This window comes from Micromonospora fulviviridis, assembly GCF_014648395.1.
Taxonomy (GTDB): domain Bacteria; phylum Actinomycetota; class Actinomycetes; order Mycobacteriales; family Micromonosporaceae; genus Micromonospora; species Micromonospora fulviviridis.
Map to the genome: position 1 here is coordinate 1 of NZ_BMRA01000015.1, position 54,892 is coordinate 54,892.

Annotated in this window: 62 protein-coding genes and 1 riboswitch (1 of these 63 cut by a window edge); of the genes, 21 read left to right on the forward strand and 41 right to left on the reverse strand. The window is 73.8% G+C overall.

Annotated features, from left to right (window positions below):
- Nucleotides 1-173: C39 family peptidase (locus IEY96_RS29215; protein ID WP_229791971.1), on the forward strand; the 173-nt coding region annotated here is incomplete at its 5' end.
- A gap of 59 nt (nt 174-232) precedes the next feature.
- Here the strand turns inward: IEY96_RS29215 and dusB are convergent.
- The 4 genes from dusB to IEY96_RS29235 all read right to left on the reverse strand — a co-directional run bounded on the left by dusB (nt 233) and on the right by IEY96_RS29235 (nt 3,871).
- The gene (gene dusB, locus IEY96_RS29220) at nt 233-1,405 is read right to left on the reverse strand and encodes a tRNA dihydrouridine synthase DusB (RefSeq protein ID WP_189198031.1); all 1,173 of its coding nucleotides are present in this window, start codon (nt 1,403-1,405) and stop codon (nt 233-235) included.
- A 51-nt stretch (nt 1,406-1,456) separates the two neighbouring features.
- The gene (locus IEY96_RS29225) at nt 1,457-2,836 is read right to left on the reverse strand and encodes a glycine--tRNA ligase (RefSeq protein ID WP_189198032.1); all 1,380 of its coding nucleotides are present in this window, start codon (nt 2,834-2,836) and stop codon (nt 1,457-1,459) included.
- A gap of 113 nt (nt 2,837-2,949) precedes the next feature.
- Complete coding sequence (locus IEY96_RS29230) at nt 2,950-3,504, reverse strand: Rv0361 family membrane protein (protein WP_229791962.1); 555 nt, start codon at nt 3,502-3,504, stop codon at nt 2,950-2,952.
- 25 nt (nt 3,505-3,529) lie between these two features.
- On the reverse strand, nt 3,530-3,871 hold the full coding sequence (locus tag IEY96_RS29235) for an antibiotic biosynthesis monooxygenase family protein (RefSeq protein ID WP_189198033.1): 342 nt from the start codon (nt 3,869-3,871) through the stop codon (nt 3,530-3,532).
- A gap of 27 nt (nt 3,872-3,898) precedes the next feature.
- On the opposite strand from IEY96_RS29235, the gene IEY96_RS29240 reads away from it, so the two are divergent.
- The 8 genes from IEY96_RS29240 (at nt 3,899) to IEY96_RS29275 (ending at nt 8,367) form a co-directional block, all read left to right on the forward strand.
- Entirely contained in the window at nt 3,899-4,156 is a 258-nt protein-coding gene (locus IEY96_RS29240) for a DUF6703 family protein (RefSeq protein WP_189198034.1), read from the forward strand.
- A 70-nt stretch (nt 4,157-4,226) separates the two neighbouring features.
- The gene (locus tag IEY96_RS29245) at nt 4,227-5,168 is read left to right on the forward strand and encodes a metal ABC transporter substrate-binding protein (protein WP_189198035.1); all 942 of its coding nucleotides are present in this window, start codon (nt 4,227-4,229) and stop codon (nt 5,166-5,168) included.
- Nucleotides 5,165-5,926 carry a metal ABC transporter ATP-binding protein gene (locus tag IEY96_RS29250; RefSeq protein WP_189198036.1) on the forward strand — a complete coding sequence of 254 codons (762 nt, stop codon included), beginning with the start codon at nt 5,165-5,167 and terminating at the stop codon, nt 5,924-5,926. The genes IEY96_RS29245 and IEY96_RS29250 overlap by 4 nt, the downstream gene beginning before the upstream one ends.
- Entirely contained in the window at nt 5,926-6,801 is an 876-nt protein-coding gene (locus IEY96_RS29255; RefSeq protein ID WP_189198037.1) for a metal ABC transporter permease, read from the forward strand. Before IEY96_RS29250 ends, IEY96_RS29255 begins: the two co-directional genes overlap by 1 nt.
- Before the next feature lie 43 nt (nt 6,802-6,844).
- Entirely contained in the window at nt 6,845-7,147 is a 303-nt protein-coding gene (locus IEY96_RS29260) for an ArsR/SmtB family transcription factor (protein WP_091319318.1), read from the forward strand.
- Complete coding sequence (locus IEY96_RS29265; RefSeq protein ID WP_189198038.1) at nt 7,144-7,536, forward strand: Fur family transcriptional regulator; 393 nt, start codon at nt 7,144-7,146, stop codon at nt 7,534-7,536. The genes IEY96_RS29260 and IEY96_RS29265 overlap by 4 nt, the downstream gene beginning before the upstream one ends.
- A gap of 48 nt (nt 7,537-7,584) precedes the next feature.
- Nucleotides 7,585-8,190: a hypothetical protein gene (locus IEY96_RS29270; protein ID WP_189198039.1), complete on the forward strand. Its 606-nt coding sequence runs from the start codon at nt 7,585-7,587 to the stop codon at nt 8,188-8,190.
- Nucleotides 8,191-8,199: 9 nt separating this feature from the next.
- Nucleotides 8,200-8,367: a hypothetical protein gene (locus IEY96_RS29275; protein ID WP_167537054.1), complete on the forward strand. Its 168-nt coding sequence runs from the start codon at nt 8,200-8,202 to the stop codon at nt 8,365-8,367.
- Nucleotides 8,368-8,407: 40 nt separating this feature from the next.
- Here IEY96_RS29275 and IEY96_RS29280 read toward each other — a convergent pair whose 3' ends face one another.
- From IEY96_RS29280 to IEY96_RS29300, 5 genes are all read right to left on the reverse strand, one after another.
- Nucleotides 8,408-10,441, reverse strand: a complete 2,034-nt coding sequence (locus IEY96_RS29280; protein ID WP_189198115.1) for an acyl-CoA dehydrogenase family protein — start codon at nt 10,439-10,441, stop codon at nt 8,408-8,410.
- 187 nt (nt 10,442-10,628) lie between these two features.
- Nucleotides 10,629-11,132, reverse strand: coding sequence for a DUF6328 family protein (locus IEY96_RS29285; protein WP_189198040.1), 504 nt, complete (start codon nt 11,130-11,132; stop codon nt 10,629-10,631).
- 89 nt (nt 11,133-11,221) lie between these two features.
- Nucleotides 11,222-11,971, reverse strand: coding sequence for a sugar isomerase domain-containing protein (locus IEY96_RS29290; RefSeq protein ID WP_189198041.1), 750 nt, complete (start codon nt 11,969-11,971; stop codon nt 11,222-11,224).
- Entirely contained in the window at nt 11,968-12,780 is an 813-nt protein-coding gene (locus IEY96_RS29295) for an AAC(3) family N-acetyltransferase (protein WP_189198042.1), read from the reverse strand. The genes IEY96_RS29290 and IEY96_RS29295 overlap by 4 nt, the downstream gene beginning before the upstream one ends.
- Complete coding sequence (locus tag IEY96_RS29300) at nt 12,777-13,601, reverse strand: alpha/beta fold hydrolase (protein ID WP_189198043.1); 825 nt, start codon at nt 13,599-13,601, stop codon at nt 12,777-12,779. Before IEY96_RS29300 ends, IEY96_RS29295 begins: the two co-directional genes overlap by 4 nt.
- A 77-nt stretch (nt 13,602-13,678) precedes the next feature.
- Nucleotides 13,679-13,785, forward strand: a riboswitch (TPP riboswitch).
- 74 nt (nt 13,786-13,859) lie between these two features.
- Here IEY96_RS29300 and IEY96_RS29305 point away from each other — a divergent pair.
- From IEY96_RS29305 to IEY96_RS29315, 3 genes are all read left to right on the forward strand, one after another.
- Nucleotides 13,860-14,450 carry an ECF transporter S component gene (locus IEY96_RS29305; RefSeq protein ID WP_189198044.1) on the forward strand — a complete coding sequence of 197 codons (591 nt, stop codon included), beginning with the start codon at nt 13,860-13,862 and terminating at the stop codon, nt 14,448-14,450.
- 113 nt (nt 14,451-14,563) lie between these two features.
- Entirely contained in the window at nt 14,564-15,979 is a 1,416-nt protein-coding gene (locus IEY96_RS29310) for an ABC transporter ATP-binding protein (RefSeq protein WP_189198045.1), read from the forward strand.
- 115 nt (nt 15,980-16,094) lie between these two features.
- The gene (locus tag IEY96_RS29315) at nt 16,095-16,895 is read left to right on the forward strand and encodes an energy-coupling factor transporter transmembrane component T family protein (protein ID WP_189198046.1); all 801 of its coding nucleotides are present in this window, start codon (nt 16,095-16,097) and stop codon (nt 16,893-16,895) included.
- Nucleotides 16,896-16,900: 5 nt separating this feature from the next.
- Here the strand turns inward: IEY96_RS29315 and IEY96_RS29320 are convergent, their stop codons facing one another.
- Together IEY96_RS29320 and IEY96_RS29325 are read right to left on the reverse strand one after the other, a co-directional pair.
- On the reverse strand, nt 16,901-17,551 hold the full coding sequence (locus IEY96_RS29320; protein ID WP_189198047.1) for a response regulator: 651 nt from the start codon (nt 17,549-17,551) through the stop codon (nt 16,901-16,903).
- Nucleotides 17,548-18,747, reverse strand: a complete 1,200-nt coding sequence (locus tag IEY96_RS29325; RefSeq protein WP_189198048.1) for a sensor histidine kinase — start codon at nt 18,745-18,747, stop codon at nt 17,548-17,550. The genes IEY96_RS29320 and IEY96_RS29325 overlap by 4 nt, the downstream gene beginning before the upstream one ends.
- A 154-nt stretch (nt 18,748-18,901) precedes the next feature.
- Between IEY96_RS29325 and IEY96_RS29330 the strand changes: the two genes are divergently transcribed.
- On the forward strand, nt 18,902-19,597 hold the full coding sequence (locus IEY96_RS29330) for a hypothetical protein (RefSeq protein WP_189198049.1): 696 nt from the start codon (nt 18,902-18,904) through the stop codon (nt 19,595-19,597).
- Between the two features lie 63 nt (nt 19,598-19,660).
- Here the strand turns inward: IEY96_RS29330 and IEY96_RS29335 are convergent, their stop codons facing one another.
- A complete protein-coding gene (locus IEY96_RS29335; protein WP_189198050.1) occupies nt 19,661-19,897 on the reverse strand; it encodes a hypothetical protein in 237 nt (78 codons plus the stop codon).
- Between the two features lie 340 nt (nt 19,898-20,237).
- Here IEY96_RS29335 and gnd point away from each other — a divergent pair, with 340 nt between their 5' ends.
- The gene (gene gnd, locus IEY96_RS29340; protein WP_189198051.1) at nt 20,238-21,680 is read left to right on the forward strand and encodes an NADP-dependent phosphogluconate dehydrogenase; all 1,443 of its coding nucleotides are present in this window, start codon (nt 20,238-20,240) and stop codon (nt 21,678-21,680) included.
- A gap of 6 nt (nt 21,681-21,686) precedes the next feature.
- On the opposite strand, the gene IEY96_RS29345 is transcribed toward gnd, so the two are convergent.
- From IEY96_RS29345 to recO, 5 genes are all read right to left on the reverse strand, one after another.
- The gene (locus IEY96_RS29345) at nt 21,687-22,454 is read right to left on the reverse strand and encodes a pirin family protein (RefSeq protein ID WP_189198052.1); all 768 of its coding nucleotides are present in this window, start codon (nt 22,452-22,454) and stop codon (nt 21,687-21,689) included.
- Nucleotides 22,451-22,672 (reverse strand): thioredoxin reductase, encoded by a 222-nt coding sequence (locus IEY96_RS29350; RefSeq protein WP_229791963.1) that lies wholly within the window; start codon nt 22,670-22,672, stop codon nt 22,451-22,453. The genes IEY96_RS29345 and IEY96_RS29350 overlap by 4 nt, the downstream gene beginning before the upstream one ends.
- Before the next feature lie 140 nt (nt 22,673-22,812).
- Complete coding sequence (locus IEY96_RS29355; protein WP_109943664.1) at nt 22,813-22,998, reverse strand: hypothetical protein; 186 nt, start codon at nt 22,996-22,998, stop codon at nt 22,813-22,815.
- Between the two features lie 70 nt (nt 22,999-23,068).
- Nucleotides 23,069-23,869: an isoprenyl transferase gene (locus IEY96_RS29360; protein WP_189198117.1), complete on the reverse strand. Its 801-nt coding sequence runs from the start codon at nt 23,867-23,869 to the stop codon at nt 23,069-23,071.
- An 8-nt stretch (nt 23,870-23,877) separates the two neighbouring features.
- A complete protein-coding gene (gene recO, locus IEY96_RS29365; RefSeq protein ID WP_189198053.1) occupies nt 23,878-24,753 on the reverse strand; it encodes a DNA repair protein RecO in 876 nt (291 codons plus the stop codon).
- 102 nt (nt 24,754-24,855) lie between these two features.
- On the opposite strand from recO, the gene IEY96_RS29370 reads away from it, so the two are divergent.
- Nucleotides 24,856-25,635 (forward strand): DUF4097 family beta strand repeat-containing protein, encoded by a 780-nt coding sequence (locus IEY96_RS29370; protein WP_189198054.1) that lies wholly within the window; start codon nt 24,856-24,858, stop codon nt 25,633-25,635.
- Nucleotides 25,636-25,647: 12 nt separating this feature from the next.
- Here the strand turns inward: IEY96_RS29370 and IEY96_RS29375 are convergent, their stop codons facing one another.
- The 8 genes from IEY96_RS29375 to IEY96_RS29410 all read right to left on the reverse strand — a co-directional run bounded on the left by IEY96_RS29375 (nt 25,648) and on the right by IEY96_RS29410 (nt 33,062).
- Nucleotides 25,648-26,784, reverse strand: coding sequence for an acyltransferase family protein (locus tag IEY96_RS29375; RefSeq protein ID WP_189198055.1), 1,137 nt, complete (start codon nt 26,782-26,784; stop codon nt 25,648-25,650).
- A 191-nt stretch (nt 26,785-26,975) separates the two neighbouring features.
- Nucleotides 26,976-27,872, reverse strand: a complete 897-nt coding sequence (gene era, locus IEY96_RS29380) for a GTPase Era (RefSeq protein WP_189198056.1) — start codon at nt 27,870-27,872, stop codon at nt 26,976-26,978.
- Nucleotides 27,869-28,255, reverse strand: a complete 387-nt coding sequence (locus IEY96_RS29385) for a cytidine deaminase-like protein (protein ID WP_091319278.1) — start codon at nt 28,253-28,255, stop codon at nt 27,869-27,871. Before IEY96_RS29385 ends, era begins: the two co-directional genes overlap by 4 nt.
- Nucleotides 28,248-29,657 carry a hemolysin family protein gene (locus IEY96_RS29390; RefSeq protein WP_189198118.1) on the reverse strand — a complete coding sequence of 470 codons (1,410 nt, stop codon included), beginning with the start codon at nt 29,655-29,657 and terminating at the stop codon, nt 28,248-28,250. Before IEY96_RS29390 ends, IEY96_RS29385 begins: the two co-directional genes overlap by 8 nt.
- Entirely contained in the window at nt 29,633-30,106 is a 474-nt protein-coding gene (gene ybeY / locus IEY96_RS29395; RefSeq protein WP_189198057.1) for an rRNA maturation RNase YbeY, read from the reverse strand. The genes IEY96_RS29390 and ybeY overlap by 25 nt, the downstream gene beginning before the upstream one ends.
- A gap of 18 nt (nt 30,107-30,124) precedes the next feature.
- Complete coding sequence (locus tag IEY96_RS29400; protein WP_091319269.1) at nt 30,125-31,183, reverse strand: PhoH family protein; 1,059 nt, start codon at nt 31,181-31,183, stop codon at nt 30,125-30,127.
- Nucleotides 31,184-31,313: 130 nt separating this feature from the next.
- Entirely contained in the window at nt 31,314-32,690 is a 1,377-nt protein-coding gene (locus tag IEY96_RS29405; RefSeq protein ID WP_189198058.1) for a serine hydrolase domain-containing protein, read from the reverse strand.
- A 21-nt stretch (nt 32,691-32,711) separates the two neighbouring features.
- Entirely contained in the window at nt 32,712-33,062 is a 351-nt protein-coding gene (locus IEY96_RS29410) for a histidine triad nucleotide-binding protein (protein WP_189198059.1), read from the reverse strand.
- A 47-nt stretch (nt 33,063-33,109) separates the two neighbouring features.
- Here IEY96_RS29410 and IEY96_RS29415 point away from each other — a divergent pair, with 47 nt between their 5' ends.
- Nucleotides 33,110-33,871 carry an SDR family NAD(P)-dependent oxidoreductase gene (locus IEY96_RS29415; RefSeq protein WP_308429956.1) on the forward strand — a complete coding sequence of 254 codons (762 nt, stop codon included), beginning with the start codon at nt 33,110-33,112 and terminating at the stop codon, nt 33,869-33,871.
- Nucleotides 33,872-34,196: 325 nt separating this feature from the next.
- Here IEY96_RS29415 and IEY96_RS29420 read toward each other — a convergent pair whose 3' ends face one another.
- From IEY96_RS29420 to hrcA, 3 genes are all read right to left on the reverse strand, one after another.
- Complete coding sequence (locus IEY96_RS29420; RefSeq protein WP_189198060.1) at nt 34,197-34,931, reverse strand: 16S rRNA (uracil(1498)-N(3))-methyltransferase; 735 nt, start codon at nt 34,929-34,931, stop codon at nt 34,197-34,199.
- 1 nt (nt 34,932) lies between these two features.
- Nucleotides 34,933-36,075: a molecular chaperone DnaJ gene (gene dnaJ / locus IEY96_RS29425; RefSeq protein WP_189198120.1), complete on the reverse strand. Its 1,143-nt coding sequence runs from the start codon at nt 36,073-36,075 to the stop codon at nt 34,933-34,935.
- A 73-nt stretch (nt 36,076-36,148) separates the two neighbouring features.
- Entirely contained in the window at nt 36,149-37,171 is a 1,023-nt protein-coding gene (hrcA, locus tag IEY96_RS29430) for a heat-inducible transcriptional repressor HrcA (RefSeq protein ID WP_189198061.1), read from the reverse strand.
- Between the two features lie 230 nt (nt 37,172-37,401).
- Here hrcA and IEY96_RS29435 point away from each other — a divergent pair, with 230 nt between their 5' ends.
- A complete protein-coding gene (locus IEY96_RS29435; protein WP_189198062.1) occupies nt 37,402-38,067 on the forward strand; it encodes a DUF4870 domain-containing protein in 666 nt (221 codons plus the stop codon).
- A gap of 48 nt (nt 38,068-38,115) precedes the next feature.
- On the opposite strand, the gene hemW is transcribed toward IEY96_RS29435, so the two are convergent.
- Nucleotides 38,116-39,339, reverse strand: coding sequence for a radical SAM family heme chaperone HemW (gene hemW / locus IEY96_RS29440; protein ID WP_189198063.1), 1,224 nt, complete (start codon nt 39,337-39,339; stop codon nt 38,116-38,118).
- A 19-nt stretch (nt 39,340-39,358) separates the two neighbouring features.
- Here hemW and IEY96_RS29445 point away from each other — a divergent pair, with 19 nt between their 5' ends.
- Nucleotides 39,359-40,144, forward strand: a complete 786-nt coding sequence (locus tag IEY96_RS29445; RefSeq protein WP_189198064.1) for an enoyl-CoA hydratase-related protein — start codon at nt 39,359-39,361, stop codon at nt 40,142-40,144.
- A 101-nt stretch (nt 40,145-40,245) separates the two neighbouring features.
- Nucleotides 40,246-41,106, forward strand: coding sequence for a hypothetical protein (locus tag IEY96_RS29450; RefSeq protein WP_189198065.1), 861 nt, complete (start codon nt 40,246-40,248; stop codon nt 41,104-41,106).
- Nucleotides 41,107-41,122: 16 nt separating this feature from the next.
- On the opposite strand, the gene IEY96_RS29455 is transcribed toward IEY96_RS29450, so the two are convergent.
- The 8 genes from IEY96_RS29455 to IEY96_RS29490 all read right to left on the reverse strand — a co-directional run bounded on the left by IEY96_RS29455 (nt 41,123) and on the right by IEY96_RS29490 (nt 48,779).
- A complete protein-coding gene (locus tag IEY96_RS29455; RefSeq protein WP_189198066.1) occupies nt 41,123-41,764 on the reverse strand; it encodes an MOSC domain-containing protein in 642 nt (213 codons plus the stop codon).
- 67 nt (nt 41,765-41,831) lie between these two features.
- A complete protein-coding gene (locus IEY96_RS29460) occupies nt 41,832-42,662 on the reverse strand; it encodes a carbohydrate ABC transporter permease (RefSeq protein ID WP_189198067.1) in 831 nt (276 codons plus the stop codon).
- A complete protein-coding gene (locus IEY96_RS29465) occupies nt 42,659-43,645 on the reverse strand; it encodes a carbohydrate ABC transporter permease (RefSeq protein WP_091319244.1) in 987 nt (328 codons plus the stop codon). Before IEY96_RS29465 ends, IEY96_RS29460 begins: the two co-directional genes overlap by 4 nt.
- The gene (locus IEY96_RS29470; protein WP_189198068.1) at nt 43,642-44,934 is read right to left on the reverse strand and encodes a sugar ABC transporter substrate-binding protein; all 1,293 of its coding nucleotides are present in this window, start codon (nt 44,932-44,934) and stop codon (nt 43,642-43,644) included. The genes IEY96_RS29465 and IEY96_RS29470 overlap by 4 nt, the downstream gene beginning before the upstream one ends.
- Nucleotides 44,935-45,158: 224 nt before the next feature.
- Nucleotides 45,159-45,443, reverse strand: a complete 285-nt coding sequence (locus IEY96_RS29475; protein ID WP_189198069.1) for a GlsB/YeaQ/YmgE family stress response membrane protein — start codon at nt 45,441-45,443, stop codon at nt 45,159-45,161.
- A 279-nt stretch (nt 45,444-45,722) separates the two neighbouring features.
- Nucleotides 45,723-46,004: a GlsB/YeaQ/YmgE family stress response membrane protein gene (locus IEY96_RS29480; protein WP_148431452.1), complete on the reverse strand. Its 282-nt coding sequence runs from the start codon at nt 46,002-46,004 to the stop codon at nt 45,723-45,725.
- Between the two features lie 251 nt (nt 46,005-46,255).
- Nucleotides 46,256-48,133, reverse strand: a complete 1,878-nt coding sequence (lepA, locus tag IEY96_RS29485) for a translation elongation factor 4 (RefSeq protein WP_189198070.1) — start codon at nt 48,131-48,133, stop codon at nt 46,256-46,258.
- A 109-nt stretch (nt 48,134-48,242) separates the two neighbouring features.
- A complete protein-coding gene (locus IEY96_RS29490) occupies nt 48,243-48,779 on the reverse strand; it encodes a DUF4240 domain-containing protein (protein ID WP_189198071.1) in 537 nt (178 codons plus the stop codon).
- A 53-nt stretch (nt 48,780-48,832) separates the two neighbouring features.
- Here IEY96_RS29490 and IEY96_RS29495 point away from each other — a divergent pair, with 53 nt between their 5' ends.
- Complete coding sequence (locus IEY96_RS29495; RefSeq protein WP_229791964.1) at nt 48,833-49,813, forward strand: phosphotransferase family protein; 981 nt, start codon at nt 48,833-48,835, stop codon at nt 49,811-49,813.
- A 333-nt stretch (nt 49,814-50,146) separates the two neighbouring features.
- On the forward strand, nt 50,147-50,413 hold the full coding sequence (gene rpsT, locus IEY96_RS29500; RefSeq protein WP_189198073.1) for a 30S ribosomal protein S20: 267 nt from the start codon (nt 50,147-50,149) through the stop codon (nt 50,411-50,413).
- A gap of 297 nt (nt 50,414-50,710) precedes the next feature.
- On the opposite strand, the gene IEY96_RS29505 is transcribed toward rpsT, so the two are convergent.
- The 4 genes from IEY96_RS29505 to IEY96_RS29520 form a co-directional block, all read right to left on the reverse strand.
- A complete protein-coding gene (locus IEY96_RS29505; protein ID WP_229791965.1) occupies nt 50,711-51,169 on the reverse strand; it encodes a hypothetical protein in 459 nt (152 codons plus the stop codon).
- Nucleotides 51,166-52,146: a DNA polymerase III subunit delta gene (gene holA / locus IEY96_RS29510; protein ID WP_189198074.1), complete on the reverse strand. Its 981-nt coding sequence runs from the start codon at nt 52,144-52,146 to the stop codon at nt 51,166-51,168. The genes IEY96_RS29505 and holA overlap by 4 nt, the downstream gene beginning before the upstream one ends.
- Before the next feature lie 147 nt (nt 52,147-52,293).
- Complete coding sequence (locus IEY96_RS29515; RefSeq protein ID WP_189198075.1) at nt 52,294-54,645, reverse strand: ComEC/Rec2 family competence protein; 2,352 nt, start codon at nt 54,643-54,645, stop codon at nt 52,294-52,296.
- 200 nt (nt 54,646-54,845) lie between these two features.
- Nucleotides 54,846-54,892: the 3' portion of a ComEA family DNA-binding protein gene (locus IEY96_RS29520; protein ID WP_229791966.1), read on the reverse strand. 934 nt of this gene lie beyond the right edge of the window; the window shows 47 of its 981 coding nt (coding positions 935-981); the start codon falls outside the window, past its right edge; its stop codon occupies nt 54,846-54,848.

Sequence of the window (54,892 nt, forward strand, 5' to 3'; positions counted from 1 at the left end):
ACGGCAACACCCACTCCTTCGAAGGCGGCCACTACATCAGCGTCGTCGGCTACCGCGACAACGGGAAGACCGTCACCATCGCCGACTCCGCCGACCCGAACATGGCCTCCTACCGGATGAGCGTGGACAACCTCGCCGACTGGATCGCCACCCGCGGCTACAGCGCCTCCTGACGATCCGAGCAACACGCGAAAGGGCCCGACCCCTCATGGGGTCGGGCCCTTTTCGCGCGTCAGCCGCCGGAGTCGTCCAGCTCGGCGCCGTCCGGCGGGGTGTCGTCGTCGCGGCTGGCCAGCCAGCCGTCGGGCAGGAAGACCTTGCCCGGGGAGTTGGTCCGGCCGCGCGGCTGGCCGAGGGTCTCCACCGGGAACGGCACGGTCGGGTCGAGCTTGCCGAGCAGGTCGTCGAGCTGGGCCAGGCTGTCGATCATCGCGAGCGAGCGGCGCAGCTCGCTGCCGATCGGGAAGCCCTTGAGGTACCAGGCGACGTGCTTGCGGAAGTCGGTGCAGCCGTCGCGCTCGCCCCGGACCGGGTTGCGGGCGCCGGCCACGAACTGGTCGACCAGCAGCTCGGCGTGCCGCCGCATGGTCGCCGCCACCTCGCCGAGGTTCGGCAGCCGCCGCTCGGTGCGGCCGTTGAACGCGGCCTCCAGGTCGGCGAAGAGCCACGGCCGGCCCAGGCAGCCCCGCCCGATCACCACGCCGTCGACGCCGGTGTGGGCGACCATCCGCAGCGCGTCGTCGGCCTCCCAGATGTCGCCGTTGCCGAGCACCGGCACGTCGAGCGCCTGCTTGAGGGTGGCGATGGCGTCCCAGTCGGCGGTGCCCGAGTAGCGCTGCGCGGCCGTACGCCCGTGCAGGGCGACCGCGGCCACGCCGGCGTCCTGGGCGGCGAGGCCGGCCTCGACGTACGTCAGGTGGTCGTCGTCGATGCCCTTGCGCATCTTCACGGTGACCGGCACCCCGGCGGGGGACGCGGCGTCCACGGCGGCCCGGACCAGCCGGGCGAAGAGCCGGCGCCGCCACGGCAGGGCCGACCCGCCGCCGCGCCGGGTGACCTTGGGGACCGGGCAGCCGAAGTTCAGGTCGATGTGGTCGGCGAGGTTCCTCTCGACCACGATCCGCACGGCGGCGGCGGTGATCTCCGGGTCGGTGCCGTAGAGCTGGAGGCTGCGCGGGTGCTCGTCGGCGCCGAAGGCGATCATGCGGAGCGTCTTCGGGTTCCGCTCGACGAGCGCCCGGGTGGTGATCATCTCGCAGACGTAGATGCCGCCGCCCTGCTCCCGGCAGAGCCGGCGGAAGCCGACGTTGGTGATCCCGGCCATCGGCGCGAGCACCACGGGCGGCCACACCTGGTGGGGGCCGAGGGTGAGCGGGCGCAGCGCGGGCAGGGTCGGGGCGGTCACCGCACAAGTGTACGGGGCCCCGACCGACCGGTCGGGGCCCCGTGACCAGCGTCAGCAGCCGGGCAGGCGCTCGATCAGGTAGCGCTCGACCTGGTCCAGGGAGATGCGCTCCTGGGTCATGGTGTCCCGGTTCCGCACGGTCACCGCGTTGTCGTCGAGGGTGTCGAAGTCGACGGTGACGCAGAACGGGGTGCCGATCTCGTCCTGCCGCCGGTAGCGGCGGCCGATGGCCTGCGAGTCGTCGAACTCGACCACCCAGCGCTTGCGCAGGTCGGCGGCGAGCTGCTTGGCCTTCGGCGAGAGCGCCTCGTTGCGGGACAGCGGCAGCACCGCCACCTTGACCGGGGCCAGCCGCGGGTCGAAGCGCATGACGGTGCGCTTGTCCACGCCGCCCTTGGTGTTCGGGGCCTCGTCCTCGTCGTACGCCTCGAGCAGGAAGGCCAGCACCGCGCGGGTGAGGCCGGCGGCCGGCTCGATCACGTACGGCATCCAGCGCTCGCCCTTGGTCTGGTCGAAGTACGACAGGTCGACGCCGGAGTGCTTGCTGTGCGTGGACAGGTCGAAGTCGGTCCGGTTGGCGATGCCCTCCAGCTCGGCGAACTCGGTGCCGCCGAACTGGAACCGGTACTCGATGTCGACGGTGCGCTTCGAGTAGTGGGAGAGCTTCTCCTTGGGGTGCTCGTAGAAGCGCAGGTTGTCCTCGGTGAGGCCCAGGTCGAGGTACCAGTTCCAGCGCTCCTGGAGCCAGTACTCGTGCCACTTCTCGTCGGTGCCCGGCTCGACGAAGAACTCCATCTCCATCTGCTCGAACTCGCGGGTGCGGAAGATGAAGTTGCCCGGGGTGATCTCGTTGCGGAACGACTTGCCGGTCTGCGCGATGCCGAACGGCGGCTTCTTGCGGGCGACCGTCTCCACGTTCTTGTAGTTGACGAAGATGCCCTGGGCGGTCTCCGGGCGCAGGTAGTGCAGGCCCTCGTCGCTCTCCACCGGGCCCAGGTAGGTCTTCATGAGGCCGTTGAACATCTTCGGCTCGGTGAAGGTGCCCTTGTTGCCGCAGTTCGGGCAGTTCAGCTCGGTCAGCGAGGTCAGCGGCTTGCCGTGCTTGGCCTCGTACGCCTCTTCCAGGTGGTCGGCGCGGAACCGCTTGTGGCAGGACTGGCACTCGGTGAGCGGGTCGACGAACTCGGCGATGTGGCCGCTGGCCTCCCACACCTTGCGGGCCAGGATGACCGCGGAGTCCAGGCCGACGACGTCGTCGCGCTGCTGGACCATGGTCTTCCACCACTGCCGGCGGACGTTCTCCTTGAGCTCCACGCCGAGCGGACCGTAGTCCCACGCCGACCGGGTGCCCCCGTAGATCTCGCTGGAGGGGAAGACGAAGCCCCGGCGCTTGGCGAGGCTGACGACGGCGTCGATACGGTCGGCTGGCATGTTTCCTCCTACGCCGGCTGGCGGTCGGCGGGGGTGATGTGAGTAAAACCGGATGGCTCGGGACAACGGTACGACCACCGTGCTCCCGAGCCCAGTAGAATACCGGGGCCCGGTCAGCTCACCCCGCACACCTCCATGCCGCCGGTCTGCTGGTCCGGCGCCAGCGTCACGGTCTGCGCCTCCCGCTTGCCGCCGGCCAGGGTCACGTCCACCGGCACGGTCAGCGTCGTGGTGTCGACCTCGCCCACCCGGTAGCCGGAGACCTGCGGCTCGGTGGCCACCCGCTGCTCGAACTCGCGCCGGGACTCGCGTCGCCGGGCGTCGTCGCAGAGCTGGTCGTACGCCTTGGACCAGTCCTTCGCGACGAGCGCCTGGTAGTAGTCGTCGGTGACCGCGCGGCCCTGCTCCTCGACGGCCTGCACGTTGCTCACCGCCAGCCCGACCACGGCCGCGCCGCCCCCGCCGCAGCAGAGCAGCACGGCGAGCGCGCCGACGCCGAGGCCGAGCCAGAGCCGGGCCCGGCCGCCCTCGGTGGGCGGGGCGGCGAACGGCGGGGCGACCCCGGGGCCCTGCGGCGGCGCGGGAACGCCCGGCTCGCCCGGCGGCACTGGCGGCACGCCCGGCGGCACGGGCGGAGGTGGTGGGGCGGCCGGCCCGGGAGCGGTCATACGCGCCAGGGTAGTGCCCCCCGCCTCAGCGGTAAGGACCTGCGGCCCGATCACTGGCCACCACGACGATCTCGCCGTCCGGCGCGGCACTGGCCAGTGTCTCGTACGCCGAGGGCTCGTCCACCGAGCGGGCGAGCAGCGGCACCGCGCTGACCTTGACGTCGAAGCCGCCCAGCGCCCGGCGGTACGCCCCGACCGACTCCCACTCGGTGAGCAGGCACCAGTGGTCGGGGTCGTCCAGGGCGCGGAGCAGATCGCCGCGCAGGTAGCCCGGGCGGGCGGCGAGCGCGGCGAGGGCGGCGTGCGCCTCCCGGGTGAACTCCTCCGCCACGTCGGCGTCCACCACGAACCGGTTGGTGACCAGCACCGGGTTCCTCCTCGTAGAGTCTGTGGCATGCAGCGTACGCAGAGTCCCGTGCTGTCCCGGTTGGCCCGGCTCAATCCGACGACGGTCTTCCTGGCCGCGCTGGTCCTGGTGCTGGTCGGGCTCTTCGCTCCCGGTGCGGCGGGTGGCGTGCTGCTGCTGGCGCTGGCCGCGGGGCTGGTGTGGTTGATGACCGTCACCTGGCCGGTGCAGGCGCCCGCGACCCGGGTGCTCCGGCTGCTCATGCTGACCCTGCTGATCACGATCGCGCTGGCGAAGCTGCTCTGACAGTTGACCTGCGCAGACATGCAATCATGCGTTTTTGACAATCAATTTCGTTATCGCGGACAGTAGTCACATGACCGTCCGCTCAGCCCCCCGCGTCCTCGCCGCCGCCACCGCCGCCCTGCTCGGCCTGGGCGGCCTCGCCGCCTGCTCGGACGGCGGTGGTGGTGGGAGCGACCCGGACCGCGTTGACGTGGTGGCGGCCTTCTACCCGCTCCAGTTCCTCGCCGAGAAGATCGGTGGTGACGCCGTCCGGGTCACCAACCTGGCCAAGCCGGGCGCCGAGCCGCACGACCTGGAACTCAACCCCCGGCAGGTGGGCCAGGTGGCCGACGCCGAGCTGATCGTCTACCTCACCGGGTTCCAGCCGGCCGTCGACGAGGCGGTCGAGCAGAACGGCGGCGACCGGGCGTTCGACGTCGCCGGCGTACAGCCGCTGCTCGACGCCGCCGCCGGCGGCCACGAGCACGAGGGCGAGGCCGGCCACGAGGAGGAGAGCGGCGGCAAGGACCCGCACCTCTGGCTGGACCCGACCCGGCTGGCCACCGTCGGCGACCGGCTCGCCGAGCGGCTCGGCAAGGTCGACCCGGGCCGGGCCGCCGACTTCACCGCCCGGGCGGCGGCGCTGCGCACCGAGCTGACCGGGCTCGACGCCGAATACACCCGGGGCCTGGCCACCTGCCAGCGCCGGGAGATCGTGACCAGCCACACCGCCTTCGGCTACCTGGCCGCGCACTACCGGCTCGAACAGGTCGGCATCACGGGCCTCAGCCCGGACGCCGAGCCCTCCCCGCAGCGCCTCGCCGAGGTGGCGAAGGAGGCCCGGGAGCACGGTGCCACCACCATCTTCTTCGAGACGCTGGTCAGCCCGAAGGTCGCCGAGACCGTGGCCCGGGAGGTCGGGGCGAAGACCGCCGTGCTCGACCCGATCGAGGGCCCGCCGGCCGACGGTGACTACCTTTCGGCGATGCGCGCCAACCTCCAGACCCTGCGGACCGCCTTGGACTGCTCATGACCGAACCCGTGATCCAGGTCGCGCACGCCGCCGTCGGCTACGACGGCCGGGCGGTGCTGCGGGACGTCTCCCTGACCGTCACCGCCGGCGAGGTGGTCGCCGTGCTCGGCGCCAACGGCTCCGGCAAGTCCACGCTGATCCGCGCCGTGCTCGGCCTGGTGCCGCTGGGCGCCGGGTCGGTCACCCTCTTCGGCACGCCGCAGCGCCGCTTCCGCCAGTGGCACCGCATCGGGTACGTCCCGCAGCGGCTCGGCGCGGGCAGCGGCGTACCCGCCACGGTGGGCGAGGTGGTGGCCTCCGGACGGCTGGCCCGCCGGGGCGTGCTGCGCCCGCCGCGCCGGGCCGACCGGGAGGCGGTGGCCGCGGCGCTGCGCGCGGTCGGGCTCGCCGATCGGGCCGGCGACCCGGTCGCCACCCTCTCCGGCGGCCAGCAGCAGCGCACCCTGATCGCCCGGGCGCTGGCCGGCCGGCCGGAGCTGCTGGTGCTCGACGAGCCGACCGCCGGGGTGGACGCGGCCAGCCAGGAGGCGTTCGCCGGCGCGCTGCGGGACTTCCGCGACGGCGGCGGCACGGTGCTGCTGGTCGCCCACGAGCTGGGGCCGCTGCGCCCGCTGATCAGCCGGGCGGTCGTCGTCCATCAGGGCGGCATCTGCCACGACGGCGCGGTGCCGGAGCCGGCCGGGCACCACGCCGAGCCGGGCCACGACCACGTGCACCCGCACTGCGACGAGGAGCCCGCCGGGCTGTGGAGCATGTGATGGACCTCTTCTTCCACTACGACTTCATGCTGCGCGCCCTGGTCGGCGCGCTGGTCATCGGGCTGGCCGCCCCGGCGCTCGGCATCTACCTGGTGCAGCGCCGGCTGGCGCTGATCGGTGACGGCATCGGCCACGTGGCGCTCACCGGCGTCGGCGCCGGGCTGCTGCTCAACCGCTCCCCCGTGCTCGTCGCGGTCGTCGCGGCCACGCTGGGTGCAATCGTCATCGAGTTGGTCCGCTCGCGCGGGCGTACCTCCGGTGACCTGGCCCTGGCGCTGCTCTTCTACGGCGGCATCGCCGGCGGCGTGATGCTGGTCGGGCTCTCCGACGCCAGCAGCGGGTCGCTCAACGCGTACCTCTTCGGGTCGCTGACCACGACGTCGCCGGCCGATCTGATCACCATCGGCGTGCTCGGCGTGGCGATCCTGGTGACCATGCTGGCGCTGCGCCCGGCGCTCTTCGCGGTCTGCCACGACGAGGAGTACGCCCGGGTCTCCGGCCTGCCGGTGCGGGCGTTGAACCTGCTCCTCGCGGTGGGCACCGCGGTGACCGTGACCATCGCCATGCGGGCGGTCGGGGTGCTGCTGATCAGCGCCCTCATGGTGGTGCCGGTGGCCACCGCGCAGCAGGTGACCCGGGGGTTCCGGAGCACCATGGTGGCGGCCATGGCGCTGGGGCTCTTCGCGGCCGGCGCCGGGGTCTGGGTGGCGGCCACCGCCGACACCGCGCCCGGCGCCTCGGTGGTGCTGCTGGCGATCGGCTCGTTCCTGGTGGTGGCCCTGCTGGCGGCGGGCCGGCGGGCGCTGCGCCGGCGGACCCGCCTGGCCGCCGTTCCGGTGGCCGAGCCGCCGGAGCACGAGGTGGTCCTCGGGTGAGGCCGTCCCGGCCGGCGCTGCTGGCATTGGTTACCGTTACGGGATGACGGTCACGAACGGTTACGACGCCTTCGAGGGCGCGGGTGACCTGCTGCGCGCGCTGTCGGCGCCGATCCGGCTGGCGATCGTCAGCGAACTGGCCCAGGGCGAGCGCTGCGTGCACGAACTGGTGGAGAAGCTCGGCGCCCCGCAGCCGCTGGTCTCCCAGCACCTGCGGGTGCTGCGCGGCGCGGGCGTGGTGCGCGGCTCGCGGCGCGGCCGGGAGATCGCGTACGCCCTGGTGGACGAGCACGTCGCGCACATCGTGGCGGACGCCGTCAGCCACGCCGGGGAGGGGCCGTCGTGACCGAGGGGGCACTGCGCAACACCCGGCAACGGACCGCCGTGAGCGCCCTGCTGGCCGAGGTCGAAGGCTTCCACAGCGCCCAGGACCTGCACGCCATGCTGCGCCAGCGCGGCCAGCGGGTCGGGCTGACCACCGTCTACCGGACCCTCCAGGGGCTCGCCGACGCCGGCGAGATCGACGTGATGCGCCCGCCCGGCGGCGAGCACCTCTACCGGCGGTGCAGCGAGGGCCATCACCACCACCTGGTCTGCCGGGCCTGCGGCCGGACCGTGGAGGTGGCCGGCCCCGCGGTGGAGAGCTGGGCCGAGCGGGTCGCCGCCGAGCACGGGTACGCCGAGGTCAGCCACACCCTGGAGATCTTCGGGACCTGCCCGGCCTGCGCCGGCTGAGAAAACTCCCCCGTGCCCGCGCGGCCCGGCCGTGGCACGCTGTCCGGCGTGAAGATCTACGCCGACCGTTTTCCGACCGCCCTCCGTCAGCTCCTCACCGATCTGCTCGTGGTCGTCTGGGTGTACGCGGCGATCCGCTTCGCGCTCTGGCTGCACGACCTCGTCGAGAAGCTCGCCGTACCCGGCCAGAAGCTGGAGGGGGCCGGCGGCGGGCTCGCCGACAACCTGGCCGACGCCGGCGGGAAGGTCGGCCGGGTGCCGCTGGTCGGCGACGAGCTGACCGGCCCCTTCAACAAGGCCGCCGAGGCCGCCCGCGCGGTCGCCGAGGCCGGCCGCGACCAGCAGGAACTGGTCGGCCAGCTGGCCCTGGCGCTGGCCGTGGCGGTCCTGGTCTTCCCGCTCGGGCTGGTGCTGTTCGGCTGGCTGCCGCTGCGGGTGCGCTGGATGCGCCGGGCCGGCGCGGCGAAGGCCCTGGCCGCCGCCCCGGCCGGGCGGGACCTGCTGGCCCTGCGCGCGCTCGCCGGGCAGCCGCTGGCGAAGTTGAACCGGATCGCGCCGGACGTGGCCGAGGCGTGGCGCCGCGGCGACGACGCGACGGTCGACGCGCTCGCCGCGCTGGAGCTGCGCGGACTCGGGCTGCGCACCGGCCGGTAAGGTGTGCCGGTGCTGTACTTCCTGATCGTCGTCGCGGTCCTGCTGCTGATCTACGCGGGTGTGCTGGTGAGCTTCGTCCGCAAGGGCCGCCGGATCCCGCCGGCCGCGTACCTGGTGCTGGCCGGGCTGAACGGGCTCATCCTGGCCGGGGTGATCGCCTGGGCGGTCGCCCGCTGACCGGCGGGGCCCCGCCGCGTGCGGCGGGACCCCGGCATGGTCACTCCACGGGCGGGATGCGGCGGCGGACGTCCTGCGCCGTGGACGGGCCCGGCTGCCAGCGGGCCACCCAGGGCTGGTCGGCGGGCGGGGTGACCACGCCCTCCTCGATCGAGGCGTAGCGGCCCGCGATGATCCGCTTCGCGGCCGCCACGTCCACCGCGTCGGTGTTGGACCACAGCCCGGTGAACAGTTCGTCGACGCGCAGCCGGGCCTGCCGGCAGAACAGGTCGGCCAGCTCGACGTTCTCCGGGTGCTCGGCGCGCTCGGCGACCGCCCGGACGCAGACCGCCGACATCGCGAACAGCTCCGCGCCGATGTCCACCACCCGGCCGAGGAACGCCTGCTTGCGCTCCATCCTCCCCTGCCAGCGGGACATCGCGTAGAAGGTGGACCGGGCCAGCTTGCGGGAGGTCCGCTCGACGTGCCGCAGGTGGCCGGCGAGCGGGCCGAACTCGTGGTACGCCCCGGGCGCCTGCCCCTTGCCGACGGCGAGTGTGGGCAGCCACTTCGCGTAGAAGACGCCGGCCCGCGCGCCGGCCTTCGCCTTGCGGCCCAGCCCGGCGTCCGGGTCGATGATGTCGCCGGCCACCGAGAGGTGCGCGTCGACCGCCTCGCGGGCGATCAGCAGGTGCATGATCTCGGTGGAGCCCTCGAAGATCCGGTTGATCCGCAGGTCGCGCAGGAGCTGCTCGACCGCGGCCGGGCGCTCGCCCCGGGCGGCCAGGGAGTCGGCCGTCTCGTAGCCGCGCCCGCCCCGGATCTGGATCAGCTCGTCGGCGATCTTCCAGGCCATCTCGCTGGCGTAGAGCTTCACCAGCGCGGCCTCGATGCGGATGTCGTTGCGGTCGTCGTCGGCGAGCAGGCAGCAGAGGTCGAGCATGGACTCCATGCCGTACGTGGTGGCGGCGATGAACGCCAGCTTCTTGGCGACCGCCTCGTGCTCGCCGACCGGCCGGCCCCACTGGACCCGATCAGCGGCCCACTCGCGGGCCACGTTCAAGGCCCACTTGCCGGCCCCCACGCACATGGCCGGCAGCGAGAGCCGACCCGTGTTCAACGTGGTCAGCGCGATCTTCAGGCCCTTGCCCTCGCCGCCGATCACGTTCTCCTTCGGCACGAAGACGTCGTGGAACCGGGTGAGGCTGTTCTCCAGGCCGCGCAGGCCGATGAATTCGTTGCGCCGCTCGACGGTGATGCCCTCGCTGTCGCCCTCCACCACGAAGGCGGTGATGCCGCCGCGCCGCCCCTCCGCCGCCGGCACCCGGGCCATCACCACGAGCAGGGTGGCGACCGTGCCGTTGGTGGCCCAGAGCTTCACCCCGTTGAGCCGGTAGCCGGTGCCGTCCTCGGTCGGCTCGGCGGTGGTGGCCAGGCGGGCCGGGTCGGAGCCGACGTCCGGCTCGGTGAGGAGGAAGGCGGAGACCTCGCCGGCGGCCAGCCGGGGCAGGAAGCGCTGCTTCTGCTCGGGGGTGCCGAACATCTTCAGCGGCTGCGGCACGCCGATCGACTGGTGCGCGGAGAGCAGCGCGCCGATCGACGGGTTCACCGAGCCGGCCCGCATCAGTGCCCGGCAGTAGTGCAGGTTGCTCAGCCCCAGGCCGCCGTACTTCCGGTCGATCTTCATGCCGAAGGCGCCGAGCCGGGCCAGCCCGTGGAACACCTCGTCGGGGATGCGCGCGTCCCGCTCGATGGCCGCACCGTCCACCTCGGAGTCCAGGTACGCCCCGAACGCGCCGAGGAACTCCTCGGCCCGGGCCACGTCGGCCGGATCGGAGCGGGGCCAGGGGTTGATGAGGTCGAGCTGGAAGCGGCCGAGGAAGAGTTCCTTGCCGAAGCTGGGCCGGTCCCAGGCGGCCTCGCGGGCCGCCTCGGCGACCTGCCGCGCCTCCTTCTCGGAGACCTGGCCGGCCTCCGTGGGCAGTGGTCCGGCGCCACCGGCCGCGCCGACCGCGGCACCGGTGCCGGGCGCCGGCTCCGCGCCGTCGGTGGTCGCCGCGTCGGCCGCGGCGGGCGGCGGCTCGGGGTCGTCGATCGGCGCCACCCGCCCGGTCGGGCCGCCGTGTCCGGCGGGGTCGGGTCGGCTGTTGTGTGTCGTGGTCACGGCTGCCTCCTGGAGACCTCGGTCCGGCTGCGTCGACGTGCGACGAAAACGACGCTACCCCCGGGTGTTACCCAGGGGTAGCCTCGCGCGCACGTCCGATTTGGCGGGACCCGCGTGGTCAGTCGCCGGCCAGCGCCCGCGGATCGTCGTCCTCGTCGTCGATGTCGTCGTCACCCCAGCTGCGCCGGGCGAACGGCAGGATCACCCAGAAGACCAGGAACCAGACCCCGGTGACCGCGCTGAGCAGGAAGGCGATCGGGCGGCTCAGCACGAAGTCGGTGATCAGCAGGACCGCGCTGACCATCGAGATCAGCATGAAGCCGAGGCCGCCGCTGGCCATCCGGTGCGCGAAGCGGACCAGCTCCGGCTTGCGGCCCTGGCGGAACAGCGCCCGGTGGAAGGCGACCGGCGAGATGATCATCGCGGTGGCCGCGGCGGCGGACAGCAACGCGACGATGTAGACGTCCTTCTGGAAGCCGGTCGTCCGGGTGAAACCGTTGCTGAACGGCAGGGTCAGCAGGAAGGCGAAGAGGATCTGCACCCCGGTCTGCGCCACCCGCAGCTCCTGGAGCAGGTCGGCGAAGTTGCGCTGCCAGCGCTGCTTCTCGGTTTCCTTGGACACCCGCTACCTCCAGGGAAGACGGTACTGCCGGTGGGGGCCTCCCACCGGCAGCACAGCCAGTGCCCGATCGGGCCGAGCGTGAAACCGGTTCAGGCCCCGCGGCGGATCCGGCCGGCGTACCGGGCCTCCAGCTCGGCGTTGTGCTCGTCGCCGCCGGTGATGTTGGCGGACAGGTAGACCGGGGGCCGCTCCCCCGCGGCGAGCAGCCGGACGACCACCTCGGCGACGATCTGCTGGGCCAGCAGCGCGGCGGTGATCGAGGAGACCGCGCCGACCGCGCCGCCGCCGGGCAGCGGGAGGGTGGCGTCGCCGTACGGGGCGCCGTTGTCGAGCACCACGTCGGCGAAGTCGGCGAGCTTGCGCCCCGACGGGTGGCGCGAGGTCATCCGCGCCGAGTGCTGCGCCGAGGTGATCGCGACGAGGCCGTGCCCGCGCTCCTTGACGATGGCGGCGAACTCGACCATCGCCCCGTTCACCCCTGAGTTGGAGGCGAGCACGAACACGTCCTGCGGCCGGACCGGGGCCAGCTCGTAGAGGCGGTGCGCCACGGCCGGCTCGCGTTCCAGCTTCGGGCCGAGCACGTCGGCCGGCTCGCCGCCGTGCAGCACCAGGTCGCGCAGGGCGATCCGGTTGGTGGGGACCAGCCCGCCGGCCCGCCCGGCGATCTCCATGGCGAGGGCCTCGGAGTGGCCGGTGCCGAACGCGTGCACCACCCCGTCGGCGCGCAGCGACGCGGCGATCAGGTCCGCCGCGCGCGCCACGTTCTCCCGCTGGTCGGCCGCGACCCGGCCGATCGTCTCGGTCACCACCGCCAGGTACGCCTCGGCGTTCACGCTCATGTCTCCTCCGTCCGTCGGTGCCGGGCCAGCCACTCGACCGCGAAGTCGACCGCCGCCCGCTGCCTCATCAACCGGCCCGTCCCGTCGCCGACCGGCCCGAGCCGCACCGCACCGGTCGCCTCCAGGTCGACGCCGAGCCGGGTGAAACCCTCGTCGTCCAGGCGGATGTCGTCCCACCACACCCACTCCCGCCCGCCGTCGGCGGTCAGCACCGCCGCGCCGCAGCGCTGCCGGGGCGGCGCGGCCTGCCGGTACTCGCCCAGGTGCAGGGAGGTGTTGCTGCCGTGGTCCACGCCGAGCAGCAGCACGTCGGCGTCGAGGTCGTAGAGGCGGGCCAGCGGGGAGCCCTCGCCCAGCATGTCGGCCCGCTCGTGGTCGGCGACGATCCGCGCGGCCGCCGGCCCGAGCGCGGCGAACGAGACGTGCGGGTGGTCGCTGCGCAGCGCGCCCGGCCAGGTGCGCACCAGCTCGGCCAGCGCACCCATGAACCGGCTCGGCGTAACCGCCGGGTCGAAGCCGGGCAGCTCGTCGCGGATCACCGGCCACCAGTCCGCCGGCACCGGCGGGTTGGTCCAGCCCGCCGGATCGCTGTTCTCCGGGGTGTGGGTGGGCACCACCACCGTGCCGGCCGGGCCGAGCACGTCCCGCAGGGCGAGCAGCACCGCCTCGGGGCCGCCGCAGAGGAAGCCCAACGGGCGCAGGGAGGCGTGCACGAGCACGGTCCCGCCGGGGCGTACCCCGAGGTCGCGGAGCTGGGCGGCGAGCGACGCGCGGGTGTGCGGCCGGGCCGGCGCGGTGCTCGCGGTCATCGGCCGGCGCGGGCCAGGATCGCCTCGGCCAGCGGTCCGGGCGCCTCGTCCGGGATCCAGTGGGTGACGCCGGGCAGCACCACGAAGCGGTAGTCGCCGGTGACGTGGGCGGCGCACGCCTCGGCGGCGGTGCGCCCGATCGCCACGTCCCCGTCGCTCCAGACGAACGTGGTCGGCACGCCCACCGGCCCGACGGCCTTCATGTCCGCCCCGGTCATGGCCCGGTACCAGTTCAGCGCCGCGGTCAGCGCACCCGGCTCGCGCATCGGGTCGGCGTAGCGGGCCACCCGGTCTGCGTCGCCCACCCCGGACAGCATCCGGCGCAGGGTGGCCGCGCGGAACGCCAGCAGCACCTTCTCCGCCTTGCCCGGCTTGCGGAACAGGGCGATGTAGGAGGAGCGGGCCTTCTGCCGCGGATCGGTGGCCAGCGCGTGTCCCATGGCCGCCGGGTGCGGCACCGAGACGGCGGTCAGGGTGCGGACCCGCTCCGGGTGCGCCGCCGCCAGGCCCCACGCCACGATCGCGCCCCAGTCGTGGCCGACCAGGTGGGCGGTGGTCACCCCGAGCGCGTCGAGCACAGCGGCCGCGTCGGCCACCAGCTCCGGAATCCGGTACGCCCCGACGTCCGCCGGCCGCGCGCCGGGCGAGTAGCCGCGCTGGTCGAGGGCGTACGTGCGCAGCCCGGCGGCGTGCAGCGCGGGGGTCACCTCGTCCCACTCGCCGGCGTGCTGCGGGAAACCGTGCAGCAGCAGGACGGGTTCGCCGTCCTCGGGGCCGCCGGTGCGTACCTCGAACGTCAGACCTCGCGCCTCGACCCGCATGATCGCCACCCTAACGGGCGATCGCCCTGCTGGGCCCGGGGCCGGGGTCGGTGCTAGCGTCTCCGACGAGACAACTTCACATCCGACAGGGGAGCGCACAGCGCTGAGAGTGCGGGCCGGTGCCCGCAGACCCTCGAACCTGATCTGGGTAATGCCAGCGCAGGGAGTTCGGTCGACCTCCAGCCGCGCCGCCGTCCGGTGACCACCGGGCGCGGCGTGCGTCTTCTCCTGGTTCCTCACCTGAACTGGGAGTCAGTCATGAACCACACCGACAGCAACCGCTGGCGCACCGTCGACATCGTCGTCGCCTCGGTGATCGCCGTCGCCTTCGGCCTCATCTTCTGGGCCTGGGGGCTGCTCTGGGGCGCCACGGACGCGGCCTTCGCGTTCTTCCCGCCCGCGCAGACACTCATCTACGGCGTCTGGCTGGTGCCGGCCGTGCTCGGCGGGCTCGTCATCCGCAAGCCCGGCGCCTCGCTCTACTGCGAGCTGCTGGCGGCGATCATCTCCGCGCTGCTGGGCAGCCAGTGGGGCGGCATCGTCATCGTGCAGGGTCTGATGCAGGGCCTCGGCGCCGAGCTGGCGTTCGCGGCGTTCCGCTACCGCACGTTCCGGCTGCCGATCGCCCTGCTGGCCGGTGCGCTGACCGGCCTGACCGCGGCGATCTTCGACTTCGTCTACTGGAACAAGGCCTACGACCTGGTCGACTACCGCCTGCCCTACGCCCTGCTGACCATCGTCAGCGCCACGGTGATCGCTGGCGCAGGCGCGCACTTCCTGACCCGCGCCCTGGCCAACACGGGCGTCCTCGACCGCTTCCCCGCCGGCCGCGACCGAGCCCTGGTCTGACCGCAACGACCCACCGAGACCGCGTTGATCAAGAGGTTTGCGTCAGCGGAAGCGGTTTTCCTGACGCAAACCTCTTGATCAACCAAGCTGGGCCGAGAGGGGAGGTGGGACGCGTGGGTGCCGTTCAGTTGCGGGGGTTCGGGTGGCGGCATGCCGGGCGTAGGGGCTGGGCCGTCAGGGGGGTGGACCTGCGCGTCGAGGTTGGGGAGCGGGTGTTGCTGCTCGGCGCCTCCGGGGCCGGGAAGAGCACGCTGCTGGCGGCGCTGGCCGGGTTGCTGCCCGAGGACTCCGGCGAGCAGGAGGGCACCGTCGAGATCGACGGGCTCGACCCGCGCAAGGCCCGGGAACGGGTCGGCATCGTCTTCCAGGACCCGGAGACCCAGCTGGTGATGGCCCGCTGCGGCGACGACGTCGCGTTCGGGCTGGAGAACCGGGGCGTACCCGCCGAGGAGATCTGGCCCCGGGTGGACGAGGCGCTGCGCCGGGTCGGCTTCCCGTATGACCGGGACCGGCCCACCGCGGCGCTGAGCGGGGGCGAACAGCAGCGGCTGGCGCTGGCCGGGACCCTCGCCCTGCGGCCGGGGCTGCTGCTGCTCGACGAGCCGACCGCCAACCTCGACCCGGCCGGCGCCACTCTGGTCCGGCAGGCCGTCGCGGACGCCGTCGACGCCGACACCACGCTGATCCTGGTCGAGCACCGGGTCGCCGAGGCGCTGCCGCTGGTCGACCGGGTGGTCGTGCTGGAGCCCGGGGGCGGGGTGCGCGCCGACGGGCCGCCCGACGCGGTCTTCGCCGCGCACGGCGACGCGCTCGCCGCCGCCGGGGTGTGGGTGCCGGGCCGCACCGTGCCGCCCCGGCACGCCACCACGCCGCCCGGCGAGGTGTTGCTCACCGCCGACCGGCTCGGCCTGCCGCCCCGGCTGGCCCCCACCGACCTTCGGGTACGCGCCGGCGAGGCGCTCGCCGTCCTCGGCCCGAACGGCGCCGGCAAGTCCACCCTGGCCCTGCTGCTCGGCGGTTTGCTCCGCCCCGGCGCCGGCACGGTCGCCGCCACCCCCGCCCTCGCCGGCCGGGACGCGCGCACTCCCCCGCACCGCTGGCGGGCACCCGCCCTGGCCGGCCGGATCGGCTCGGTCTTCCAGGACCCGGAACACCAGTTCGTCACCGGCACGGTCCGCGACGAACTGGCGCTCGGTCCGCGCCGCACCGGGCAGTCCGAGGCGGCCGTGACGGCCACCGTGGACACGCTGCTGGAGCGGCTGCGGCTGGACCGGCTGGCGGGCGCCAACCCGTACACCCTCTCGGGCGGCGAGGCGCGGCGGCTGAGCGTGGCGACCGCCCTGGCCACCGCGCCCCGCCTGCTGATCTGCGACGAGCCCACCTTCGGCCAGGACCGGCGGACCTGGCTCGAGCTGGTCGACCTCCTGGCCGACCTGCGCGACGCCGGCCACGGGGTCGTCGCGGTCACCCACGACGCGGACTTCGTCGCCGCGCTGGCCGACCGGACGATCACCCTGGAGCGCCGATGACCCCCGACGCCGCACCGAGCACCCGGCCCCGACCGGACGATCACCCTGGAGCGCCGATGACTCCCGCGCCGCGCCGAGCACCCGGCCCCGGCCGCGCCGTCACCCGGGAGCGCCGGTGATCAGCGTGGAGCCGGTCGCCGCGCCCGGGGCGCCGCTGGCCCGGCGCAACCCGGTGGCGAAGCTGGCCGCCGCGCTGGTCTTCACCCTGATCCTGGTGGCCACCCTCGACCCGGTGGCCCCGGCCATCGCCATCGCCATCGAGCTGGCGGTGCTGCCGCTGTTCGGCGTCCGCTACAGCGTGCTGGCCCGGCGGGCGTGGCCGCTGCTGGCCGGCGCCGGCGGCATCCTGGTCACCCTGGTGCTCTTCGCCGCCGACCGCTCGGGCCGGGTGCTGGTCGAGGCCGGCCCGGTCCTGGTCACCGAGGGCGTGCTGGACACCGCGCTGGGTCTGGTGCTGCGGATGCTCGCCGTGGCGCTGCCCGGGATCCTGGTCTTCGCCACCACCGATCCCACCGACCTGGCCGACGCGCTGATCCAGAACGCGAAGGCGCCCGCCCGGTTCGCCATCGGCGCGCTGGCCGCGTTCCGGCTGGTGCCGCTGCTGGAGGAGGAGTGGCGGATGATCAGCATGGCCCGCCGGGCGCGGGGCGTGGACGCCGGCCGCAACCCGATCGCCAAGCTGCGGCTGTTCGGGTCGACGGCGTTCGCGCTGCTGGTCGGGGCGATCCGGCGGGGCACCCGGCTGGCGGTGGCCATGGACGCCCGGGGCTTCGACGCCGGCACCCCGCGTACGGTCGCCCGCCGGCAGCGTTTCACCCGGGCCGACGGCCTGCTGGTCGTCGCCGCCGGGGCGCTGGCCGCGGCGGCGCTGACGGTCAGCGTGGTGCTCGGCACGTTCCGCCCGCTGATCGGCTGAGCCCGCTACCGCCGCAGCTGGGCCACCCCGCTCCGGTACGCCAGCACCACCGCCTGCACCCGGTCCCGCACCCCCAGCTTGGCGAAGATGCGGTTCACGTGCGTCTTCACGGTCGCCTCGCCGACGAAGAGCTGGTCGGCGATCTCCCGGTTGGACAGGCCGAGGGCCATCATCCGCAGCACCTCGGTCTCGCGCGCGGTCAGCTCGGCGAGGCCGGGGTGGGAGACCACCGACGCGGTCGCGGTGTAGTGGTCGATCAGGCGACGGGTGATCGACGGGCTGAGCAGGGCGTCGCCCCGGGCCGCGGTCCGCACCGCCTCGGCCAGTTCCCGGGGCGGAGTGGTCTTGAGCATGAACCCGGAAGCGCCGGCGCGCAGCGCCCGGTAGACGTACTCGTCGAGGTCGAAGGTGGTCAGCATGATGATCCGGGTGTCGCTCCGCGCCGCCAGGATCCGCTCGGTGGCGGCGATCCCGTCCACCGGCGCCATGTGGATGTCCATGAGCACCACGTCGGGCGCGAGCCTGCTCGCCAACTGCACGGCTTCCTCGCCGTCGGCCGCGTCGGCGACCACGTCGAGGTCCGGCTGGGCGGTGAGGATCATGCGGAGCCCGCCGCGCACCAGCGCCTCGTCGTCGGCGATGAGGACCCGGGTCACCCGGTGACCCCCGCCGTGGCCAGTGCGCCGGCCGACGCCTCGGCGTCGAAGGGCAGCGTGACGCGCACCTCGAAGCCGCCCTCAGGGCGGGGACCGGCGCTCACCGTGCCGCCGAACAGCTCCACCCGCTCCCGGATGCCGGTGAGGCCGTGCCCGGTGCCGGCGTTCCGCCGGGCCGGGCCGGTGCCGTCGTCCACCACGACCAGCCGGAGCGCCTCGCCGGCCACCTCGATCGAGACGCGGACGGTCGCGCCCGGCGCGTGCCGGGCGGCGTTGGTCAGCGCCTCCTGGAGGATCCGGTAGCCGCTGACGTCGGCGGCGGCGGGGACCGCGTCGAGGTCACCCGTGGCGGTCACGTCGGCCCTCCCGCCGGCGAGGGTCACCCCGGCGGTCAGCGCGTCGATGCGCCGCAGGGACGGCAGTCCCTCCGGGGCCGCCTCCGCGCCGCGGAGGATCACCAGCAGCCGGCGCAGCTCGGTGACCACCTCGCGCCCGACCTCCTGCACCGCGTCGAGGGACGCGCGGGCCTGGCCCGCGTCCGAGTCGAGCACCGCCTGCGCCGCGGCGGCCTGGAGCACCATCACCGAGACCCCGTGCGACACGATGTCGTGCAGCTCCCGGGCCACCCGCAGCCGCTCGTCCGTCCGGGCGGCGGCCTCCCGCTCGGCGGCCAGCGCCACCAGCCGGGCCGCCTGCGCCCGCCGCATCCGCACGGCGTAGCCGGGACCCAGCACGGCGAGCCCCACGAACAGGATGAAGATCCAGTCGGAGTCGCCGGCCACGGCGTTCTCGATCCCGAGCGAGAGGAAGTAGCTGACCACGGCGACGGTGGGCGCGGCCCGGCCACCCACCGCGACACAGCCGAAGACGGCGGCGACCAGCGCCAGCAGGGGCACGACCGGCCACTCCGGCAGGACGGGCGTGAAGCTCTGCGCGGTGAAGCAGGCCCCGGCGACGACGGCGGCTGTTCGGGGATACGACGTGCAGCCGGCCACCGCGAGGCCGTAGCCGACCAGCAGCGCGGTGAGGACGACGAGCCAGCCGGCGGAGAGCGCGGCGAGGTCCGGCCCCTCCCCCTCGACGTAGCCGGCCAGCGGCACGTACAGCTCGGCCAGGCCGAACGCGAACAGCGCGGCCCCGGCGAGCGAGGTGGCCACCTCGCGCCACCGGGCCCGGACGGCGAGGGCGGCAGACATGCCGGAAGGGTAGCCACGGCGGGCGGCTCTCCGCGTCCACCCAGGGGTGTAGCGACCGTCGCCGACGCTCCACCCGAGGATCAACTTCCGCGCCGACGACCCGGTCCGGGTGTGGCTCCTAGCGTCCCTCCCACGACTTCGAGAGGAGACACTGATGGACGAGAACACCGGGGGGCGGACGGGCCGACAGCTCACCGCGGGCGCCCTGCTCGGCGGCGGCGTGGCGTACGCCGTCGCGAACGCCTTCTACTGGGTGATGTTCCCCGACGACGTGGCCGACACCGCCGGGAACGTGGCGGTGGCCGCCGGGAACCTGGGCGCGTGGCGGGTGGAGACCGTGCTGTTCGCGCTGGCCCACCTGCTGCTGCTGCCGGCGACGCTCGGACTGGCCGCCACGCTGCACGGGCGCAGGCCGGTGGCGGCCATGATCGGCGGTGCCACGGCGCTGCTGGGGCTCTACTTCTCGACCGTCCACCTGTGGCAGTACAACGCCTTCTTCGGAGCCCTGGCCGGTGGCGGCGTGGACGCCGACGCCGCCCGTCCGGTGACGACGGCGATCGACGGGGATCCGTTCGTGATGGCCTCGTTCGCGGTGTGGCTGCTCGGCTGGCTGGTCGGCCTGCTCGTGCTGGCGTTCGGCGCCTGGCGGGCCCGCCTCGTGGCCCTCTGGGTGCCGCTGGTCCTCACCGCCGGGCAGGTGTTGGACCTGGTCGGCTCGGGCGTTCCGGTCAAGCTGGTGGTGAGCGCGCTCATGGTGGCCGGCTTCGTGGGCCTGGCCCTCGGCGTCGCGCGACGGCGCGCGGCCGAGGCGCCGGCCGGGACGGCGACCCCGGCGACCGCCGCGGCCTGAGCGGCGAAGAGGCTTCGGGTGCGGTTGTCGTCGCCGGAGCGACGACAACCGCACCCGACGACCTCAGCTGCGCCGGAAGGCGTAGAACCGGGTCTGTCCGGCGCGCTGGCTGCGGCCGGAGAGCCGGGACTCCCGGCCGCCGGGCGGGCCGGCCTTCGGTGGCGGCGGCGTGTCGGTGCGCCCGGGCAGGGTCACCGGCGCGGCGGGCGCCACGGTGAGCGCGTCGAGATCCGCCGGAGTGAGGTCCACCGGGGACGGCGCGGGCTTGTGGGACTTCTTCGGACTGCGCTTGGCGGGCATACGCTGCCTCCTGACTGTCGGGCACCCGTAGGGCACGGCGAGCGGGGAACACCCGGGCGGTCCGACGAGGCACGCGACGCCACCACCGACGGTGGCGCGGAGGATGCGGACGCCCGGGGCGCACGGTCCACGGCGGTACGCACGGTGGACCGGGCCTGCGAGAGGTGGGCGTCAGTTACGCATGCCAGCACGCTAACCCAAGCCCCGCCGCACCCGCAGCCGAATTACCGACGACCGATCGCGACCACGCCCTCACCCGGCGTCGACGTCCCGGCCCACCCCCGCGCCGGCCGCGATACGGTCGCAGCACGGGCACCGGAGACGAGGGGTGGCGGTACGCATGGCACAGCAGGCGACGGCGCAGATCGGGGTCACGGGCCTGGCGGTGATGGGCCGCAACCTGGCCCGGAACCTGGCCCGCAACGGCTTCACCGTGGCCGTGCACAACCGCTCGCCCGAGCGCACCCGGAGCCTGCTCGCCGAGCACGGCGACGAGGGCACGTTCGTGTCCTCGGAGTCGATGGCCGATTTCGTCGCCTCGCTGGAGCGCCCGCGCGCGGTGATCGTCATGGTGAAGGCCGGCGGCCCCACCGACGCGGTGATCGACGAGTTGGTGCCACTGCTGGAGGACGGGGACATCGTCGTCGACTGCGGCAACGCGCACTTCGCGGACACCCGCCGCCGGGAGGAGGCGCTGCGCGGGCACGGGCTGCACTTCGTCGGCACCGGCGTCTCCGGCGGCGAGGAGGGCGCGCTGCACGGGCCGAGCATCATGCCGGGTGGCTCGGCCGAGTCCTACCGGAAGCTCGGCCCGATCTTCGAGCGGATCGCCGCCCAGGTGGACGGCGTCCCGTGCTGCCGGCACATCGGGCCGGACGGCGCCGGCCACTTCGTGAAGATGGTCCACAACGGCATCGAGTATGCGGACATGCAGCTCATCGCCGAGGCGTACGACCTGCTGCGGGCCGGCCTGTCGGCGAGCCCGGCGGAGATCGCGGAGATCTTCCGGGAGTGGAACGGCGGCGAGCTGGAGTCGTTCCTCATCGAGATCACCGCCGACGTGCTCGGGCACACCGACGCGGCGACCGGCCGGCCCTTCGTCGACGTGGTGCTCGACCAGGCCGAGCAGAAGGGCACCGGCCGGTGGACCGTGCAGAGCGCGCTGGACCTCGGCATCCCGATCACCGGCATCGCCGAGGCCACCTTCGCCCGGTCGCTGTCCGGGCACGCCGACCAGCGCGCCGCCGCCCGCCGCGCGTTCCCGGACGCGGGCGAGAAGTGGCAGGTGGACGACCGGGACACCTTCGTCGAGGACGTCCGGCGCGCGCTGCTGGCCAGCAAGATCGTCGCGTACGCGCAGGGCTTCGACCACATCCGCGCCGGCAGCCTGGAGTACGACTGGGACATCGACCTGGGCGGCACGGCCACCATCTGGCGGGGCGGCTGCATCATCCGGGCCCGCTTCCTGGACCGGATCCGCGAGGCGTACGACACCGAGCGGGAGCTGCCCACGCTGCTGGTCGCCCCCTGGTTCGCCGACCGGGTCGGCGCCGGGGTGCCGGCGTGGCGGCGGGTGGTGGCCGACGCGGCCCGGGCGGGCGTGCCCACCCCGGCCTTCTCGTCGTCGCTGGCCTACTTCGACGCGTTGCGCGCCGAGCGGCTGCCGGCCGCGCTGATCCAGGGGCTGCGGGACAACTTCGGCGCGCACACCTACCACCGGGTGGACCGGGAGGGGTCGTTCCACACGCTCTGGGCGGGTGACCGCTCCGAAGTGGAGGCGTGAGCGCGCTCAGGCGAGCGTGGCGTGCATCTCCCAGACCAGGATCTCCGCCGGTTCGGCGGCGGTCACCCGCTGGCCCCCGGCCATGGTGATCCGGGCCGCGTCGCCCTCGCCGAGCTGTCCGGTCCCCTCCAGCGTCACGGCGCCGCTGGGCACGTAGAGGTGCAGGAAGGGCGCGTCGGGCAGGTTCACGGAGTCGCCGGGGCCGAGCCGGGCGGCGTGCAGGGTCGCGTACCGGTTGCGGATCCGGATGGCGGAGGCGCCGTCGTAGCGGTCCATCCCGGAGGCGACCGGCACGAGGCCGCCCCGCAGCAGCTCGTCGCCGATCTCGAGCTGCTCGTAGCCCGGGTCGATCCCCTCCTCGTCGGGGAGCACCCACATCTGCACGAAGTGGACCGGGTCGCGGTGCGGGGCGGTGCCCTCCAGCCGCCAGGAGTCGTTCTTCTCCGAGTGGAGGATGCCGGTGCCGGCGCTCATCCGCTGGGCCAGGCCGGGATAGATGACGCCGGAGTGGCCGGTGGAGTCCTGGTGGACCAGCGAGCCGCGCAGCACCCAGGTGACGATCTCCATGTCCTGGTGCGGATGGGTCTCGAAGCCGCTGCCCGGGCGCACCACATCGTCGTTGTTGACCAGCAGCAGCCCGTGGTGGGTGTTGGCCGGGTCGTAGTGCCGGGAGAACGAGAAGGAGTGCTTGGAGTCGAGCCACGACAGCCGGGTCTTGAACCGGTCGTCGGCCCGGCGGACGTCCACCGCCGGAGCGGGCACCGTCGCCGTCACCAGGCACGCTGCCCGGTCTCGGCCGGCGCCCAGGTGAGCGCGGGTTCGCCGGTGCTCAGCTCGGCGATCTCCCCGGCGCGTACGGCCGGCGTGTGGCCCAGTTCGGCGCAGTGCTGCTCGGCGATCTCCGCGCAGATGTCGGCGACCTGCTCGCAGATCGGGCTGCCCAGGTCCGCCGCGTTCAACGCCATGATCATTTTGAACCGGAGATCGCGCATCCCCCACCCCCGTGGCGGGCGCGTCCCGGCGGCGCGCCCTCGCGCCGATCGTACGCGCGGGCGCCCCGCTCCCGGCCGGAAAGCCGGACGCGGGGCGCCCGCGGCACGGTCCGCCACGATGTCGCGGCGGACCGTCGACGTCACCAGAACCGACGACGCTTGGCCTTCTGCGGCCGCAGCATGTCGGCGCCCTTGGTGAGCAGTCGGCTCACCCCGCTCGGGCCACGACGGGCCTCCAAGGTGTGGCTGAGCCGGCGCGCGCCGGCCGCCGCCAGCGGCACGGCGACCGCCATGACCGCCCACTGGGCAATCCGCTTCTGAATCATGTGGGTTCACCTCCGCAATCTGCCTGCTGTCCGGATTGATACCCAGCAAACGGCGTCGGTAAGCGCGACCTCAGGTGGCGGGGGCCACCGGGTTGGGCAGCGCCCCACCGAAGCGGCGGTCCCGCTGGGCGTAGAGCTCGCAGGCGTACCAGAGGTGGCGGCGGTCGAAGTCGGGCCAGAGGGTGTCGAGGAAGACCAGCTCCGCGTACGCGCTCTGCCAGAGCAGGAAGTTGGAGGTGCGCTGCTCGCCGGAGGGGCGGAGGAAGAGGTCCACCTCGGGGACCTCCGGGTGGTAGAGGTACTTCGCGATGGTCTTCTCGGTGACCTTGCCCGGGTCGATCCGGCCGGCGGCCGCGTCGCGGGCGATCGCGGCAGCGGCGTCGGCGATCTCCGCCTGCCCGCCGTAGTTGACGCAGAACTGGAGGGTCAGGGTCGAGTTGCCGCGGGACATCTCCTCGGCGGTCTGCAACTCGGAGATGACGCTCTTCCACAGCCGCCCGGCCCGGCCGGACCAGACCACCCGGACGCCCAGGTCGACGAGCTGGTCCCGGCGGCGCCGGATGACGTCCCGGTTGAACCCCATGAGGAAGCGGACCTCCTCCGGCGACCGCCGCCAGTTCTCGGTCGAGAAGGCGTACGCCGACAGGTAGGGGATGCCCAGCTCGATCGCGCCCTCAATGGTGTCGAAGAGGCTGTGCTCGCCCTGCTCGTGACCCTTGGTCCGGGGCAGCCCGCGCTCCTTGGCCCAGCGGCCGTTGCCGTCCATCACCACGGCGACGTGCTTCGGCAGCGCGTCGGCCGGCAGCGCCGGCGGCCGGGCGCCGGAGGGGTGCGGAGTCGGTGGCAGCGGCTCGCGCCGGCCGGCCCTCATCGATCGGATCACTCGGTCATCTCCCTGTTCACACCAGCGGCGGTGGGCCCGCCTCCGGTGCGCGGCGGGACCACACCCGGCCCCGCGCCGCCGGGCGGCGGGACCGCGCCGGACGCCGGGGCACCCCGGTCGACCAGCGGCAGCGAGCGTAGCGCGCGTTCCAGGTGCCACTGGAGGTGCGCCGCGACCAGGCCGCTGCACTCCCGGCGCACACCGGTCTCGGTGGCGTCGGCGTACGCCCAGTCGCCGGTGGTCAGCGCGGACATCAGGTCGATGGTGGCCGGGGCGGGGTGGGCGGCGCCGGGGGGCCGGCAGTCCGGGCAGACCGCGCCGCCGGCCGGCACGGAGAAGGCCCGGTGCCGCCCCGGGGTGCCGCAGACCGCGCACGCGGTCAACGCGGGCGCCCAGCCGGCGAAGGCCATGCCGCGCAGCAGGTAGGCGTCGAGCACCAGGGTGGTGGCGTGGTCGCCGGTGGCCAGCGAGCGCAGCGCGCCGAGGGTGAGCTGGAACAGCCGCAGCGAGGGCTCCCGCTCGATCGGGGTGAGCCGCTCGGCGGTCTCGGCGATCGCGCTGGCCGCCGTGTAGCGGGGGTAGTCGCCGAGGAACCGCTTGCCGTAGAGGTCGATGCCCTCGGCCTGGCTGATGGTGTGCAGCGAGCTGCCGTGGTTGCCCTTGGGGTCGCCGGCGAGCTGGAGGTCGACGTGCCCGAACGGCTCCAGCCGGGCGCCGAACTTGCTGGTGGTGCGCCGTACGCCCCGGGCCACCGCGCGCAGCCGGCCGTGCCGGCGGGTGAGCAGGGTGATGATGCGGTCGGACTCCCCCAGCTTCTGCACGCGCAGCACCACCGCGTCGTCGCGGTAGAGCTGTCGGCGGTATCCGGCCATCGGGCCATTCTCCCTCGGGGTGCGATCTCAGGGTCTCTTCGGGGTGGACCGGCGGTCGAACCCGGATGTGCCGCCCGCGCGGTCGGCCGTAGCGTCCTGGCCATGGCTCTGCACCGGACCGCCGTCGCCGCCGCCGCGGCCGCCACCCTGATCGTCCTCGCCGGGTGCGACACCCTGTCGTTCCGCCGCCTCGACTACGACCAGACCGAACGCGCGAAGATCGCCCGGATCACCGTGCCGGCCGGCGGCGCGGGCGACGTGACGATCCGGGCCACCGGTTCCGCCGACGAGGTGCGGATCAAGCGGATCGTCCGCTACCAGGGCGGGGAGCCGGACACCCGGTACGAGATCAAGGGCGACGAGCTGGTGCTGCCGAGCGACTGCGGCCCCCGGTGCACGGTCTCCTGGGAGGTGACCGCCCCGGAAGGTGTGACGGTGCGCGGTGAGGCCAGCTCCGGGAACGTCACCCTGAACCGGGTCGGGCCGGTGGACTTCACCCTGCGCTCCGGCGACATCACCGTGACCGAGGCCCGTGGCGAGGTCCGCGCCACCACCACCTCGGGCAACATCGAGGTGGTCGACGCGACCGGCCCGGTCCGGCTGCGCGCCTCCTCCGGCAACATCGACGCGCGGCGGCTCGCCGCCGGGGTGGACGCGGAGGCCACCTCGGGCAACGTCACCGCCGAGCTGGACCAGCCGGCCGCGGCCCGGTTGCACGCCACCAGCGGCGACGTCGAGCTGACCGTCCCCGAGGGCCGGTACCGGGTGCGGGCGGACGCCAAGTCCGGCGACACCGAGCTGACGGTGCCGAACGACCCGGGCGCCTCCCTGCTGCTCGACATCACTGCCACCAGCGGCAACGTGACGCTCCACCGCCGCTGAGGCGGCCGCCGGTCAGCGCGGGGTGAGGCCGGACCGCTCGGGCGCGCGCGGGGACGGCACCCGGGCGCCGGCCACGGCGAGTCCGGTCTCCGCGCCGGCCGGCGCCGGGCTGGCCGGCGCGGCCGCCGCCCGCTCGGCCGCGCTCCGCCGGGGGCGGCCGGGCACCAGTTCCGGGGTACGCCGGGCGGCCAGGTCCTCGACCCAGCCGACCAGCAGGGTGACCACGCCGACCAGCGCGAACACCAGCGCCACCCGGAACGCCAGCCCGAGCGGGTCCTGGTGCGACCAGCCGACCACGTCCACCAGCGGGGTGAGCGCCACCACGAACGGCATGTGCCAGAGGTAGACGGTCAGCGCGCGCCGGTTCAGCACGGTGACCGCCCGGCCCAGCGCCGGGATGCGGTCGACCCACGGCGCCGCGGCCGGCGCCCGGCCGATCGCCACCAGGATGAACGCCGCCGACCAGAGCGCGTTGCCCAGGTGGATGTCGTTCAGGTCGTGCCCGCGCGGGCCGGGGTGGGTGAGGATCCAGCACAGCCCGGCCGCGCCGAGGGCGGCCGCGAGCGGCACGAGCACCCGGTTGGCGATGCGGCGCAGCAGGCCGTCGTGGTGCGCGAAGCCGAGCAGCCAGGCGCCGAAGTACAGGCCGAACTCGCGCAGCACGGTCGGCGGGTTCGCCAGCACGCCGAACTCGATGGCCCCGAGCAGCGCGTACGGGGCCAGCAGGGTGGGCAGCGGGGCCCGGCGGAACAGCCAGAGGGCCACCGGCGAGGCGAGCACGAACCAGAGGTAGTCCCGCAGGTACCAGATCGGGCTCAGGGCGATGGCGCCCCACTGGTTGGCCGGTGGGTCGCTGACCGGGAAGAGCCAGAGCAGCACCTTCGGGGTGAGCGGCAGCCCGGTGAGCAGCATGGCCGGCACGAAGACCGCGGCGAGCACCCAGAGCGACGGCAGCAACCGGCGCAGCCGGCGCGCCACGGCCGGTACGCCGGTCCGGTCCAGCGACGCGGCCATCAGCGAGCCGGCGAGCGCGAACATCACCGACATCGCCGGGAAGATCAGGGTCAGCGCCGCCCATCCGGTGACGTGGTAGACGACGACTCGAACGATGGCCAGGAAGCGGAGCAGGTCGAGGTATCGGTTTCGCATCAGCTCGCGGGGGCGTCGGGGGCGGGGAGCAACGCCTCCCTACCCTCCGACCTGGCCGGACGAAACGATGCGCGGGCCCGGGTCAAAAGTGAAACATCCCATAAAGCCGCCCGATCCGGACCAGCCCGGCATCCGCCGGAAACGCGGACCGCCGGCCCCCTCACTGGGGACCGGCGGTCGGGCGTACGGGGTCAGAAGCCGAGCTTGCGCAGCTGCTTCGGGTCGCGCTGCCAGTCCTTGGCGACCCGGACGTGCAGGTCCAGGTAGACCCGGGTGCCGAGCAGCTCCTCGATCTGCCGTCGGGCCGTGGTGCCGACGTGCTTGAGCCGGCTGCCGCGGTGACCGATCACGATCGCCTTCTGGCTCGATCGCTCCACGTACACGTCCGCGTAGATCTTGGTGACGTTGCCCTCGGGGATCATCTCCTCGACCACCACGGCGATGGAGTGCGGCAGCTCGTCCCGGACCCCCTCCAGGGCGGCCTCGCGGACCAGTTCGGCGACGAGCACCTGCTCCGGGTCGTCGGTGAGCATGTCGTCCGGGTAGAGCTGCGGCGACTCCGGCAGGTAGCCGGTCATCACGTCGACCAGGGTGTCCACCTGGTGCCCGGAGACCGCGCTCACCGGCACCACGTCGGCGAACTCGCCCATCTCGCTCACCGCGAGCAGCTGCTCGGCCAGCCGCTTCTTGTCCACCAGGTCGGTCTTGGTGACCACGGCCAGCACGGTCGCCCGCAGGCTGGCCAGCTCGCCGGTGATGAACCGGTCGCCCCGCCCGATCGGCTCGTTCGCCGGGATGCAGAGGCCGATCACGTCGACCTCGCTCCAGGTCTCCCGGACCAGGTCGTTGAGCCGCTCGCCGAGCAGTGTGCGGGGACGGTGCAGCCCCGGGGTGTCGACCAGCACGAGCTGCGAGTCGGGCCGGTGCAGCACGGCCCGGATGATGTGCCGGGTGGTCTGCGGCTTGTTCGAGGTGATGGCGATCTTGGTGCCGACGATCGCGTTGGTCAGCGTCGACTTGCCGGCGTTGGGCCGCCCGACGAAGCAGCCGAAACCGGCCCGGTAGGGACGCTGCGCGACGTCGCTCACTCGACCACCGTGCCGAGGACGGTGCCGTCCGGCGCGGCCACGTGGATCGGCGCGTCGGCGGAGAGGTCGCGGACTGCGGCGTGCCCCGCGCCGTCCAGCGTCGACGCCTCGGTCACCACGACGGCGGCCTCCAGCCGGCTCGCGCCGGCGGCCACCGCTGAGGCGACCGCGAGCTGGAGCGCGGTCAGGGTCAGCGACGGCAGCGCCACGCTGGCCGCCGCGTACGTCCGGCCGTCCTGGTCGCGGACCGCCGCGCCCTCCACGGCGCCCACCCGGCCCCGCGCCCCCCGGGCCAGGACGACCAGCTTGCCGTCCTCGGCGCTCAGCTCGGCGGGGTCGGACGGGGTGGGCCGGGCGGCCGGCACGGCGGGTGACTCAGGCATCGGCGGGTTGCCTCTCCTCGGAACGGTTGTGGTTGCCACGGGGGTCGGTCTGCTCGCCGCGCCCCGCGCTGTCCGGCGCGTCGCCCGGCTCGACCCGGCTGACCAGCACGGAGTCGATCCGGTTGCGCCGCCCGGTGGTGCCCTCGGCGATCAGCCGGAGCCCGGCCACCTCGGCGGCGGCGCCCGGGATCGGCACCCGGCCGAGCGCCTGGGCGAGCAGGCCACCGACCGTCTCCACCTCGTCGGTGGGCAGTTCGGTGTCGAACAGCTCGCCCAGATTCTCCACCGGCAGCCGGGCGGTCACCCGCACGGCCCCGTCCGCCAGGCGCTCGACCGGCGGGCGCTCGACATCGTACTCGTCGGTGATCTCGCCGACGATCTCCTCCAGGATGTCCTCGATGGTGACCAGGCCGCCGGTGCCGCCGTACTCGTCGACGACGATGACCAGGTGGTTGCGGGCCGCCTGCATCTCCGAGAGCAGGTCGTCGACCGGCTTGGACTCGGGCACGAAGGTCGCCGGGCGCATCAGCTCGGCCACCGGCATCTGCCGGGCCTCCGGGGTGCCCTGGAGCCGCCGGATCAGGTCCTTGAGGTAGAGCACGCCGAGCACGTCGTCGACGTTCTCGCCGATCACCGGGATCCGGGAGAAGCCGGAGCGCAGGAAGAGCGCCAGCGCCTGCGCGAGCGTCTTGCTGTCCTCTATCCACACCATCTCGGTGCGGGGCACCATCACCTCGCGGGCGATGGTGTCGCCGAGCGCGAAGACCGAGTGGATCATCTGCCGCTCGCCGTGCTCGACCACGCCGCGCTGCTCGGCCAGGTCGACCAGCTCGCGCAGCTCGACCTGGGTGGCGAACGGCCCCTCCCGGAAGCCGCGCCCCGGGGTGACCGCGTTGCCGATCAGGATCAGCAGCGAGGCCAGCGGGTTGAGCGCCCGGCCCAGCCAGCGCACCAGCGGCGCGACGGCGCGGCCGACCGCGTAGGCGTGCTGCCGGCCGAGGGTGCGGGGCGCGACGCCGACCACCACGAAGCTGACCACGGTCATCGCCCCGGCGGTGACCAGGGCGGCCCGCCAGCCGGCGCCGAAGGTGTCCACGGCCACCAGCGCCACCAGCGTGGTGGCGGTCAGCTCGGCCAGCAGCCGGAGCAGGAGCAGCAGGTTGAGGTGGCGGACCACGTCGCCGGCGACCGCCTGGAGGGTACGCGCGCCGCGCGCGCCATCCCGGGCCAGCTCGGCGGCCCGGGCCGGCGAGACGGCGGCCAGCGCGGCCTCGGTCATCGCGATCAGGCCGGCGAGCACCACCAGCCCCGCGGCGACGGCGAGGAGAGGGAGATCGGGCAGGCCGGCGGGCGCACCGCCGGCCGCCAGGGTGGCTGTCACTGCGATCGGGTCGACCGCCAGCTGGCCAGCAGTCGGGCCTGGAGACCGAACATCTCCCGCTCCTCCTCCGGCTCGGCGTGGTCGTAGCCGAGCAGGTGCAGCACGCCGTGCACGGTGAGCAGGTGCAGCTCGTCGGCGGGCGAGTGCCCGGCGGTGGCGGCCTGCTTGCCGGCCACCTCCGGGCAGAGCACGATGTCGCCGAGCAGGGCCGGCTCACCGCCGGCCGGGGCGCTCTCCCCCGGGCCGTGGTCGACGCTGCCCTCGTCCATGGGGAAGGCGAGCACGTCGGTCGGGCCGTCGCCACCCATCCAGCGGTGGTTCAGCTCCGACATGTATTCGATGTCGACCAGCAGCACGGACAGCTCGGCGAGGGGGTTGACCCCCATCTCGTCGAGGGCGTGCCGGGCGACGGCGAGCACGGCGTCGGTGTCGACGTCGACACCGGACTCGTTGGCGATCTCGATGGACAACTGTCTTCCTCTGGTGGGTTAGCGGCGCCGGCCGGCCCGGCCGCCCTGGGCGGTCCGCCCGGGCACGGCGTGCACGCTCTGCGCCTGCTGGTTCTCCCGCTCGGCGTCCCAGCGGGCGTACGCGTCGACGATGTCGCCCACCAGCTTGTGGCGGACCACGTCGGAGCTGGAGAGCTGGGCGAAGTGCACGTCCTCGACGTTGCTCAGGATCTCCCGGACCACCCGCAGGCCGCTGGTCGTCCCGCCGGGAAGGTCCACCTGGGTGACGTCACCGGTGACGACGATCTTGGAACCGAAGCCGAGCCGGGTGAGGAACATCTTCATCTGCTCGGGCGTGGTGTTCTGCGCCTCGTCGAGAATGATGAACGCGTCGTTCAGGGTGCGGCCGCGCATGTACGCCAGCGGCGCCACCTCGATCGTGCCGGCGGCCATCAGCTTCGGGATGGACTCCGGGTCGAGCATGTCGTGCAGCGCGTCGTAGAGGGGGCGCAGGTAGGGGTCGATCTTCTCGTTCAGGGTGCCGGGCAGGAAGCCCAGCCGCTCCCCCGCCTCGACCGCCGGCCGGGTCAGGATGATCCGGTTGACCTGCTTGGCCTGGAGCGCCTGGACGGCCTTCGCCATGGCCAGGTAGGTCTTGCCGGTGCCCGCCGGGCCGATGCCGAAGACGATGGTGTGCGCGTCGATGGCGTCGACGTAGCGCTTCTGCCCCAGGGTCTTGGGACGGATGGTGCGACCGCGCCGGGAGAGGATGTTGAGCGTCAGGACCTCGGCGGGCCGCTCGGCGCCGCCCTGCTCGAGCATGCCGACGGTACGCCGGACGGCGTCAGTGGTCAGGGTCTCGCCTTTCTCGATCAGTTCGAGCAGCTCACTGAAGAGACGCTCGGCGAGGGCGTTGTCGGCGGGCGCGCCGGTGATGGTGATCTCGTTGCCCCGCACGTGGACGTCACTGTTGACCGAGCGTTCGACGAGCCGCAGGATCTCGTCGCCCGCGCCGAGGAGGTTCACCATGATCTTCTGGTCGGGGACCGTGATCCTGGTCTGCACCCGGGGCGGGCCGGGAGGTGGGGTGCCGGTCATAGATCGGGCCGTCGGGCCCTACGCCACCTGCTCTCGAACTTGGCGCCGGGCCCTGCTGGCGCGGCGGTCGTGACTCCCATCGTATCGGGTCAACACCGCCCGCACCTCGCCCATTTCCTGCGGTAGGAGATCAACTGCCGGCGCGGAAGTCGTACCCCTCGAAGGTCTCCTGGTGCCGGGTGAACCGGTAGGTGGCCCAGTGCATCCGGACCACGGCCCCACGCTCGTCCCGGGTCAGCCGGAGCAGCTCGCCCACCTCCCGGCCGGCGACCGTGCGGAACACGTCCGGCCGGTCCGGCAGCGGGGCGAACACCGCGGGCGGCTTGCCGGCCGGGTCGTCCGCGCCCCGGGCCCGCAGCGCCCCGTCGTGCCAGGAGAAGACGTACTCGAAGCCCTCGCCCCACCAGCGGCCGAGCAGGCCGCGCAGGTGCTCCGGGGCGGACGCGCCGGGCCGCCACGGCTCGATGTCGGCCGGGTCGTTCTCGGCGGCGGCGGCGAGCAGCCGGTGCGGCAGCTCGAAGACCTCCACGCCGGTGCCCGAGGAGCCCAGCACCGCGCAGCCCATCGCGCCCGCGGTGCCGTCCCCGCCGCGCCGGCCGTAGACGGAGGCCAGGAAACCGGGCATGGCCCCGTCGTGCCCCACGTGCATCACCCGCGCCGGCTGCGGCACCAGGATCAGCCCGAGGCCGAACCCACCGGCCCAGAGCGTCTCGTCGGTGGTGGTCAGCGGCCAGCGCATCTCGTCGAGGGTGGCCGGCGCGAGCACCGCGCCGGCCGGGTCCAGCGCGGCCGGGTCGGCCAGGAAGGCCGCCCAGCGCGCCATGTCCGGCGCGGTGCTCCAGAGCTGCGCCGCCGGGGCCACCGCGCCGAAGTCCGTGTTCGGCTCCGGCCGGGCCTCGTCGGAGTACGCGTCGACCAGGAACCCGGTCGCCGCCCGCTCACCCGGGGCCGGGCCGGTGGCGGTCAGCCCGAGCGGGGCGAGCACCCGCTCGGCCAGCACCTCGGCCCAGGTGCCGCCGCGCAGCCGGGCGACCAGCTCGCCGAGCAGGGCCATGCCGAGGTTGGAGTAGTGGTAGCGCCGCCCGGTGGGCAGCACCCGCTCCACCCGGGCCAGGTCGGCGAGGAGTTCGGTGACGTCGGGCGCCCGCAGGCTGTCCCACACGTCGCCGTGCGGCTCGCGCTGCAGGCCCGCGGTGTGCGACAGCAGCCGGCGTACGGTCAGCTCGCCGTGGGCCGGCAGGTCCAGGTGCCGCCCGATCGGGTCGTCCAGGTCGAGCAGCCCCTCGTCCCGGCACTGCATGACCAGCACGGCGGTGAAGGTCTTGGTGACCGAGCCGATCCGGAAGACCGTCTCCGGCCCGAGCGGGGTGTCGTTGCCGGTCCCGCCGACCGCGCAGGTCCAGAGCGGCCGGTCGGCCCGGTGCAGGGCGACCGAGACGGCCGGGATCCGCCCGTGGGCCTGCGCCTGCCGCACCATCCGGCCGAGCCGGTCATGCACCGTGATCATGAGGGCAGTCTAGGCAGCGGATCAGCGGCAGAGCATCGGGCCGAGCGGCGCGCCGCCGAGCAGGTGCGCGTGCACGTGGAAGACCTCCTGGCCGCCGTACGGGCCGGTGTTGAACATCAGCCGGAAGCCGTCCACGGTCAGCCCCTCCTCCTCGGCCACCACGGCGGCGGTGCTGAGCAGCTCACCGGCCAGCCCCGGGTCGCCCTCGGCCAGGGTGACCACGTCCGCGTAGTGCTCCTTCGGGATCACCAGCACGTGCGTGGGCGCCTTCGGGTCGATGTCCCGGAAGGCCAGGGTGGTGGCGGTCTCGCGGACGATGGTGGCCGGGATCTCCCCGGCGACGATCCGGCAGAACAGGCAGTCGGTTCCCATCGGGGCATGGTAAGTCGTCCCGTACCGGCTCAGGCATGATGTGCCGCGTGACTTCACGGGCGGTACTGGTGACGGGGGCCTCGCGCGGCATCGGGCGTGCGGTGGCGCGGGCGTTCGCGACGGGCGGGGACCGGGTGGCGATCCACCACCGGGACTCCGCGGAGCTGGCCGAGGCGCTGCGGGCGGAACTGCCCGGCGAGGGGCACGTGGTGGTCCGCGCCGACCTGGCCGACCCGGAGGCGGTCCGGGCCATGGTGGACGAGGCGGCGCAGCGCCTGGGCGGCCTCGACGTCCTGGTCAACAACGCCGGCGTCTACGGCCCCCGCGACCTGCCGCACCCGGTCTTCGGGAACACCTACGACCAGTGGCAGGAGCAGTGGCGGCTGGTCCTGGAGACCAACCTGACCGGCGCCGCGAACGTCACCTGGTGCGCCGCCCAGCACATGCGCGAGCGGGGCGGCCGGATCGTGAACGTGTCGTCCCGGGGTGCCTTCCGGGGTGAGCCGGAGCAGCCCGCGTACGGGGCGAGCAAGGCGGGGCTGAACGCGCTCGGTCAGTCGTTGGCGCTGGCCCTGGCCCCGTACGGCATCGCGGTGGCGACGGTCGCGCCGGGCTTCGTGGCGACCGACATGACCACCACCCACCTCAGCGGCGAGCGGGGCGACGCCATCCGCGCCCAGTCCCCGTTCAACCGGGTGGCCCGCCCCGAGGAGATCGCCGCGGCCGTGCACTGGCTGGCCAGCCCCGAGGCGGAGTGGGCCTCCGGCACCATCGTCGACCTCAACGGCGCCTCCTACCTCCGCACCTGACGCCCCACCACGCCCACCCACCCCCGCGGCGGTGGTTGATCATGATGTTGGCGGTGCGAAACGTCCGATTCGATGCGGCCAACTCCATGATCGACCACCGATGGCCCTGTGCCGCCACCGTCCGCCGGCGCAGCCCGATTCAGATCTTGGACAGTTTCCGTTCCTCGTGAACGGAAAGTGTCCAAGATTCGGAGTGAGGGCCCGTCCGGGCGTCGGGCGAGCGGTCCTCGTCGGGGAGACTGGGTTGTCCGGGCGGATGGGCAACGGCACCCGACCGGGCGGAGCACTGCTGCCGCCGAGAACTCCCGACGGATCCGCGGCCGTCCTACCAGCGGTGCAGACGGGTGGACAGCACGCTCAGGGCGGCTACCCCGGCCGTTGATGTGCGGAGCACCGCGGGGCCCAGTCGCACGGCGCGGGCGCCGGCCTCCTCGAAGGCCGTCAGCTCGGTGGGGGCGATGCCGCCCTCGGGGCCGACCACCAGGACGATCTCGCCGGCGTCGGGCAGCTCGACCGTGGTCAGCCGCTCGTCGGCCTCCTCGTGCAGGACGAACGCGGCGGCCGCGCCGGCGATCCGCCGGACCACCGTGGTGGTGGACTCGTCGGGCGCGCCGGCCACCACCGGCAGCCACGGGCGGCGGGCCTGCTTGGCCGCCTCCCGGGCGGTGGCCGCCCACTTCTCCCGGGCCCGTACGCCCCGGTCCCCGCGCCACTGGGTCACCGACCGGGACGCCGCCCAGGGCACGATCTCGTCCACCCCGACCTCGGTCATCGCCTGCACGGCCAGCTCGCCCCGGTCGCCCTTGGCGATGCCCTGCACCACGACGAGCCGGGGGACGGACGCGTCGACGTACCCCCGGGAGGTGACCCGGAGGTCGAGGGTGCCCCGGCCGACGGCGCTGACCACGGCGGCGGCCGTGCCGCCCCGCCCGTCGGCGAGCAGCAGTTCCTCGCCGACGCGCAGCCGCTGCACGGTGGCCGCGTGGTGCCCCTCCGGGCCGTCCAGCGTCAGCGTGTCACCGGTGGGCAGCGCCTCGACCAGGAACAGCGGCGCCGACACCTCAGGCGTGCCCGTTGAACGCGTCGCGCATCCGGGAGAAGAAGCCGCCCTGCTTGGTCAGCTCGGCGACCTCCTCGCCGCGGGTCTTGGCGAAGTCGCGCAGCATCCGCTCCTGGTCGGCGTCGAGCTTGGTCGGGGTCCGCACGTCCAGGTGGACGTAGAGGTCGCCCCGGCCGGTGCCACGCAGGTGCGGTACGCCCCGGGCGCGCAGCCGCAGCGTGCTGCCCGGCTGGGTGCCCGGCTTGACGTCGACCGTCTCCTCGCTGTCGAGCGTCTTGATGGTCAGCCGGGTGCCGAGCGCGGCGGCGGTCATCGGCACGGTGACCCGGCAGTGCAGGTCGTCGCCCTTGCGGGAGTAGACGTCGTGCGGCCGCTCGTGGATCTCCACGTAGAGGTCACCGGCGGTGCCGCCGCCCGGACCCACCTCGCCCTGCTGGGCCAGCCGGATCCGCATGCCGTCCTCGACGCCCGCCGGGATCTTCACGGTGAGCGACCGGCGGGTACGTACCCGGCCGTCGCCCGCGCAGGTGGGGCAGGGGTGCGGGATGGTGGTGCCGTAGCCCTGGCAGACCGTGCACGGCCGGGCGGAGACCACCTGGCCGAGGAAGGTCCGCTGCACCGACTGCACCTCGCCCCGGCCGCCGCACGCCTCACAGGTGGCCAGGTGGGTGCCGGCCGCGGTGCCGGCGCCGGAGCAGGTGGTGCAGAGCACCGCGGTGTCGACGGTGATCGGCGCCTCGACGCCGAACGCCGTCTCGTTGAGGTCCAGCTCCAGCCGCAGGATCGCGTCGGCGCCCGGCCGGGTACGCGGCCGCGGCCCCCGGCTGCCGCCCGCGGCGCCACCGAAGAACGCGTCCATGATGTCCTGGAAGCCGACGAACGGGCCGGCGCCGCCCGGACCGCCCGGGCCCGCGCCCCCGCCGCCCGGGGCGAGCGGGTCGCCGCCCAGGTCGACGATCTGCCGTTTCCGATCGTCCGAGAGGACCTCGTACGCGGCGTTGATGTCCTTGAACTTCTCCTGTGCCTCCGGGTCCGGATTGACGTCCGGGTGGAACTGTCGCGCCAGCTTGCGGTAGGCGCGCTTGATCTCGTCGTCGGAGGCGTCCCGGCTCACGCCGAGAATGCCGTAGTAGTCCCTGGCCACTGCGTTCGGTGTCCTCATGTTCGTCTCGCGTTGCGCCGGTCGTCGGCCGGAGCCGGCCGTCGGCCGTGACTGGTCAGTTCTGGGCCAGCAGTTCGCCCACGTAGCGTGCCACGGCCCTCACCGTGGCGATGGTGCCGGGGTAGTCCATCCGGGTGGGGCCGAGCACGCCGAGACCACCCACGATGGTGCTGCCCGGGCCGTACCCGGTGCTGACCACCGAGGCGGCCCGCAGGTTGTCGATCTCGTTCTCGTCACCGATGAGCACTCGGGTGGTGCTCGGCTCGGCCTCGCCGATCAGCTTGAGCAGCACGACCTCCTCCTCGAGCGCCTCGAGGATCGGCCGCAGCGAGCCCTGGAAGTCGAGCAGGCCGCCCCGGGTGAGGTTGGCGGTGCCGGCCAGGGCGATGCGCTCCTCGTGCCGCTCGACCAGGGTCTCCAACAGCACGGTGGAGAGCGTGGCCATGGCCGGGCGCAGCTGCGGCGTGGACTCGTCGACCAGGGCCTGCACCAGCGGCGGGGTGTCGGACAGCCGACTGCCGACGAGCTTCTCGTTGACCAGGCGGCGCAGGTCGGTGACGTCCTCGGCCGGGATCGGCCCGGGCATCTCGACGAGCCGCTGCTCGACCCGGCCGGTGTCGGCGATCATGACGACCATCAGCCGGGTGGTGGAGATCGGCACCAGCTCCAGGTGGCGCACCTTGGAGCGGGCCAGGCTCGGGTACTGCACCACGGCGACCTGCCGGGTGAGCTGGGCCAGCAGCCGGACCGTGCGGTGCACCACGTCGTCCAGGTCGACCGCGCCGACCAGGAAGCGCTCGATGGCCCGGCGCTCGGCCGGGCTGAGCGGCTTGACCCGGGAGAGCCGGTCGACGAAGAGCCGGTAGCCGCGGTCGGTGGGCACCCGGCCGGCGCTGGTGTGGGGCTGCCGGATGTAGCCCTCCTCCTCCAGCACCGCCATGTCGTTGCGGACGGTCGCCGGGGAGACGCCCAGCTGGTGGCGCTCGACCAGGGCCTTGCTGCCGACCGGTTCCTGCGTGGCGACGTAGTCCTCGACGATGGCGCGCAGCACGGCGAGCTTGCGGTCGTCGAGACCCATCTCCCCACCTCCTGACGCACCTCGTCGCACCGGCGCGGGGCGTCCGCCGGGCGTCTGGCACTCGACTGTAGCGAGTGCCAGTCTACGTCGGCGTGCCCACCGACGCGATGATCAGCGACGCACCTCCGGTGCGGCCCGCCGCAGATGCGGTCCACCAGAGCCGAACAGCCGGACATCCCGGGCGATCCCGCTCTGGTGCGCCCTTGCCCCCGGGACCTACCGTGACGTCCATGACTGAACCTCCTCGCCCTCCCGGAGCGGGGGACTCCGGCGCCCCGCCGCCGGAGCCGACCCCGCCGTCGGCACCGTACGGCTCGTCGTCGGCGGACGAGCCCCCCACCGCACCACTGTCCGGGGCACCGGCCGGGGGCGGCTATCCCCCGCCCGGTGGCTATCCGCCGCCTGCCGGCGGCCAGCCGCCGTCGGGTGGATACCCACCACCGGGCGGCTACCCTCCGCCGGGTGGCTACCCCCCGCCGGGCGGCTACGGCGCGCCGGGCGCCGGCTACCCGGGCGGCGGCCCGTACGGGGCGCCCGCCGGCTACGCCAACAACGACGAGAAGACCTGGGCCCTCATCGCGCACTTCGGCGGCCCGGTGGGCGTCGTGGTCGGCGGCAGCCTGCTCGGCTGGGTGGCGCCGCTCATCGCCTTCTCGGTCCGGGGCCAGCAGTCCCCGACCGTGCGCGCGCACGCGCTCGCCGCGCTGAACTTCCAGATCACCTGGGTCATCGCGACCCTGATCAGCTTCGTGCTGGCCGTGGTCACCTGCGGCCTGCTCTTCTTCATCCCCATCATCGTCGCCCTGATCCCGATCATCTTCGGCATCATCGGCGGCGTGAAGGCCACCGAGGGCGTCCTCTACCGCTACCCGATGACCTACACCTTCGTGAGGTGACCGGCCCGGCCGGCCCACGGGCCGGCCGGGACCCGGCCCGTCACGCCATCAGGGCAGCAGGTCGCGCACGACCGCGTCGGCGAGCAGCCGGCCGCGCAGGGTGAGCACCGCCCGGCCGGCGGCGTACGCGTCGGCGTCCAGCAGGCCGTCGGCCCGGGCCCGCTGGGCGCCCGCCCGGCCCGCCTCGTCGAGCCCGGACAGGGGCAGCCCGGTGGCGAGCCGCAGCCGCAGCATCACGTCCTCCATGTGCGCCTCGTCCGGCGTGAGCAGCTCCCGGGCCAGGCCGGGCGACTCACCGGCGGCCAGCCGCTGGGCGTACGCCGTCGGGTGCTTGACGTTCCACCAGCGCACCCCGCCGACGTGGCTGTGCGCCCCCGGGCCGAGGCCCCACCAGTCGGCGCCGGTCCAGTAGAGCAGGTTGTGCCGGCACCGGGCCGCCTCGGAGCGGGCCCAGTTGGAGACCTCGTACCAGGAGAAGCCGGCGGCGGCGAGGGCCGCCTCGGCGGCCAGGTAGCGGTCCGCCGCCACGTCGTCGCTGGGGTACGGCAGCTCGCCGCGGCGCATCCGAGCGGCCAGCCGGGTGCCGTCCTCCACGATGAGGGCGTACGCGCTGACGTGGTCCACCCCCGCCGCGACCACCTGGTCCAGCGAGGCGGCGAAGTCCTCGGCGCTCTCCCCCGGCGTGCCGTAGATCAGGTCCAGGTTCACGTGGTCGAACCCGGCGTCCCGGGCCTCCAGCGCGGCGGCGGTGGCCCGGCCGGCGCTGTGCTGCCGGTCGAGGATCGCCAGCACCCCGGGCGCCGCGGACTGCATGCCCAGCGAGATCCGGGTGTAGCCGGCGGCCCGCAGCGTCTTGAGCGACTCGGGGGTGACCGTCTCGGGGTTGGCCTCGGTGGTCACCTCGGCGTCGGCCGCCAGCCCCCAGGTGCGGTCGATGCCGTCGAGGATCCGGGCCAGGTCGTCGGCGGGGAGCAGGGTGGGCGTGCCGCCGCCCACGAAGACGGTGTCCACCCGGGGCGGCGGGGTGTCGCCCAGCACCCGGCCGGCGAGGGCCAGCTCGGCCAGCACCGTGTCGGCGTACGTCTCCCGGCCGGCGCCGCCGCCCAGCTCGGCCGCCGTGTAGGTGTTGAAGTCGCAGTAGCCGCACCGGTTGGCGCAGAACGGGACGTGCACGTACACGCCGAAACCGCGCGCGCCGACGGCGCGGCGGGCGGCAGCGGGCAGCGCCCCGTCGCGCGGGACGGGTTCGCCTTCTGGAAGGACGCCGGGCATGGCCACTAGTGTGCCCGGCATGACCTCTCCGGACGCTCTCGTGCGGGTCGCCACGGCCCGTGGGGTGACCACCCTCACCCTGGACAGCCCGCACAACCGCAACGCGCTCTCCACCCCGCTGATGACCGAGCTGCTGGCCGGGCTGGCCGCGGCCGTCGCCGACGACGCGGTCCGGGCCATCGTGCTGGACCACACCGGCCCGGTGTTCTGCTCCGGGGCGGACCTGAAGGAGACCGCCGCCGCGTACGCCAGCGGGACGGTGCCGGCCGGGATGCTGGGCGACGTGCTGGTGGCCGTCCGGGAGTGCCCGAAGCCGGTGCTCGCGAAGGTGGCCGGGCCCGCGCGGGCCGGCGGGCTGGGCCTGATCGCCGCCGCGGACCTGGCGATCTGCGCCGAGGAGGCGACGTTCGCCTTCACCGAGGTCCGGATCGGGGTGATCCCCGCGGTGATCTCGGCGACCGTGCTGCCCCGGCTGCACCCCCGGGCCGCCGCCGAGCTCTACCTGACCGGCGACACCTTCGACGGCCGGCGGGCCGCCGAGATCGGCCTGGTGACCGCCGCCGTGCCGGCGGACGCGCTGGACGACGCGGTGGACCGCTACCGCGCCTCGCTGGTGAAGGGGGCGCCGAAGGCCCTCGCCGGGACCAAGGAGCTGCTGCGCCGCCCGGCCGCCACCGACCTGCGGGCCGAGATCGCCGAGTTGGCCGCCCTCTCCACCGGGTACTTCCTGTCCGAGGAGGGCCGGGAGGGCGTCCTCGCGTTCCGGGAGAAGCGCCCCGCGGCCTGGGTGCCCGCCGGAGACTGAGGCGGGGAGTGCCGGGGCGGTGACGCAGCGGGAGACGGCCGGTCGGCCGACCCGCACACTGGAGTGGGCGACGTACGCTGGGCGGGCTGTCGGGACTGGGGGTGCGGGTGCGAACGCGAGCGGCGATCGTGGCATCGGGTGTGGTGGTGGCCGTGCTGGCCCTGCTCGGCGTCTGGTTCGTCACGAAGCAGTTCGGGCACCACCTCCGGCTGCCGCTGGCCAGCCGGACCTGCACCGTCCAGGCCGACGGGGAGGTCGTGCTCAGCGCCGACCAGATGGCCAACGCGGCCACCATCGCGGCGATCGGCGTGCAGCGGAAGATGCCCGAGCGGGCCGTGGTGGTGGCGCTGGCGACGGCGTACCAGGAGTCGCACCTGCGCAACATCGCGCACGGCGACCGGGACTCGCTCGGCCTGTTCCAGCAGCGCCCGAGCCAGGGCTGGGGCACGCCCGAGGAGATCCGCGACCCGCGCTACGCGGCGAAGAAGTTCTACGCGGCGTTGAAGAAGGTCAAGGGCTGGGAGAAGCTGCGGGTCACCGAGGCCGCCCAGCGGGTGCAGCGGTCGGCCTACCCCGAGGCGTACGAGAAGTGGGCGGACGAGTCGCAGGTGCTCACCCGCGCCCTGCTCGGGAACGCGAGCGGCGCGGTGGCCTGCACGGTCGGCCCGACGCCGACGATGCGCGGCCCGGCCGCCGCCACCGCCCTCCTGCAGAGCCTGGCCCTGGACTGGGGCCTGCCGGAGCTGAACTCGGCCACCGACCTGACCGGGCTGACCGTGCCGGCCGCCGACAGCCGCAACGGCTGGCGGTACGCCCACTGGCTGGTCTCGCACGCCGACGACCACGGGGTGAAGCGGGTCCGCTTCGGCGAGCTGGAGTGGACGGCCGAGCAGGGCACCTGGGCCAAGGTGAAGGGCGACCCGGCGACCCAGGTGCTGGCCGAGGTCTTCGCCGCGGCCTGACCCGACCCGCCGGCGGTCAGCCGGCGGCGCCGAGGCGGCGGCGGACCTTCTCCCGCACCGACTCGGGCAGCTCCGGCACGTCGAGCAGGCGCGGCAGCAGTTCCGGCTCCAGCGTGGTCGCCCGGAACACCTCGCCGATCGTCACGCCGTGCGCCGGCCGGTCGACCACCTCGACGGGATCGCCGGCGCCCACCTCGCCCTCGCGCAGCACCCGCAGGTACGCCCCCGGCGCGCCCCGGACGGTGAACCGCTTGATCAGGTCGGGCACGCCCCAGAAGCCGGCGAAGGTGGTGCACGGGGTGCGCGGCTTGGTCACCTCCAGCAGCGCCGAGCCGATCGCCCAGCGCTCACCGATCACCGCCCCGGTGACGTCCACCGCCCAGGTGGTGAGGTTCTCGCCGAAGGCGCCCGGCCGCAGCGCCCGGCCCAGCTCGCCGGCCCACCAGCCGGCGTCCTCCTCGGCGTACGCGTAGACCGCCTGGTCGGGGCCGCCGTGGTGGGCCCGCTCGCCGATGAAGTCGCCGGTGACGCCGGCGAACCGGATCGCCACCCGGCCGTCGACCGGCCGCTTGTCGATGCCGCTGCGACCGCTCGGGTCGCCCGCCCACTCCGCCTCGGTCACCACGCCGAGGTTCACCGCCGCCAGCCTGCCCGTCATGGCGGTCAGCCTAGGGGTCGCCGCCGGGTGCGGGAACACGGGTTCCGCCCGGCACCCGGCGGAGCGCTCAGCCCTTGACCGCCCCGGCGACGAGGCCGGAGACCATCCGGCGCTGGACCAGCAGGAAGAAGACGATCACCGGCAGGGTGAACAGCGTCGAGGCGGCCATCACCGAGCCCCACGCCGTGTCGTCCCGCCCGAAGAAGAACGTCATGGCCACCGGCAGCGTGTACCGGTGCTGGTCGTTGATGAAGGTCAACGCGAAGATCAGCTCGTTCCACGCGGTGATGAAGGAGAAGATGCTGGTGGCCACCAGGCCGGGCGCGACCAGCGGGAAGAGGACCTTGCGGAACGTCTGGGCCCGGCTGGCCCCGTCGATCGCCGCCGCCTCCTCCAGCTCCTTGGGCACCGCGGCCACGAAGCCGCGCAGCATCCAGACCGCGAACGGCAGCGAGAAGCCGAGGTAGGTCAGGATCAGGCTGGGCAGGGTGTTGTAGAGGCCGAGCCGCTGGATCATCAGGAACAGCGGGATGACCAGCGCCTCCAGCGGGATCATCTGCACCACCAGCAGCAGGATCAGGAAGGTGGTGCGCAGCTTGAAGCGGAACCGGGCCACCGCGGTCGCGGCGAGCAGCGCGACCAGCCCGCTCAGCACCACGGTGGCCACCGCGACCAGCGCGCTGTTGAGGAAGAAGTCGGTGAAGGTCACGCCCGGGATCAGGTTGCCGGTGAGGATCTCCCGGTAGTGCTCCAGGGTCGGCTTCGCCGGCACCGGGCGTGGCGTGGCCGAGAAGATCTCCCGGTTGGGCTTCAGCGAGGTGGCGACCATCCAGTAGACCGGGAAGGCCGCGAAGAGCGCGACCAGCAGCCCGGCGCCGTTGAGGGCGATCTTCTTCACGACTCGTCCTCCTGCCGGAGCACCATACGGACGTACACGCCGGTCACCACGAGCAGGATCAGGGTGAGGATGACGGCGATCGAGGAGCCCAGGCCGTACTTGGGCGGCGGCGAGAACGCCTCCGCGTAGGAGTAGATCGAGAGCATGAAGGTCGACCGGTCCTGGGTGCCGCCGGCCAGCACGAACTGCTGGGTGAAGACCTTGAAGTCCCAGATCGTGGAGAGCACCACGAGGATGCCGAAGACCGGCCGCAGCATCGGGAACGTGACCGACCAGAAGACCCGCCACGGCCCGGCCCCGTCCACCCGGGCGGCTTCCTGGAGCTCGCTCGGCACGCTCTTCAGGCCGGCCAGCACGCTGACCGCGATGAACGGGAACGAGTGCCAGACGACCACGAGGGTCAGGATGGCGAAGAAGAGCAGCGGGTCGTTGAACCAGCCGTAGCCGGTCCAGTCGCTGCGCCCGAACACGGCCGTGGAGAGCCCGTCGGGAAGCTTGTTGAACAGCCAGGTGACCAGGCCGCTGGTGTCGTCGAAGATCCACTTCCAGACGATGGTGCCGGTGAGCGCCGGGGTGGCCCAGGCCAGCATCACGCAGCTCGCCACGAAGGTGGCCATCTTCTTCCCGAGCCGGTTGAGCAGCAGCCCGACCAGGGTGCCGAGGATCATGGTGAGCACCACGTTGGCCACGGCGAAGAGCACGGTGTTGCGCAGCACCGTACGGAAGAACGGGTCGCCGAGGATCTGCGCGTAGTTGGCCAGGCCCACCCACGGCCACTCGCGGTCCCCCCGCAACTGCCGGACGCTGTCCAGCTTGTAGAAGGACATCATCACGACCTGGCCGAGCGGCCAGAGCAGCAGCACGCCGATGATCGCCAGGCAGGGCAGGAGCAACAGGTACGGGAGGCGGTCCACACGGCGGCGCCGCCGCGCGGGGGTCTCCCGCGCGGCGGCTTCGCCGGTGGCCTTGGTCAGCGTGGTCACTTGGCGTTGAGAATGCTTTCCATCTCGGTGGCCGCGTCGGCGGTGGCCTTCTCGACCGTCTTCTGCCCCTTGATGACCGAGCTGTTCATGGCCTGGGTCACCGTCTTGGTCCGGCTCACCTCCACCCACTTCGGGGTGAGCGGGGTCAGCTTGGTGTTCTGCATGGCGGTGGCGAACGCCGCCATCACCTTGTCGTTGGCGTAGTTGCCGCCGCTGACCAGGTCCTTGTAGACCGGGAAGAAGCCGAGGCTGCTCGCGAACTCCTGGTCCTTCTGCTTGCTCAGCAGCACGGTCATGTAGTCCCAGGCCAGGTCCTGGCGCTTGCTGTCCTTCCAGAGCGCGATGTCGGAACCACCGGCGAAGGCCGGGGCGGCCTTGCCGTCCGGACCGGGGATGGGGAACGTGCCCCACACCTTCTCGATGTCCGGGTTGTCCTTCTTCATCGCGCCACCCTGCCAGCTACCGGCGAACGCCATGGCGGCCTTGCCGGTGGCGAACTGGGTGCGGGCGTCGACCTCGTTCCAGCCGGCGGCGGCCGGCGGGGCGACCTTGTGCACGGTCACCAGGTCGGTCCAGAACTTGACCGCCTTCTGCGCCTCCGGCGTGTTGTAGCCGGACTTCCAGCTGTCGCCGTTCTTGGTGGCGATCTCGCCGCCGGCGGCCCACAGGAAGGAGTAGAACGGCAGCTCGGAGTTGCCGGGCAGGGCGATGCCGTAGGTGCCCGGCTTCTTGGCCTGGACGGCCTTCGCGGTGGCGACCAGCTCGTCCCAGGTCGTCGGCGGCTTCACGCCCGCCTCGGCGAACCAGTCGGTGCGGTAGTAGATGGCCCGGACGCCGGCGTACCACGGGACGCCGTACTGCTTGCCGTCGAGCTGGGCGTTCTTCACCAGGTCGGGAAGGATGTCCTTCCCCTCGGACCAGCTGTTGAACTTGCCCGTGACGTCGGCGAGGGCCTCCTGCGCCGCCCAGCCCTGGGTCTCGGTGTTGCCCAGCTCGGTGACGTCCGGCCCTTCGCCGCCGGCGAGCGCGGCCTGGAACTTCTTCGGCGCCTCGAGCCAGGGGATGTACTGCACCACGACGTCGGTCTCGGGGTGCTTCTTCTTGAACTCCGCCTCGACACCGTCGAGGAACTTGGTCTGGGCGTCGCCGCCCTCACCCATCATCCAGACCGTCAGCTTGCTGTTGTCCGCGGCCTTGTCGTCGTCGTCGGAGCCACCGCATCCGGACAGCACCATCGCGGCCGACGCCACGATGGCGGTGACCGGAGCCAGCCGCTTCCACCTGTTCACGCCATATCTCCCTCAGGGCCGGTTGGCACTAACCTTCTCCGCCGCACCTTAGTAGGAAAATTTCCTTTACAACAGGGGGAACTCGCGGCGGACGGCCGTGGCGACCGTATCGCAGCCGCGTGCCCGGGCGGCAGGGGTGCCGTCCGGGCAGCTCAGGGCGGAGACGGAAGCGGGCGCCCGACCGGTCGGTCGGGCGCCCGCTGGAGCGCTTCGGGGGATGGGGGTCAGTAGCGCGAGACGCCGCGGCGGCGCCCCACACCGGCCACCAGGGCCACGGCGATGGCGGCGAACAGAACCTGCAGCAGCAGCTCCCGCCAGTCGATGCCGGCCGTGTCGGCGAAGCCGGACGCCCGGGCGACGATCGTGCCCAGCAGCGCGGCGCCGACGCCGATCAGCATGTGCAGCCACATCGGCATGTTCTGGCGGCCCGGGACGACCAGGCGGCCCAGAGCGCCGACGATCAGACCAACGATGAGCGCGGTGATGATGCCCCAAACGGTGAGCTCCACGGTCGCCCTCCTTCTCTGAATGAGTCACACGGTGTCGTGTGGTTCCTGTCGTGACCGCTAAGTTCCCGACCCGCCGAAAATCCAAACCGACTCCGGTGACGAATTGCTCCGGACCGCTCTGAGCTGGGCTTTCCTGGTCGGATTCGGGCGCGGGGAAGCGGCCGGCCGGCCATTTCCCGCGCTGACTCCGTTCAATGCCCGGTCGCCGCCCGGGCGCAAACGCCAGCGGGCGCCCGACCGGTCGGTCGGGCGCCCGCTGAGGCGCTTCGGGGGGGTGCGTCAGTAGCGCGAGACGCTGCGGCGACGCCCAACGCCGGCCACCAGGGCCACGGCGATGGCGGCCAGCACGACCTGGACCAGCAGCTCCATCCAGTCGATGCCGTTGGTCTCGGTGGCGATGCCCATGGCGCGGGCCAGGACGGTGCCCAGCAGCGCGGCGCCCACGCCGATCAGCATGTGCAGCCACATCGGCATGTTCTGGCGGCCCGGAACGACCAGGCGGCCCAGCGCGCCGACGATCAGACCAACGACGAGCGCGGTGATGATGCCCCAGACGGTCACGGTTGTCTCCTTCTAAGAGGTTTCACACGGTCTGTGTGGTTCCTGTCGTGACCGCTAAGTTCCCGACCCGCCGAAAACCCAAACCGACTCACTCCCCGCCCCGCCCGCCGCGCCGCCGTGCGTCGGTTCCGTCCCGCCGCGGATTCCGCAGGTGGGAGCGGTTCCGCGTGGCCCGCCGGCACGGAAAAAATCTCCGGGTACGCGAAACGGCCGGCGCCCCGCGAAGGGGCGCCGGCCGTGGCGTGGACGCGTTACTTCTTGCCGGCGGGCTTGCCGTCGCCGGAGTCGGAGGACAGCGCGGCGATGAAGGCCTCCTGCGGGACCTCCACCCGGCCCACCATCTTCATCCGCTTCTTGCCCTCCTTCTGCTTCTCCAGCAGCTTGCGCTTCCGGCTGATGTCACCGCCGTAGCACTTGGCGAGCACGTCCTTGCGGATGGCGCGGATGGTCTCCCGGGCGATGACGCGGCTGCCGATGGCCGCCTGGATCGGCACCTCGAACTGCTGGCGCGGGATCAGCGAGCGCAGCTTCGCCGCGATCGTGGTGCCGTAGTTGTACGCCTTGTCCTTGTGCACGATCGCGCTGAACGCGTCCACCGGCTCGCCGTGCAGCAGGATGTCGACCTTGACCAGCTCGGACGCCTGCTCGCCGGAGGGCTCGTAGTCCAGCGAGGCGTAGCCCTTGGTCCGGCTCTTGAGCTGGTCGAAGAAGTCGAAGATGATCTCGGCCAGCGGCAGGGTGTAGCGCAGCTCCACCCGGTCGGCGGAGAGGTAGTCCATGCCGAGCAGGCTGCCCCGCCGGCCCTGGCACAGCTCCATCACCGCGCCGACGTAGTCGTTCGGGGTGAGCACGGTGGCCCGCACCGTCGGCTCGTACACCTCGGCGATCTTGCCGGTCGGGTACTCGCTCGGGTTGGTCACCACGATCTCCAGGCCGTCCTCCTGGATGGCCCGGTAGACCACGTTCGGCGCCGTGGAGATCAGGTCGAGGTTGAACTCCCGCTCCAACCGCTCCCGGATGATCTCCAGGTGCAGCAGGCCGAGGAAGCCGCAGCGGAAGCCGAAGCCGAGCGCGCCCGAGGTCTCCGGCTCGTACACCAGGGCGGCGTCGTTGAGCTTGAGCTTGTCCAGTGCCTCGCGCAGGTTGGGGTAGTCGGACCCGTCGATCGGGTAGAGGCCGGAGTAGACCATCGGCTTCGGGTCCTTGTAGCCGCCGAGCGCCTCCTTGGCCGGGTTGGCGTTGATGGTGACCGTGTCGCCGACCCGGGACTGGCGGACGTCCTTCACACCGGTGATCAGGTAGCCCACCTCGCCGACCCCGAGCGCGTCGGCCTTCACCATCTCCGGGGAGATGACGCCGATCTCCAGCAGCTCGTGCACGGCGCCGGTGGACATCATCTTGATCCGGTCCCGGGCGCTGATCAGTCCGTCGATCACCCGGACGTAGGTGACCACGCCGCGGTAGACGTCGTACACCGAGTCGAAGATCATGGCGCGGGCCGGGGCGTCGGCCTGGCCGACCGGCGGCACGAACTGCCGGACGATCTCGTCGAGCAGGTGCGGCACACCCTCACCGGTCTTGCCGGACACCTTGATGCAGTCCGCCGGGTCGCCACCGATGAGGTGGGCCAACTCCTCGGCGTACTTCTCCGGCTGGGCGGCCGGCAGGTCGATCTTGTTGAGCACCGGGATGATGTGCAGGTCGTTCTCAAGCGCGAGGTAGAGGTTGGCCAGCGTCTGCGCCTCGATGCCCTGGGCGGCGTCGACCAGCAGGATGGCGCCCTCGCAGGCCGCCAGGGACCGGGACACCTCGTAGGTGAAGTCCACGTGGCCCGGGGTGTCGATCATGTTGAGCACGGCGGTCTCGCCGGCCCGGTCGCCCTCGCGGATGGTCCACGGCATCCGGACGGCCTGGCTCTTGATGGTGATGCCGCGCTCGCGCTCGATGTCCATCCGGTCGAGGTACTGGGCACGCATCTGCCGGGGGTCGACCACGCCGGTGAGCTGCAGCATCCGGTCGGCCAGGGTCGACTTCCCGTGGTCGATGTGGGCGATGATGCAGAAGTTCCTGATGCGCGCCGGGTCGGTGGCACCAGGAGCGTTCGCGCCGGGATCGAGCGTCGGTGGCACAGCGGTCCGTTCTGGTCGGCTGACGTGAGCGGGCCGGCGCGGCGCCGGCCCCCTCTATGCTCCCACGTCGTCCGGGGCGCGCCGGTGCTCCCCCGTCACCTCCCCGGCGTCACTCCTCCGGCGGCTCGACGAAGAGAGCGGCGAGCTTGGGCAGGTGCCGTCGCGCCTCGTCCTCGTCGTCGAAGTCCCAGAAGTCGTTCAGGTCGGGCGCGCGCACCGGGTCCCGGTCCGCCGGCAGGTCGGCCGCGGTGGCCTTCCGGTACGCCTCCCACGGCACCGCCAGCATGTCCTCGCACTCGAACTCCTCGCCGCTGAGCGCGGCGGCCCGGACCTGCGGCAGCTCGGCCAGGGAGTCCGGATCGGCGACGGCCCGGGCGAACACCGCCCGCCCCTGGGTCATGAGCCAGCCCCGGAAGTACTCGAAGCCGTCGTCCGAGGCGCCCCCGTTGATCAGGTACGCCGCACCCCAGAGGTCGACCTTGTACGACGCGGCGAGCACCCGCTGCTGGTGGTGGGCGTACCCGACGATCTCCTCCGGGTCCCGCTCGGCGAGCAGGGCGACGGCGCGGGCGGCGACCGCCGCGGGCTCTCCCCCGCCCCCGGCCCGGGCGGCGTCGATCAACTGCCAGAACTCGTCGGTCCTCATGGCTGGCCAGTCTGGCAGAGCACACCGACGTCCCGGTGCGGCAGCATGGGCGGGTGCCCGCGATCTCCCTGCCTCCGGTGCCGTACGACGCCACCGCCGACCGGCCGGACTGGGCCGCGCTGCCGGCCGGGCTGCGCGACGCGCTGGCCGCCCGGCTCGGCGGGCACCCGGTGGCGGTCCGCCCGGCCGGGGCGGGATTCACCCGCGGCTTCGCCGCCGTGCTCACCGGCCCGGCCGGTGAGCCCGTCTTCGTGAAGGCGGCGGCCCTCGCCGAGCAGCGGCACCTGGTCGACTGGTACGCCCACGAGGCCGCCGTCCTGGCCCGGCTCCCCGCCGGCCTGCCGGTCCCCCGCCCGCGCTGGGCGCTCACCGAGGCCGGCTGGTACGCGCTCGCCCTGACCGCGGTCGACGGGCACACGCCCCGGCTGCCCTGGGACCCGGCCGAGCTGGACGCCGCACTCACCACGTACGCCGAGGTGGCCGCCGCGCTCGCCGCGCCGCCCGCCGACCTCGTGGCGCTCGGGTTGCCGCGCCTCGCCGACCTGGCCCGCGACGACGTCCTCTGGTGGGGCGAGGTGGCCGCCGGCCGCGAACCGGCGCCGGCGCTGCCGCCCTGGGCCCCGCTGCCCGAGTTGGCCGCGCTGGAGTCCCGCCTCCCCGGGTACGCCGACGCCGCCCCCGGCCTGGCCCACTGCGACCTGCGGGTGGACAACGTCCTGCTGGACGCCGCCGGCCGGGCCTGGATCTGCGACTGGAACTGGCTCTGCCACGGGCCGGCCTGGTTCGACCTGGTCACCCTGCTGATCACCGGGTACGCCAGCGGCCTCGACGCGGACGCCGCCTTCGCGGGCCACCCGGCCGCCGCCGGCGCCCCGGCCGACGCGCTCGACGTGACCCTCGCCGCACTCTCCGGCTACTTCCTCACCAGCGCCGCCGCCGGCCCGTCCACGGCGTCCCCGCACATCCGGGCCCACCAACGCTGGAGCGGCGAGCAGGCCCTGTCCTGGCTCGCCGCCCGCCAGGGCTGGGCCTGAGGGTGCGGCTTTCACTCCGGACGCTGCTCTCTCCGTGCTGCCTGGGGCGGGCCTACCGTGGTGTGCGCGGCGGCGACCGGATGCCGCCGGCCGAGGGTCAGGGCCGCGCCGGCGCGCGGCTCGACCGGGGCGCTGGTGGCGGCTCGACCGGGGCGCCGGTGCGCGGCTCGACCGGGCGCCGGACCGGGTTGAGCAGGGCGGACGCCCCGGGGCACCGGAGGCGTTTTGGCTCGCCGCCGGGCGACCTGGTAACCTGGCTTTTCGCGCGGCGATGACGCATGTCCGTCGTGCGCGAAAGCAGACCAACCCGAGCTATCAAGACGAGGCTGTCGCGTGGCGAACATCAAGTCCCAGATCAAGCGCAACCGGCAGAACGAGAAGCGCCGGCTGCGTAACAAGTCGGTCAAGTCGTCGCTGAAGACCGCCATCCGGAAGTTCAACGAGGCTGCCGAGGCGGGCGACACCGAGAAGGCCACCGCCCTGATGCGTGAGGCCACCCGCAAGCTGGACAAGGCTGCCAGCAAGGGTGTCATCCACGCCAACCAGGCGGCCAACCGGAAGTCGGCGATCGCCCAGCGCGTCGCCTCGTTCTCGGCCTGACGAGCGCCTAAGACCTGACCGGAAGCCCCGGGGTTACCGCCCCGGGGCTTCCGGCCGTCTGCGTTCCCAGGTGCGGCCGTCGACGCCGCTTCCCGACCGCCGTCGACGCCGCTTCCTGACCGGCTGCCGGGCATCCGTGCGTCGCTCGATTCGGCACCGGTCGACCGTGCCGGCCAGACGGGCCGCCGGTAGCTGTCGGGGCCGGGTCAGTGGTACGGGCCGAGCCGGTCAGCGGTACGGGCCGAGCCTGGCCGGCAGTACGGGCCGAGCCCGGTCAGCAGTACGGGCCGAGCCCGGTCAGCGGTACGGGTCGGGCCGGTCCGGGCCGGGCCAGCGTTCACCGTCGCCGGGCGGATCGGCGGGGCGGGCCGCCCGCAGCGTCGGCTCGCCCGCGAGGGCCACGCCGGGCAGCGCGCGGGCCGTGGACGGCACGGCGGCCCGGCCGACCACCGGTTCCATCTGCCGGCGGAAGCGGTCCCGCTCCTGCTCCGGCACCTGCGCCGCGGTGCGGATCACCACCTCGGCGACCATGTCGTTGAGCTTCACCATGGCCGCCACCGCCGCCGGCAGCACCAGCACCGCCCACCAGGTCACCAGTTCGGCGAGGGCGAGCAGCACGGCCAGCGCCACGGCGCCCTCGAAGAAGAGGAAGCAGAGCACCCCGCCCGGGTTGACGAAACGCAGCCCGAGGACCCGGGCGTAGAGCGGCCGGTACCGCTCCTCGTCCGTGGGGACCGTCGACCACGTTCGGGTCACCGGCCGCCACCCTGCCGCGCCGCGGCCACGGAGAACACGGCCCGCTCCAGCGCGTACGCCCGGTCGTCGGCGCCGCCCTTGACCGCGGCGTTGCACTCGGCGGCCGCCCGCATGGCCTCCACCAGGCCCTCGGGCGTCCAGCCCCGACCCTGCCGCTGGGCCCGCTCGATCTTCCACGCGGGCATGCCGAGGCTGCTCGCCAGCTGGTAGGGGCTGCCCCGCCCGGCCGACGCGACCCGGGCCACGGTCCGTACCCCGTCGGCGAGCGCGTCGGCGATCGGCACCGGGTCGACACCGACGTGCAGTGCCCAGCGCAGCGCCTCCAGGGCGCCGGGGACGTCGCCGACCATCGTCGCGTCGGCCACGGTGAAGCCGGTCACCTCGACCCGCCCCCGGTAGTAGCGGGACACCGTGTCCGCCCCGATCCGCCCGTCGGTGTCGGCGACGAGCTGGGAGCAGGCGGCGGCCAGCTCGCGCATGTCCGTGCCGACGGCCGCGATCAGCGCCTCGGCTGCGTCCTCGGTGCACTTGCCGCCGTTGCGGCGGATCTCGTCCCGGACGAAGGCGACCCGCTCCCGGTGGCCCTTGAGCTTCGCCGCCGGCACCACGGTCGCGCCGGCGGCCCGCAGCCCGTCGGCGAACGCCTTGCCCTTGGCGCCGCCCAGGTGCAGCACCACGAGCTGCACGTCCGGGTCCGGGTTCTTCGCGTATCCGAGCAGGGCGGTGACCAGGTCCTTGCGGGCGTCCTGGCCGGCGCGGAGCACGAGCACCCGGCGGCCGCCGAACAGCGACGGGCTGAGCATCTCGGCGATCTCCCCCACCGCCAGCGAGCCGGCCTGGTACTCCCGGACGTCCACATCCGGGTCGACGCTGCGGGCCCGGGCGACGGCTTCGGAGACGGCTCGCGTGGCGAGCAGCTCCTCGTCGCCGAGAACGAGCAGAATAGGGGGCAGGCTGGCGGGGGTCACGTCGCCCATATTCGCACGGCCTCCGACCGGATCGTGCCTGGTCATCGGGGACTGTGACGGCACAGCCCGCAGTCAGCGCAAATCCAGACATTTGAGTCGATCTACCAGCTATCCCAATAAGCCGCCTCGATTCCCGGGGTGCTTGCCGAACCGATCTCACCGCTGTCGCCCCGGGCCGGTCCCGCGGGCCACCACTGCCAGGCCGGCACCGGTGCGTACCGCGGCCACGTCGCCGTCGGTGTCGGTGCGCAGCACCCGGGCGCCCGCGCGGGTCAACCGGTCCAGCAGGCCCCGGTTGGGGTGCCCGTAGTCGTTGCCGACGCCCACGCAGACCAGCGCGACCGCCGGGCGGACCGCGGCGAGGAACTCCGGATCCTGGTACGCGGACCCGTGGTGGGCCACCTTCAGCACGTCGGCCCGGATCGCGCCGGCCGGCACGGTCTCCAGCAGCGCCCGCTGCTCCTCGGTCTCGGCGTCGCCGGGCAGCAGGATCCGCACCCCGCGCACGGTGGCGGCCAGCACCAGCGAGTTGTTGTTCGGGTCCGACCGGCTGCCCCGCAGCGGGTAGGGCGGCCCGATCGCGGTCAGCTCGACCGCCCCGGCCCGCCACCGCCAGCCCGCCGGCACCGGCGCCAGCGTGCTGCCGCCCCCGCGTGCGGCGTCGCGTACCTGGGCGACGCCGTAGGGCGGCTCGGACCACTGCGGGGTCGCCACCGCCGCCACCCGGCGGCCCCGGAACACCCCGGCGACCCCGCCCACGTGGTCGGCGTGGAAGTGACTGACCACCAGCAGCGACACCTCGCGTACGCCGAGCCGGCGCAGGCACCCGTCCACCCCGGACGGCTCCGGGCCGGCGTCGACCACCACGGCCCGACCGGCGCCGACCGGCAGCACCACGGCGTCCCCCTGCCCCACCGAGCACGCCACGATCACCCAGCCCGGCGGTGGCCAGCCGGCGGCGAGCAGCCGGACGGGCAGCGCGCCGAGCACCACGGCGACCACGACGACCGCGACCAGCCGCCGGAGGACCGGCCGCCGGACGGCGACCAGCAGTGCCACGCTCACGGCGGCCAGCAGCAGGGCGCCGGTCACCCCGCCCGGCCAGGGCAACGTCCCGGCCGGCAGGCGCGCCCCGTGCGCGGCCACGGCCACCAGCCAGCGGGCCGGCCAGCTCGCCAGCCAGGCGGCGAACCCGGCGCCGGCCGGCCAGACCGGCGACAGCACCGCCGCGAGCACGCCCAGCACGGTGGCGGGCGCGACGACCGGCACCGCCAGCAGGTTCGCCGGCACCGCGACCAGGCTCACCGTCCCGGAGAGCCCGGCGATCACCGGGCCGCAGGCCAGCTGCGCGGCCGCCGGCACCGCCAGCGCCTCGGCCAGCCCGGGCGGCACACCCCGCCGGCGCAGCCCGTCCCGCCAGCCGGGGGCGAGCAGCAGCAGCCCGCCGGTGGCGCACACCGAGAGCGCGAACCCGGGGTCCCCGGCCAGCTCCGGGTCGACCAGCACCAGCACCGTGACCGCGGCGGCCAGGGCGGGCAGCGCGGCCCGGGACCGCCCGGTCGCGAGCGCGGCCAACCCGATCGCCCCCATCGCCGCGGCGCGCACCACGCTCGGCGACGGCCGGACCAGGATCACGAACCCGACCAGGGCGAGTACGCACAGCGCGGCGGCCGTCCGCGGACCGGCCCGGGCCCAGCGGGCGAGCAGCAGCACCGCCCCGACCACGATGGCCACGTTGGACCCGGACACCGCGTTGAGATGGGTCATACCGGTGGCCCGGAAGTCCTCCTCCACCTCCGGCGGCAGCCGGCTGGTGTCCCCCACCACCAGGCCGGGCAGCAGCCCGCCCGGCGCGTCGGGAAGCGGCGCGCAGGCCCGCTGCAGCCCGGCGCGCAGCACGCCGGCCGCCCGCTGCGGCCACGGCGCCGGGCCGTGCCGGGTCGGCGGCCCGGTGGCCGACAGCACCGCCGCCGTCAGGTCCCCGCCGCGCGGTGCCGACAGCCGACCCCGCGCGGTCGCCCGCTGCCCCGGCAGCAGCTCGCGCCAGGCCGGGTCGCTGGCCAGCACCAGGCCGCGCACCGTGCCGGTGACCTGGCGACCGGCCGGGTCGGTGAGGCGTACCAGGTCGGCCCGGACCAGCAGGGTGGCCGGGCGGCCCGCCGCGCCCCGGACCGGGCGCGGATCGTCCCGTACCACCAGCTCGGCGGTGACCAGGGTCCGCCCGGTCACGAGCGCCCGCACGGGGCCGGCGTCGCGGACCGCGAGGCGGGCCGCAGTGGCGGTCGCGCCGCAGACCACGCCCAGCAGCACGGCGACGGCGATCCAGCCGTAACGGCGGACCGGGGCGGCCGGGCGGCCGAGCAGGCCGCACAGGTGCAGGCCGGTGAGCAGCGCCAGGCCGGCGGCGACGGCGGCCAGCGTGGCGCTCGCCGTCACGGTGGAGTGCAGGCCGGCCAGGGCGGCGAGCCAGGCGGCCACGGCCAGCCCGGCCAGCCGCAGGTCGGGCACTTGCCCTGCCGTCGCGCTGCCGTCGTCGACCGGCGCGCTCCCTGTCGCAACCGGGCCGGCAACGGCGACTCCCGCGGAGGTCGCGGCCGGGTGACCTCCTCCTGCCGCCGACCGGATGTCCGACGGTCGGTCGCCGCGTCGCTGCCGTCCGGCTGCCACGCCACCCGTGGCGGCGACGCGGCCGGGCGGCTCACCGGCGCTCACACCGTCACCAGGTCCTTGAGCTGTTCGTACCGGGCGTCGCCGA

Bases quoted from the DNA above. Each gene is read 5' to 3' on its own strand.
- IEY96_RS29295 (WP_189198042.1), bottom strand. From the start codon at position 12,780: ATGACCGCGAGCACCGCGCCGGCCCGGCCGCACACCCGCGCGTCGCTC.
- IEY96_RS29330 (WP_189198049.1), top strand. From the start codon at position 18,902: ATGGACGAGAACACCGGGGGGCGGACGGGCCGACAGCTCACCGCGGGC.
- IEY96_RS29375 (WP_189198055.1), bottom strand. From the start codon at position 26,784: ATGCGAAACCGATACCTCGACCTGCTCCGCTTCCTGGCCATCGTTCGA.
- IEY96_RS29255 (WP_189198037.1), top strand. From the start codon at position 5,926: ATGGACCTCTTCTTCCACTACGACTTCATGCTGCGCGCCCTGGTCGGC.
- IEY96_RS29260 (WP_091319318.1), top strand. From the start codon at position 6,845: ATGACGGTCACGAACGGTTACGACGCCTTCGAGGGCGCGGGTGACCTG.
- holA (WP_189198074.1), bottom strand. From the start codon at position 52,146: ATGGGCGACGTGACCCCCGCCAGCCTGCCCCCTATTCTGCTCGTTCTC.
- IEY96_RS29230 (WP_229791962.1), bottom strand. From the start codon at position 3,504: ATGACCGCTCCCGGGCCGGCCGCCCCACCACCTCCGCCCGTGCCGCCG.
- IEY96_RS29455 (WP_189198066.1), bottom strand. From the start codon at position 41,764: ATGACGGGCAGGCTGGCGGCGGTGAACCTCGGCGTGGTGACCGAGGCG.
- IEY96_RS29300 (WP_189198043.1), bottom strand. From the start codon at position 13,601: ATGCGGGTCGAGGCGCGAGGTCTGACGTTCGAGGTACGCACCGGCGGC.
- IEY96_RS29305 (WP_189198044.1), top strand. From the start codon at position 13,860: ATGAACCACACCGACAGCAACCGCTGGCGCACCGTCGACATCGTCGTC.
- gnd (WP_189198051.1), top strand. From the start codon at position 20,238: ATGGCACAGCAGGCGACGGCGCAGATCGGGGTCACGGGCCTGGCGGTG.
- IEY96_RS29490 (WP_189198071.1), bottom strand. From the start codon at position 48,779: ATGAGGACCGACGAGTTCTGGCAGTTGATCGACGCCGCCCGGGCCGGG.
- IEY96_RS29245 (WP_189198035.1), top strand. From the start codon at position 4,227: ATGACCGTCCGCTCAGCCCCCCGCGTCCTCGCCGCCGCCACCGCCGCC.
- IEY96_RS29250 (WP_189198036.1), top strand. From the start codon at position 5,165: ATGACCGAACCCGTGATCCAGGTCGCGCACGCCGCCGTCGGCTACGAC.
- IEY96_RS29325 (WP_189198048.1), bottom strand. From the start codon at position 18,747: ATGTCTGCCGCCCTCGCCGTCCGGGCCCGGTGGCGCGAGGTGGCCACC.
- IEY96_RS29240 (WP_189198034.1), top strand. From the start codon at position 3,899: ATGCAGCGTACGCAGAGTCCCGTGCTGTCCCGGTTGGCCCGGCTCAAT.
- IEY96_RS29350 (WP_229791963.1), bottom strand. From the start codon at position 22,672: ATGCGCGATCTCCGGTTCAAAATGATCATGGCGTTGAACGCGGCGGAC.
- IEY96_RS29445 (WP_189198064.1), top strand. From the start codon at position 39,359: ATGACCTCTCCGGACGCTCTCGTGCGGGTCGCCACGGCCCGTGGGGTG.
- recO (WP_189198053.1), bottom strand. From the start codon at position 24,753: ATGGCCGGATACCGCCGACAGCTCTACCGCGACGACGCGGTGGTGCTG.
- IEY96_RS29400 (WP_091319269.1), bottom strand. From the start codon at position 31,183: ATGACCGGCACCCCACCTCCCGGCCCGCCCCGGGTGCAGACCAGGATC.
- IEY96_RS29290 (WP_189198041.1), bottom strand. From the start codon at position 11,971: ATGAGCGTGAACGCCGAGGCGTACCTGGCGGTGGTGACCGAGACGATC.
- IEY96_RS29225 (WP_189198032.1), bottom strand. From the start codon at position 2,836: ATGCCAGCCGACCGTATCGACGCCGTCGTCAGCCTCGCCAAGCGCCGG.
- IEY96_RS29355 (WP_109943664.1), bottom strand. From the start codon at position 22,998: ATGATTCAGAAGCGGATTGCCCAGTGGGCGGTCATGGCGGTCGCCGTG.
- hrcA (WP_189198061.1), bottom strand. From the start codon at position 37,171: ATGGGTCTCGACGACCGCAAGCTCGCCGTGCTGCGCGCCATCGTCGAG.
- IEY96_RS29360 (WP_189198117.1), bottom strand. From the start codon at position 23,869: ATGAGGGCCGGCCGGCGCGAGCCGCTGCCACCGACTCCGCACCCCTCC.
- IEY96_RS29370 (WP_189198054.1), top strand. From the start codon at position 24,856: ATGGCTCTGCACCGGACCGCCGTCGCCGCCGCCGCGGCCGCCACCCTG.
- IEY96_RS29435 (WP_189198062.1), top strand. From the start codon at position 37,402: ATGACTGAACCTCCTCGCCCTCCCGGAGCGGGGGACTCCGGCGCCCCG.
- hemW (WP_189198063.1), bottom strand. From the start codon at position 39,339: ATGCCCGGCGTCCTTCCAGAAGGCGAACCCGTCCCGCGCGACGGGGCG.
- IEY96_RS29405 (WP_189198058.1), bottom strand. From the start codon at position 32,690: ATGATCACGGTGCATGACCGGCTCGGCCGGATGGTGCGGCAGGCGCAG.
- IEY96_RS29410 (WP_189198059.1), bottom strand. From the start codon at position 33,062: ATGGGAACCGACTGCCTGTTCTGCCGGATCGTCGCCGGGGAGATCCCG.
- IEY96_RS29385 (WP_091319278.1), bottom strand. From the start codon at position 28,255: ATGCCTGAGTCACCCGCCGTGCCGGCCGCCCGGCCCACCCCGTCCGAC.
- IEY96_RS29335 (WP_189198050.1), bottom strand. From the start codon at position 19,897: ATGCCCGCCAAGCGCAGTCCGAAGAAGTCCCACAAGCCCGCGCCGTCC.